Below are 56,768 nucleotides of genomic sequence, written 5' to 3' on the forward strand. Positions count from 1 at the left end.
GCACCATCCACGGGCGCCGCCAGATCGGCACGAAGGCGGTGCGCGCGACGGCCGGTTCAGCCCGGGCCCACGCGCGCTCCGCGTCCGACAGCCACCCCGGCCTCGTCAGCCCCAGCGTCCCCACCAGCACCCGGTCCAGCTCGCGCAGCGCCTGCGGCAGGTCCCGGACCTCGGTGACCAGCACCTCCACGCCGGCCGCGCGCAGCGCCGCCAGGTCGGGGGCCCGGTTCTCCTCCTCGTTGGCGATCACCAGGTCCGGCCGGAGCTCCGCGATCCGCCGTACGTCGGGGTTCTTCGTCCCGCCGACCCGCACCGCGTCGCCGAGGTCGCCGGGATGCGTGCACCAGTCGGTGACCCCCACCAGCAGCCCCGGCGCGCTCACGGCCACCGCCTCGGTCAGCGAGGGCACCAGCGAGACGACGCGCCGCACGACCCGCGCCACCCCGCTCAGTGCCCCGGCGACGGCGGCTCGGACGTCGCGTGGATGTGCTCGCCCACCGCGACGACCAGGATCCGGGTGTCCTCGGTGACGGCCCGCCAGCGGTGGCGCACGCCGCCGGACAGGAACAGCGCGTCCCCGCTCTCCAGCCGGTACGCCCGCCCCTCCGCCTCTACCTGGCAGGCACCCTCGACCACGTACATCAGTTCGTCGTTGCGGTGCTGGTACTCGCGTCCGGCGTCCTGGTCCCCGGTGAACTCCATCGCGTGCAGCTGGTGGTGCCCGCGCACCAGGGGCCGTACGCCCGGAAACGGCGTGAGCCCGGAGGCGTCACCGGCCCGTACGAGGTCCACCGTGCGCGCGGTGTCGGAGGCGGCCAGCAGCTCGACGGCCGTCGTCTCCAACGCGTCCGCGACCCGCTCCAGGGAGCGCATGCTGGGCCGGGCCCGCTCGTTCTCTATCTGACTCAGGAAGGGCACCGACAGACCGCTGCGCGCCGACACGGCGGCCAGCGTCAGGTGGAGCGCGCGGCGCCGCTTGCGCACGGCCACGCCCACCCGGAGCGGCTCCTTGCCGTCCTTGTCCTTGCTCTTGTCGTCCCTGTCGTTCAGCTTGCCGTCCATGCCATCGCTGCCGTCGGTGCCGTCCCTGTCGTTCATGTCGGGGCTGCCCTCCCCATGTCTGGCGCACATCGGTGTGCTGTAAGCACCTTACGCAGCAACGGGCTCCGGTTTCGCGTGCACGGCTGTTCCCGTACCCGTCCGCTCACTGTCCGTCGCGGCGCGGGGTGTCCGGTCGGCCGGGACGGCCGCCGGGGCGCGTTGCGGCATCATCGACTCCGTGACGACACGACGCCTGATGCTCCTGGACACCGCCTCCCTCTACTACCGCGCCTACTTCGGTGTGCCGGACTCGGTGAAGGCCCCCGACGGCACCCCGGTCAACGCCGTACGCGGCCTGCTCGACTTCATCGGCCGCCTCGTCCAGGACCGCCGGCCGGACGATCTGGTGGCGTGCATGGACGCCGACTGGCGGCCGCACTGGCGGGTGGAGCTGATCCCCTCCTACAAGGCGCACCGGGTGGCCGAGGAGACCGGGACCGGACCGGACGTGGAGGAGACCCCGGACACGCTCGCCCCGCAGGTCCCGATCATCGAGGCGGCGCTGGACGCCTTCGGCATCGCCCGGGTCGGGGTCGCCGGTTACGAGGCGGACGACGTGATCGGCACGCTCACCGCCCGCGCGAGCGGCCCGGTGGACATCGTCACCGGCGACCGGGACCTGTACCAGCTGGTGGACGACGCCCGGCAGCGGCGGGTGCTGTACCCGCTCAAGGGCGTGGGGACCCTGCAGGTGACCGACGAGGCGTGGCTGCGCGAGAAGTACGGGGTGGACGGCCCGGGTTACGCGGACCTGGCGCTGCTGCGCGGCGACCCCAGCGACGGCCTGCCGGGCGTCCCCGGCATCGGCGAGAAGACGGCGGCCAAACTCCTGGACGCCTACGGCACCCTGGCCGGGATCATCGCGGCGGTCGACGACCCGAAGTCGAAGCTGACCCCGACCCAGCGCAAGCGGCTGGACGAGTCCCGCCCGTATCTGGCGGTGGCTCCGAAGGTGGTCCGGGTGGCCTCGGACGTGCCGCTGCCGGCCTTCGACCCGACCCGTCCGACGTCCCCGGCGCAGCCCGAACTGGTGGATGCACTAGCCCATCGGTGGGGTCTGGGTGGCGCAGTCGCTCGCCTGAGCAGTGCACTGCGCCCCTGAGGTGATAACTTAGGTAAGGCTAAGTTTCATGGAGTCAGGGAGTCACCGTGGCAGAAGGACGCGCCCGTACCGTCGGCACCGCCGTTGTCGTACGCACCGAACGGCTGTCGCCGCACATGGTGCGGCTCGTGCTGGGCGGTGAGGGCCTCCGGGAGTTCGGCGCGGGCGAGTACACCGACCACTACGTCAAGCTGCTGTTCGCCCCGGCGGGCGTCAGCTATCCGGCACCGTGGGACCTCGACCGGATCCGCACGGACTTCCCCCGCGCGCAGTGGCCGCGCCAGCGCGCGTACACGGTTCGGAACTGGGACCCCGCGCACCTGGAGCTGACCCTCGACTTCGTGGTCCACGGCGACGAGGGCCTGGCCGGCCCCTGGGCGGCGCGGGTGCAGCCGGGCGAGCTCGTACGCTTCCTCGGCCCGGGCGGCGCCTACGCCCCGGACCCGGCGGCCGGCTGGCACTTGCTGGTGGGTGACGAGAGTGCCCTGCCGGCGATCGCCGCCGCGATGGAGCGGATGCCGGCGGGCGCGCGGGTCCACGCCGTCGTCGAGATCGACGGCCCGGCCGACGAGCTGAAGATCGCCACTCCGGACGGCATCGTCCCGGTCTGGCTGCACCGCGGCGACCGCCCGGTCGGTGAGGCCCTGGTGGAGGCCGTCACGGCCATGGAGTTCCCCTCCTCGGACGTCCACGCCTTCGTCCACGGCGAGGCCGGATTCGTCCGGGACCTGCGCCGCCACCTGCGCATGGAGCGCGGTGTCCCGCGCGAGCGCCTGTCGATCTCGGGCTACTGGCGCCTGGGCGAGACGGACGAGGGCTGGCGCGCGATCAAGCGCGACTGGAACGCCTCGGTCGAGGCCGAACAGGAGCACCGCGCGGCCGCCTAAAGGTTTCAGCCCGGGCAGGGCCGGCGTGGGAGGCACCGCACCCAGCCCCGCCGGCGATCGGGGCGCCGGGGTCCGGGGGCAGCGCCCCCCGGGGTGACGGCCCCGCGCCCGCCGACCACCGGACGGCAACAGGCGCCCAACAGCCCCCGGCAGGACAATGGCTGCATGCGCACGCTCCCGGCCCTGGGGGCGGCCGGAGCCGCGGTCCTGCTGACCGCGGCGACGGCGCTGCCGGCCACGGCCGCGCCCACCCCGCCGCCCGCCCCGAAGCCCCAGATCACGGACGCCGCCGTCGACAAGGCCGTCGCCCGCCTCGACCGCACCGTCGAGGACATGATGCGCCGCACCGGCGTCCCCGGCGTGTCCGTGGCCGTGGTCCACAACGACAAGGTCGTCCACCTCAAGGGCTACGGGGTCCGCAGGACCGGCGAGAGCGCCAGGATCGGCCCCGACACCGTCTTCCAGCTCGCCTCGGTGTCCAAGCCCGTCTCCTCCACGGTCGTGGCCGGCGCCCTCACCGACCCCCAGGAATGGGACGACCGCACCGCCTTGCCCGGGTTCTCCCTGAAGGACCCCTGGGTCACCGACCACGTCACCGCCGCCGACCTGTTCTCCCACCGCAGCGGCCTCCCCGACCACGCCGGCGACCTCCTCGAAGACCTCGGCTACGACCAGGCGTACATCCTCGACCACCTGCGGCTGGAGCCCCTCTCCCCGTTCCGGGCGAGCTACGCCTACACCAACTTCGGGCTCACCGCGGCCGCCGAAGCCGTCGCCCGCGCCAAGGGCACCAGCTGGCAGAAGCTCAGCGCCGACACCCTCTTCAAGCCCGCCGGCATGACCCGTACGAGCACCGAGTTCGCCGACTTCATCAACGCCCCCGACCACGCCTCCACCCACGTCAGGAACGCCGACGGCACCTGGAGCCCCCGCTTCGTCCGCAACCCCGACGCCCAGTCCCCGGCCGGCGGTACCAGCTCCACCGCCACCGACATGGCGCGCTGGCTGCGGCTGCAGCTCGCCGGGGGCACCCTCGACGGGAAGCGGATCATCCCCGCCGACACCCTCGCCCGGACCCACCTGCCCGAGATCGTGTCCCAGCCGACCAACGCGATCGGCACCACCAGCTTCTACGGCCTCGGCTGGAACGTCGGCTACGACCAGGCCGGCCGCCTGCGTCTGAGCCACTCCGGCGGCTTCGAACTCGGCGCCAACACCAACGTCACCATGCTCCCGCTGGAGAAGCTCGGCATCGTCGTCCTCACCAACGGCGCCCCGGTCGGCCTGCCCGACGCCGTGGCCCTGGACTTCTTCGACTACGCCGAGCACGGCAAGGTCTCCACCGACTGGCTCCCGCTGGCCGCCTCCGCCTACGCCGCGGCCCTCACGGCCCCGGGTGCGTCGACCACCGACTACGCCCACCCGCCCAAGGGTGCCCAGCCGGCCCAGGACAGCGCCGCGTACACCGGAACCTACGACAACCCCTACTACGGCAAGGCCACCGTGACCGCCGACGACAAGGGCGCGCTCACCCTGTCCCTCGGCCCGAAGCCCCTGCGCTTCCCGCTGACCCACTACGACGGGGACACCTTCAGCTTCATGACCGCGGGCGAGAACGCGGTCGGCCGCACCGGAGTGATCTTCTCCGACGGCACCCTGCGCATCGAGTACCTCGACGCCGACCACCTGGGCACTTTCACCCAGCAGTAGCCGCATAGCCTGTTCCCCGATGAGACGCAGAACCCAGCCACCCCCCTCGCCCCTCCCCCAGCGCGCCGGAATCGACCCGGTCCGGCTGCGGCTGCCGCCCGACCCGGACGGGACGTGGCCCGGTCTCGGCGACTACCTCGCGGCCCGCTACGCGGGCACCCGGGGCGCCGACTCCATGGCCCGCCTGCTGGCCGCGGGGCGGGTGCTGGGCCCCGGCGGGCGGGTCCTGCGCGCGGAGGACCCGTACGAACCGGGCGCCTACCTGTGGTTCCACCGGGACATGGAGCCGGAGCCGCGGGTGCCGTTCCCGATCTCCGTCGTGCACCGGGACGCGCACCTGCTGGTCGTGGACAAGCCGCACTTCCTGGCCACCACCCCGCGCGGCTCCCACATCACCGAGACCGCCCTGGCCCGGCTCCGCGCGGAGCTGGACCTGCCCGGGCTCAGCCCCGCCCACCGGCTGGACCGGCTGACGGCGGGACTGGTGATGTTCAGCGTCCGGCCCGAGGACCGCGGCGCCTACCAGCTCCTCTTCCAGCGGCGCGAGGTGCACAAGGAGTACGAGGCCCTCGCACCGTACGATCCGGAACTCGCCCGCACCCTCCCGCGTACGGTCCGCAGCCGGATCGAGAAGGCCCGCGGGGTCATCGCGGCGGTCGAGGTGCCCGGCGGCGAGCCCAACGCCGAGAGCCTGGTCGAATGCACCGAGGCCCGGGGCGGCCTGGCCCGCTACCGGCTGACACCGCGCACCGGCCGCACCCACCAGCTGCGGGTCCACATGAACAGCCTGGGCCTGCCCCTCCTGGGCGACCCGGTGTATCCGCATGTCACCGATCCGGCTCCGGACGACTACCGCAGGCCTCTGCAACTCCTGGCCCGGGTGCTGGCGTTCACCGACCCGGTGACCGCGCGCGTGCACCGCTTCGAGAGCGGCCGCACCCTCCAGGCCTGGGACGACCGCGCGGGCTGGGAGGCCGGATCCGGCGGCCGTTAGGCCGTCCCTGTCAGGCGGTGTCGCCGGGCAGCCCCACGCCCGCGATCCGCAGCGCCGCGTCCGCGGTGGCCTCCGCGAAGGCGGTCACGGGCCGCGCCGGATCGGTGCGGTGGATCAGCATGACGCCCTCGATGAGCCCGAAGACCAGGTCGCCCCGGAGCGTCAGCCCCGCCTTGTCCCCGGCCAGTTCGGCGCCGACCCGGGTCCCGGCGAGCAACACCCGGTAGGCGTCCTTGAGTTCCCCGCGCATCCGGTGGAACCGGGTGAAGCGCGAACCGCCCAGCTCGGGCAGCAGGTAGAGCGCCCCCAGGTTGTACGGCCCGCCGCACAGCAGCAGCACGTCGGAGCGGCACAGCTCCCACAGCCGCCGTGCGGCGCACCGCCCGTCGTCCGCGAGCAGCTGCCGGGCCAGCACCAGCGAGGGTGCGACCGTGGACTCCAGCAGTTCGGCGAGGAGCTCCTCCTTGCCGCCGAAGTAGTGGTACATCGTGGCCTGGCGCATCCCGGCCCGTTCGGCGACGGCCCGCGTGGTGGTCGCCGCGTACCCCTGGTCCGTGAACAACTCGGCCGCCGCGCAGAGGAGTTCCTCGCGCGGCGGCCGGCCGCTCTCCGGTCTCAGCCGGTCGGCACGCGGCCGGCCGACCCGTCTAGGACCCTCGTCCGCTCCCCCGCTCATGGAATCGATCGTCGCACAGCGCCCGCCGATTCGATCATGGCAAGAGATCAGATCGAGCCATACCCACGCTCGGAGGAAGCCCCAAAACCGGCTAGCCGACCGAGCTGTAGGCCACTACACCCCGAAGCAGCGCGTCGACGGCCTTGCGGGCGTTCCGCGCCACCGTGCTCCCGCTGTCACCGGACGCCGCCGGAGCCGCTGCGGCGACCTGCCCGAGCACGTCGATGACCTGCTTGCACCAGCGCACGAAGTCACCGGCCGGCATCTCCGCCTCGCGCAGCACCTCGTCCAGGCTCTTGTCCGAGGCCCACTGGTACGCCGCCCACGCGAAGCCGAGGTCCGGCTCGCGCTGGCCCACGCCCTCCGCCTGGTTGATGCGGTGCTCCTCTTCCAGCGCGTCGAGGCGGCCCCAGATCCGGATCATCTCGCCCAGCGCCTCCTTCGCCGCGCCACCGGGCACCTTCGGCGCCACCGCGTCGTCGGACTGGCGCGCCTCGAAGACCAGCGCCGAGACACAGGCGGCCAGTTCGGCCGGGCTCAGGCCCTCCCACACCTTGGCCCGCAGGCATTCGGAGGCCAGCAGGTCCAGCTCCCCGTACAGCCGAGCGAGCCGCTTGCCGTGCACGGTGACCTCGTCCTCGCGCAGGTAGTCCAGCTCGGTCAGCAGCGCGTGGATCCGGTCGAAGGTGCGGGCGATGGTGTTCGTCCGGCCCTCGATCCGCCGCTCCAGCGCTTGCGTGTCCCGCTGGAGCCGGTGGTAGCGCTCCGCCCAGCGGGCGTGGTCCTCGCGCTCGTCGCAGCCGTGGCAGGGGTGCGCCCGCAGCTCACTGCGCAGCCGGGCGATCTCACGGTCGTCGGCCGCTGCGGCCCGCCCGCGCGAGCGACGCTCCGGCGTGATGTGTCCGGCCTTGGTCCGCAGCTGGGACGCCAGGTCCCGGCGGGACTGCGGCGAGCGCGCGTTGAAGGTCTTGGGGATCCGCATCCGGTCGAGCGCCTCGACCGGGACCGGGAAGTCGATCGCGGCGAGCCGCTTGACCTGCCGCTCGGCGGTGAGCACCAGCGGGCGCGGGCCCTCGGCGTACTCGTGCCCGCGGTGCCCGTTGACCCGCCCGGCCGGGACGCCCGGGTCCAGGACCAGTGCGAGCCCGGCGAACTTGCCCGTGGGCACGTGGATGATGTCGCCCGGCTTGAGCTTCTCCAGCGAACTGGCCGCCTGCACCCGGCGCTGCGCCGCGCCCTGCTTGGCCAGGTCCGTCTCCCGGTCCTTGAGGTCACGGCGCAGCTGCGCGTACTCCTCGAAGTTCCCCAGGTGACAGGTCATGCCCTCCTGATAGCCCGCCAGGCCCTCCTCGTTGCGCTGCACCTGCCGGGAGATCCCGACGACCGAGCGGTCGGCCTGGAACTGCGCGAAGGAGGTCTCCAGGAGCTCGCGCGAGCGGTGCCGCCCGAACTGGCTGACCAGGTTCACGGCCATGTTGTAGGAGGGCTTGAAGCTGGAACGCAGCGGATACGTACGGGTACCCGCGAGGCCGGCGAGACCCGCCGGGTCCATGCCGCGCTGCCACAGCACCACCGCATGACCCTCGACGTCGATGCCGCGCCGTCCGGCCCGGCCGGTCAGCTGCGTGTACTCGCCGGGGGTGATGTCGGCGTGCTGCTCGCCGTTCCACTTGACCAGCTTCTCCAGGATCACCGTGCGCGCGGGCATGTTGATGCCCAGCGCCAGGGTCTCCGTCGCGAACACGGCCTTCACCAGGCCGCGGACGAAGAGCTCCTCCACGACCTCCTTGAAGGTGGGCAGCATGCCCGCGTGGTGCGCGGCGATGCCCCGCTCCAGCCCTTCGAGCCACTCGTAGTACCCCAGGACATGCAGGTCCTCGGTGGGGATGGAGGCGGTCCGCGCCTCGACGATCTCACGGACCCTCAGCCGCGCGGACTCGTCGTTGAGCCGCAGGCCCGCGTACAGGCACTGCTGGACGGCGGCCTCGCAGCCGGCCCGGCTGAAGATGAAGTTGATGGCGGGCAGCAGCCCGTCGTTGTCGAGGCGGGCGATGACCTCGGGGCGGGACGGGGTCCAGATCCGGCCGCGGGAGCGCCGCTCGCGTTCACGGTCGGCCTCGCGGACCATCTTGCCGCGCCGCCGGTCCTTCGGACTGTAGGTACGGCTGTTCTCCTCGCGCGCCATGCGCAGCAGGTCGGGATTGACCTCCCGGCGCGCGGAGCCACGGCCGCCGTGGTCGGACTCCTCCTCGAAGAGGTCGTAGATCCGGCGGCCGGCCATGACGTGCTGCCACAGCGGGACGGGCCGCTCCTCGGAGACGATCACCTCGGTGTCCCCGCGCACGGTGTCCAGCCAGTCGCCGAACTCCTCGGCGTTGGACACGGTGGCCGACAGGGAGACCAGCGTCACCGACTCGGGGAGGTGGATGATCACTTCCTCCCAGACGGCCCCGCGGAACCGGTCGGAGAGGTAGTGGACCTCGTCCATCACGACGTAGCCGAGGCCGCGCAGCGACTGGGAGCCCGCGTACAGCATGTTGCGGAGCACCTCGGTGGTCATCACGACCACCGGCGCCTCGGAGTTGACGCTGTTGTCGCCGGTCAGCAGGCCCACCTTGTCGGCGCCGTAGCGCTTGACGAGGTCGGCGTACTTCTGGTTGGACAGCGCCTTGATCGGCGTCGTGTAGAAGCACTTGCGGCCCTGCGCGAGGGCCAGGTGCACGGCGAACTCGCCGACGATGGTCTTGCCCGAGCCGGTCGGGGCGGCGACGAGGACGCCCTTGCCGGCCTCCAGCGCCTTGCAGGCCTCGACCTGGTACGGGTCCAGATCGAAGTCGTACATCTCGCGGAAGGGGGCCAGGGCGGAGGCCTCTTCGGCGGCGCGGATCCGGGAAGCGGCGTACCGCTCGGCGGGTGAAAGTTCTTCGGTCATCTTGCTGTCGAGCCTACCCGCCACCTCCGACAACAGTCGCGATCATTTAAGTGAGCAGCCGGACGGCCCGGGGAACGCATTCGGCGGTCACGGGCAGCACTCCCAGCGGCTCGCCGTCCGCGTAGGCGCTCAGGCCCGCCGCCTCCAGGGTGATCTTCCTGGCCCGGTGCACGGTCACCTTCGGATGGCCGAGGTGGCGGCCCTTGTAGACCTGCGGGAACACCGTGAGCAGGGTGGTCCGGCTGCAGTCGCCGACGACCGTGACGTCGAAGAGTCCGTCGTCGGGGACGGCGTCCGCGCAGATGCGCATGCCCCCGCCGTAGGAGGATCCGTTGCCGACGGCCACCAGCGTGGCCTCGGTCTCGATCACCGGCCCGTCGTCCAGGGTGATCCGGTACGGGAACGGCCGGAAGGCGGCCAGCTCCGCGATCATCGCCAGGTCGTACTTGAAGCGGCCCACCGGCAGCCGCATCCGGTTGCCGCGGTCGTTGACCCGCGAGTCGAAGCCGGAGCAGAGCACCGTCCCGAACCACTGCTCGCAGTCGGCGCCGCCCACCCGGCCCAGGTCGATCTCCCGGATCCGGTTCTCCTTGATCGCTTCGGCGGCCATCCGCCCGGCCCGCTCGGGCTCCCGTACGGGCAGCCCCGTGGCGCGCGCGAAATCGTTGCCGGTGCCCACCGCGACCACCCCGAGCGGCACCGGCGTCCCCGCCAGGGCCTGGAGCGCCAGGGAGACCATCCCGTCGCCGCCCACCGCGACCACCGCGCCGGTGCCCTCCCGCACGGCGGCCGTCAGCCGGGCCAGCGCGTCCGGCGCGTCGGCGCCCACGACGGTCCGGACGGAAAAACCGGCCGCCCGGACAGCCGAAGCGGCCGGCTGCGCGGCGTGCGCGCCCCGGCCGCGCCCGGCGGTGGGATTGACGAAGAGGGTGACCTCGTGACTCATCCACGGGAATGTACCGGAGCCCGTTCCCGGGCCCCGGCCGACCCCGGGGGTCACCTCCCGACTGCTGCCGGGGCGTACCCGTCAGGTGGCGTCGTCGTAACCGTTGATCCGCTGGCGTCCGCCGTCGTCCTGTCCGGGCAGGGAGCCGGGAGCCGGAACGGACTCCAGCTGGCCGATCGGCGACGGGGTGAGGTCCAGCTGCGAGGCCTCGTCGTCGCTCAGATCCGCGTCGGGGTCGTTGCGCCGGCGCCTGCGGTCGTTGAGGAGACAGATGCCGAGGGCGGCGAAGTACAGGGCCACGATGGGCACGGCCAGCGCGAGCATCGTCGGCGGGTCGCCGGTGGGCGTCGCGAAGGCGGCGAAGATCGTGATGCCGAGGACCATGCCCCGCCACCAGCCCGCCAGCCGCTTGCCGGTGAGCACACCGGTGAAGTTCAGCAGGATCAGCAGCAGCGGCAGCTCGAAGGCCAGGCCGAACACGATCACCATGCGGGTGACCAGGTCGAGGTAGTCGTCGACCGGCAGCAGGTTGCGCGCGTGATCGGGGGTGAACTCCAGCATGATCGTCGCGGTCTGCGGGAGGATCTTGTACGCGATCACCGCGCCGGTCAGGAACAGGGGCGCCCCGACCGCGACGAAGCTCCGCGCGTACTTCTTCTCGTGACTGTGCAGCCCGGGCGCGGCGAACGCCCACAGCTGGTAGAGCCACACCGGGGCGGACAGCACCACACCGGCCATCAGGGCGACCTTCAGGGCGATCGAGAACGCCGAGATCAGGCCGTTCACGGTCATGTCGGCGCAGGGACGACCGTTGCGCTGGGTCACCACACCGTCCGTGCAGCCGACGGAGTCCAGCATCGGCTTCAACAGGAAGTTGATGATCTCCCGGTAGAAGAACGCGGCGACGATCGTGATCACCACGATCGCCAGGACCGACTTCAGCAGCCGGTTTCGAAGCTCACGCAGGTGCTCGATGAGAGGCATGCGCCCTTCGGCGTCCTTCGCCTGTCGTTCTTTCTTCTCCTGCTTGCGGGCAGACTTGAGCAACCCACGTCCCTTGTCTCGTTGCAGATGACTGGCGTGTACGGGGGGTGTCAGCCCTGGGTGGTGCGGTTCGGCTCGCCGACCGGACGCGAGCTGCTGACGTCACCCGGGGCGGCCTGGATGGTACGCGGGGCGACGGGCTGCGCGGACTGGTCCGCGGGCGCGGGGGCGACGTCGTCGTTCTCCCCGTCCTTCTTCATGGCCTTGGCCTCGCTCTTGAGGATGCGGGCCGACTTGCCGAGGGAGCGGGCCATGTCGGGGAGCTTCTTGGCGCCGAACAGCAGGATGATCAGTCCGACGATGACGAGGATTTCCCAACCCCTGAAGTTGCCCATAGGTATCTTCCTTCTTCTCCGAGGTTCACAGCACGCCGGACGGGCGCATGGGGACTTGCTCTACCGAGGATCGTAACCCCAGGGGGTTAACGCCCGGCAATCCCCGGGGGTCTTCCCGCTGCCACCCTGGCAGGTTCATGACGCCCCGGATGTACGCATTCGGGGGGTGCCCTTCCCGACGGGCGGGACGGCCCTCAGGGACGTACGCCGTTTCCGGCCCGCGCCAGGTCCACGGCCGCCCGCTCCAGCTCCGCCGAGGCGTCGGTGATCCGGCGGCTGGCCCGCGCCACCTGGGAGGCCAGTCTGCGCACCTCCACGTACACCCGCACCGCGAGCACGGCCAGCACGGCCACTCCGAGGAAGCCCAGGACAATTGCGAACATCGGCCACAGCATGGGCCGAGCCTAGGCCACCCGCCCGGTCAGACGCTGCGCAGGGTGCTCACGCCACCACCGGTGAGCAGCTCCACGATCCGCTCCCCGGCGGGCTTGCGGACGGCGGCACCGCATGCAGGACACGTGAAGGAGTAGAACGTGGTCCGCCGGCTGCCGCCGATGGCCAGCCGCAGGGCGGCCGCGTCCAGCTCGAAGCGGGCACGGCACTCGGGACAGGAGGCCTTGAAGGCGACGGGCCCGGATGTTGGCGACATCGACCGCGCTCCCCTCAGACCTGTTCCCCGTACCCCGCCAGTGCCTCCCGGGCGGCGCGGCGCGCGCTGTCCGCCAGCTCGGCCGGAGCGACGATCCGGCCCTCACGGCCCAGCCGCAGCGCCAGTCGGCGCAGCGAGGCCGGGTCCGGGCTGCGCAGGGTGATCCGCAGACCGCCCCCGGCCAGCTCCTCCGCGCTGTCGTGCGGGTAGTACTCGGCGACCCAGCGCCCGCCCGGCTCCACCTCGACCACGACCTCCGGGTCCTCGGCGGCCGGCTGGACCAGGCCCTCGGACAGGTCGCGCGGCTCGATGGCGGGCGGCTCGGCCCGCTCGTCCAGCAGCCTGATCTCCGCGACCCGGTCGAGACGGAAGGTGCGCCGGGCCTCCGAGAGGTGGCACCAGCCCTCCATGTACGTGTGCCCCACCGCGAAGAGCCGGATCGGGTCGACGGTCCGCTCGGTGAGCTCGTCCCGGGCGGGCGAGTAGTAGCGCAGCCACAGCCGACGGCGCTCCGCGATGGCCCGGTCGACGTCCGCGAAGACCCCGCCCTCGGACTCGAAGGTCACCGACAGCCGGGAGCTGGCCCCGGCCACCTCGCCCGCGGCCGCCTCCAGCTTGGCCGTGGCCCGCAGCAGGGCGTCCCGGTCGCTCTCGCGCAGCCCGGGCAGGGTGGCCACCGCACGCGCGGCCACCAGCAGCGCGGTCGCCTCGTCGGCGGCCAGCCGCAGCGGCTCGGCGGTGGACTCCCCCGACGCGTCGGGATTGCGCCACCAGATGCGCTCCCCGTCGGTGTCGATGTCGAGCAGGTCCCCGCCCCGGAAACTCGTCCCGCACATGGGCAGCACGTCGAGGTCCGAGATCAGCTCGTCCTCCGTGATCCCGAAGGCGCGCGCCACGTCCGCGACGTGCGCACCGGGGCGCTCGCGCAGGTAGGTCACCAGGGACAGCATCCGGCGGGTCTGGTCGATGGCGTTGGCAGCCATGCTGGTACGTCTCCCCCTCAGGGCACGTCTGTGGATGTCGCTCTTGTGGAGCGGTGCGGCCGCGGATCGGCCGCCGGGGCCCGCGGGCCCCGGGATCGGGCCCGCTCAGGCCCCGGCCACGGCCCTCAGCCGGTCCACCACGTCGGCCCGCAGGTCGGCGGGACCGACCACGACCACGTCGGGACCGAACTCCACCAGCCAGGCGTCCAGCCCGTGCCCGTACGGGATCTCCAGCTCGTCCCAGCCGTCCCCGCCCCCGCCCTCGCGCACCGCGGTGGCCTTGGCCCGCAGCGGATAGCCCGCCCCGGCCCGCAGCCGGATCAGCGCGCTGCGGTCCGCGCTCTCCCCGGCCCAGCTCGCCACGGTCTCCCGCACGGTCACCACGTCGGGCACCTCGGCCGTGTACTTCGCGGCCCGGGAGCGGACCTTGCCGGTGATCCGCGAGAGCCGGAACACCCGCTCCGCCCCGCGGTCGCGGTCGTAACCGGCCAGGTACCAGTGCCCGCGCCAGCACTCCAGCGCCCAGGGCTCCACCTGCCGGGTCTCGGGCCGGGCCGCGGTGGACTTGCGGTAGTCGAACACCACCGGCCGGCGGTCCCGGCAGGCCAGCATCAGCGGCTCGAAGGCCGCCTCGTGAACGGGGATGCGCGGCTCGATCGCGCTGTGCTGACCCTCGTACGGGTCCTCCGCCTCCGGCATCCCGCCCGCGCGCAGCTTCTGCAGGGCCCCGCTGGCGGCACCCGCCAGCCGCGCCTGCTGCCAGACCTTGGCCGCCAGCCCCAGGGCGGCGGCCTCCTCGGCGTCCAGCGAGACGGGCGGCAGCCGGTTGCTGTCCCGGCGGGCCAGATAACCGGTCTCGCCGTCCAGGTTCTCCACCGTCTCGATGACGAGGCCGAGTTCACGCAGGTCGTCCTTGTCCCGCTCGAACATGCGGTTGAAGGACTCGTCGTTGCCGGCCTCCATGTAGGCCTCGATGGAACCGCGCAACTCCCGCTTGCTGAGCGGCCGGCGGGTCCCCAGCAGACACAGCGCCAGATTCATCAGCCGCTCGGCCTTGGCAATCGCCATCGACGCCCTTCCGCCCTTCTCCGCCGGCACCTCGGCCGGACCGTCACGCGGGCAGCCCCCCGTTGCGGACGGACCCGTTGACCGTTGACCGTACCGCCCCGGCGCGCCCGGGCAAAAAGCGAGGGGCCCCCGCCGGACGGCGGGGGCCCCTCAACCGGACGCGGTGCCCGGATCAGCCGACCTGCATCAGGTCGCAGACGAAGATCAGCGTCTCGCCCGGGGCGATCGCACCGCCCGCACCACGGTCGCCGTAGGCGAGGTGGGCGGGGATGACCAGCTTGCGGCGGCCGCCGACCTTCATGCCCTGGACACCCTGGTCCCAGCCGGCGATGACCTGACCGACACCGAGCTGGAACTGCAGCGCGGAGCCGCGGTTCCAGGAAGCGTCGAACTCCTCACCGGTGGAGAAGGCCACACCCACGTAGTGGACGGAGACCCGGTCGCCCTTCTTGGCCTCGGCGCCGTCGCCCTCCCAGACGTCCTCGATCACAAGGTCCTTCGGGGCCTCGCCACCGGGGAAGTCGATCTCGGGCTTCTGAAGGTCACTCACGGAACTTCTCCTCATACGTACGAAACGGTCAACCGGAACAGTCTTACACCACGGCGAGGATGTCGAGGCTGAAGACCAGCGTCGAATTCGGCGGGATGGTGCCCTGCGCCTTGTCGCCGAAGGCCTGGTCCGGCGGGATGACCAGCAGGATGCGGCTGCCGACCTTCTTGCCGGCGATACCGTCCTTCAGGCCCTTGACCGGAAGGTCGGCCAGCGGCCAGGTGATCGCCTCGTCGGTCTTGTAGGTGCTCTCGAAGGACTTGTCGTCCTTCCACGTCTTGGCGTTGAACTTGACGACGACGTTGTCGGTGTCCTTCACGACCGCGCCGTCACCCTCCAGGACGTACGACGAGACCAGCTTGGCGGGCTCGGCCGTGTCCTTGGGCACGGTCACGGAGACCTCCTGGCCGTCCGTGTTCGTACCGACCTTGGGCAGGTCCTTGTTGTCCTGGGCGACCTCCTTGCCCGCAGCCGAAGCCGGGACGGTCGTGCCCTTGACGATGTCCACCACGAAGACCAGCGTCGCGTTCGGCTCGATCTTCCCCGGCGAGCCCTGCTCCCCGTAACCGAGCGCCGGCGGGATCACCAGCTCGACACGGCTGCCGACCTTCTGACCCTCCAGGCCCTGGTCCCAGCCCTTGATGACCGCGCCGGCACCGATCGTCACGTCGAACGGCGCGGGCGCCCCGAAGTTCTGGTCGAACGGCTTCTTGCCGTCCCACACCTGGCCGAGGTAGTGGACCTGCGCGATGTCGTTCTTCTTGAGCACCTGCCCGGTGCCCTCGCTGACTGTCACCACCTTGAGCTCCTTGGGCGGCTTGCCCTGCCCCTTCGACAGGGTGGGCGTCTCCCCGAAGGCAGCACCCTTGGTGATCGCGGGGGCCCCGTTCTTCATCTGGGCGGAGTCGGAGCCGCTGTCGTCGCCACACGCTGCGGTCGTCAGCAGCAGCAGGGGTACGACAAGCAGGCCGGCAAGTCGGCGCACGTGTTCCTCAGATCTCAGACGGCAAAGCGGTCGCTCGCCACTCTAAGCCGTGCGCAGGGCCCCGTACGAGAGACGTACGGGGCCCTGACGAGGAGTGCGATGTCACACTGCGGTCACTCTGCGGGACCTACATACCCGCGATCAGCTTCTCCACCCGGTCGTCCACCGACCGGAACGGGTCCTTGCACAGCACCGTCCGCTGCGCCTGGTCGTTGAGCTTCAGGTGCACCCAGTCGACCGTGAAGTCCCGCCGCTGCTCCTGCGCCCGGCGGATGAAGTCCCCGCGCAGCCGCGCCCGCGTCGTCTGCGGAGGCACCGACTTGCCCTCGAAGATCTTCAGGTCGTTGCAGATCCGCGCCGCCTGCCCCTTGCGCTCCAGCAGGTAGTACAGCCCGCGCCGACGGTGGATGTCGTGGTACGCGAGGTCTATCTGAGCCACCCGCGGGTTCGACATGGTCATGTTGTGCTTGGCCCGGTACCGCTCGATCAGCTGGTACTTCATGACCCAGTCGATCTCGGTCCCGATCCGGTCCAGGTCCTCCGCGTCGATCGCGTCGAGCGTGCGACCCCACAGCTCCAGCACCTGGTCCACCACACCGGTCCGGATCCCCCGGCGCTCGGCGAAGTCCACCGCCTTGTCGTAGTACTCCCGCTGGATCTCCAGCGCCGAGGCCTCCCGGCCGCTCGCCAGACGCACCTTGCGCTGACCCGTGATGTCGTGACTGACCTCACGGATCGCCCGGATCGGGTTCTCCAGGGTCAGGTCCCGCATCACCGTGCCCGCCTCGATCATGCGCAGCACCAGGTCGGTGGCCCCGACCTTGAGCAGCATGGTCGTCTCGGACATGTTCGAGTCACCCACGATGACGTGCAGCCTGCGATAGCGCTCGGCGTCCGCGTGCGGCTCGTCCCGGGTGTTGATGATCGGCCGCGAGCGGGTCGTGGCAGAGCTGACACCCTCCCAGATGTGCTCCGCCCGCTGGCTCACGCAGTAGACCGCACCCCGCGGCGTCTGCAGCACCTTGCCGGCACCACAGATCAGCTGCCGCGTGACAAGGAACGGAATGAGGATGTCCGCCAGGCGGGAGAATTCCCCGTGCCGGGCCACCAGGTAGTTCTCGTGGCAGCCGTACGAGTTGCCCGCCGAGTCGGTGTTGTTCTTGAAGAGATAGACGTCGCCCGCGATTCCCTCCTCGTGCAGGCGGCGTTCGGCGTCGACGAGCAGACCTTCGAGAATGCGCTCGCCTGCTTTGTCGTGAGTGACCAGCTCGGTCACGTTGTCGCATTCGGGAGTTGCATATTCCGGATGCGAACCCACGTCGAGGTACAGGCGGGCGCCGTTCCGCAGGAAGACATTGCTGCTGCGGCCCCATGACACAACACGGCGGAAGAGGTAGCGCGCCACTTCGTCAGGAGACAGTCGGCGCTGTCCCCTGAACGTGCACGTGACGCCGTACTCGTTCTCCAGCCCGAAAATGCGGCGGTCCATGACTGAACATTACGCCTCCCGCCCTCTTCTGAAACCGGGTTCGGGAGCGCCGTTTCGATCAGTTCCCGTCAGCACGCCGATCCACGCCCCGATCACGGCCCGATCGGCCCATCCGCCACACCCGCCGATCACGGCGCCGACGGCACCCCCGACGGCACGTCAGAAGCCGCCTGCGACACACCACCGGCCGAACCCGCCACCGCACGACTGCGCCCGCCGGCCCCCAGCGCCCGCTGAGTCACCATCAGAACCAGCAGCGCCGAACCGCCCGCCACACTCGCCACCCCGAAGCCCGCCGCCGTACCGCCCAGCTCCACCGCAGGCCCCGCCGCCGCCGTACCGATCGCCGCACCCACCCCGAAGAACGTCACCAGCCACGAGAACGCCTCCGTCACCGTGCCCACCGGAGCATGCCGGTCCACCACGATGAACGCACACGCCAGCGCGGGCGCCAGGAACACGCCCGCCAGCGCCGACAACGCCGTCATGGCCACCGGCCCCGGAACCAGCATCAGCGGCAGATAGCACACGGCCAGCAGCGCCACGATCCACCGCAGCCGCCGCTCCGGCGCACCCGCCCACTGCCGCGCCCCGTACAGCACCCCGCCCACCAGCGCGCCCAGACCCAGCGCCGCCATCAGCCAGCCGTACACCGACTGGCCCCCGTGATCGTCGGCGTACGCCACACCCGCCACCGTGATCGAACCCAGCGCCATGCCCACGAAGAAGAACGCACCCAGCAGCGCCCGCAGCCCCGGCGAACGCAGCGCGCCCAGCCAGTGCGCCTCGCGCGGCTCCGAACGCCACCTCCGCGAGGGCTCGCAGACCACCACGGACAGCGCCCCCAGAACACCGAGCGCATGGATCACCAGCAACGCCCCCGCCGGATCCCACAGCGACACGCACACCGTCACGAGCAGCGGCCCGACCGTGTACATGATCTCCTGCGCCACGGCGTCCATCGCGTACGCGGCGTGCACCCGCTCCTCCTTGCCGCCGAGCACCGAAGGCCACAGCGCCCGCAGTCCGCCCTCCAGCGGGGGCACGAAGAACCCGCCGACCACCACGGCCCCGTACGCGGCCGCCGCCGACCCGGTCCCCGCGAACGCGAGCCACGCCATACCCAGCGCCGAGAGCACCGCGGCCGGCAACTGCACCCGCGGCTGCCCGAACAGGTCCACGGCTCGGCCCAGCAGCGGCTGACCCACCGCGTTCGCCACGCCGTAGACCGCGGCGAGGGCGCCCGCAAGGCTGTAGCTGCCCCCCTCGGCCCGCGTGAACAGCACGATCGCGATCGCCGCGGTGGCATTCGGCAGCCGTCCGACGAGCGTGCCCGCCAGCAGCCTCGCTGCGTACCGGGTCCTGAGCAGCTCCGCATACCCCGCGGCCATGTCCGCCCCCTTCTGCCCGGAACCCAGCCCGGGGAATACCTCAAGTAATACGTATAACTTTCGAGGTCATACGTACCATGTCCCCAGCACGGGGGTCCAGCCGAACGACCACCCCCACCCCGCCGACCTCGTACAACAGGAGCACGGTGTGACGAGACCCACCAGCCGCGACGTGGCCGCCGCCGCCGGGGTCTCCCAGGCCACCGTCTCCCTCGTCCTCGCCGACAAATGGCCCGGCCGCGTCTCCGAACGCACCGCCACCCACGTCCGCGAAACCGCCACCCGCCTCGGCTACCGCCCCAACCTCGCCGCCCGCAACCTCCGCCTCGGCACCACCCGCACCGCCCTCCTCGTCGTCCCCGCCCTCACCAACGAGTTCTTCGCCCGCGTCTACACCGGAGCAGCCCGCGTCGCCGCCGAACACGGCTTCGGCGTCGTCCTCTACCCCTCCCCCGACGGCACCGGCCCCGCCCGCGACCCCTTCGCCTCCGCCCGCGCCGCCCTCGACGGAGTCATCGCCTCCTCCATGGCCGCCCACACCCTCGACGCCATCGGCGGCAACACCCTCCCCCTCGTCATGCTCGACAGCGACCCCACCGCCGACACCGCCGCCGCCCACGTCAACCTCGCCATGGCCGACGGCATGCGCCAGATCACCGAACACCTCCTCCCCCTCGGCCACCGCCGCTTCCTCCACCTCGCCTCCGCCGTCGACTCCTGGACCTTCGACACCCGGGCCGAAGCCCTGCGCGCCCTCCTGAGCCCCCACGCCGAGCTGCGCACCGTACGGGCCCCCCTCACCGTCGACGCCGCCCGTACGGCCATGGAGAGCGCCCTGGCGACCCCCCAGGGCCGGCCCACCGCCATCGTCTGCGACGACGACATCCTCGCCGCCGGCGCCTGCAAGGCCGCCCGCCGCCTCGGCCTGCGCATCCCCGAGGACCTCTCCGTCACCGGCTTCGACGACCTCGCCCTCGCCACCGCCGTCGAACCCGAACTCACCACCGTCCACCTCCCCGCCGAACGCGTCGGCGAACAAGGCATGACCGCCCTCCTCGCCGTCCTCGAAGGCACCGCCTGGACCGCCCCCGACATCCCCGTCCACCTCGTCGTCCGCGACTCCACGGGCCCCGCCCCGGCGCCGCAGCCGTAGCGCCCCGGACACGACGAAGCCCCGGCCCGCCGCGAACGGCGAACCGGGGCCCCACACACACTGCGGCTACTCGGCGTCGTCCTCCGGCGCCTCGTCGTTCGACACGGCATCCGCCTGCACCGCCGCCGTCACGTCCGCCTCCAGCAGCCGCGACAGCTGCCGGCCCCGGATCCGCTTGAACTTCCGCTGCTGCGACCGCGTCCGGTCCAGCACCGCGACCTCCAGCCGCTCGGCCGGAATCGCCTTGTCCGCACCGTTGGCCTGGCTGGACAGCGCCTGCACCGCCAGCTTCAGCGCCTCCGACAGCGTCATCCCGTCCTGGTGGCGCTGATCCAGGAAGGTACTGATCTGCTCGGCATTGCCACCGACCGCGACCGAACCGTGCTCGTCCACGATCGACCCGTCGTGCGGCAGCCGGTAGATCTGGTCCCCGGCGGCCGTCGTACCGACCTCCGCGACCACCAGCTCCACCTCGTACGGCTTCTCACCCGCCGACGAGAAGATCGTGCCGAGCGTCTGCGCGTACACGTTCGCCAGCCCACGGGCCGTCACATCGTCACGGTCGTAGGTGTATCCACGCAGATCCGCGTACCGCACACCACCGATCCGCAGGTTCTCGTACTCGTTGTACTTGCCGGCGGCCGCGAAGCCGATCCGGTCGTAGATCTCGCTGAACTTGTGCAGCGCACGGGACGGGTTCTCACCGACGAACACGATGCCGTCGGCGTACTGCAGCACGACCAGGCTGCGACCGCGGGCGATGCCCTTGCGGGCGTATTCGGCCCGGTCGGCCATGGCCTGCTGGGGTGACACATAGAACGGAGTCGACACCGGCTGTCCGTCCCTTTCTTCTGGGCTCCTACGGGGCGACGGATGGTCAGAGCAGGGCGGCGCGCGGGCCGTCGGGCTGCTCCAGCCTGCGGTTGGTGACCGTACGGGCGAGCTCCTGCGACTCCTCGTCGGTCAGCCTGCGGAACCCCTCGTCCGTGATCACGGTGACGATCGGGTAGATGTGGCGGTACAGGTCCGGCCCACCGGTCGCCGAGTCGTCGTCGGCGGCGTCGTAGAGCGCCTGGACGACCAGCGTGGTGGCCTGCTCCTCCGTCAGATCAGGACGGAAGAGCTTCTTCATGGAGCCCCGCGCGAAGATCGAACCGGACCCGGTGGCGGCGTAACCGTGCTCCTCGGAGCGGCCGCCGGTCACGTCGTAGGAGAAGATCCGGCCCTTCTCCTTGGCCTCGTCGTACCCCGCGAACAGCGGCACGACCGCCAGGCCCTGCATCGCCATGCCGAGATTGCTGCGGATCATGGTGGAGAGCCGGTTGGCCTTGCCCTCCAGGGACAGGGTCGTCCCCTCCACCTTCTCGAAGTGCTCCAGCTCCAGCTGGAACAGCTTGACCATCTCCACCGCCAGGCCGGCCGTACCGGCGATACCGACGGCGGAGTACTCGTCGGCCGGGAACACCTTCTCGATGTCCCGCTGCGCGATCATGTTCCCCATGGTCGCCCGCCGGTCACCGGCGAGGACGACCCCGCCGGGGAAGGTGGCGGCGACGATGGTCGTCCCGTGCGGCGCCTCGACGACACCCTCCGGCAGCTTGCGGTTGCCGGGCAGCATCTCGGGCGAGTGCGCGCCCAGGAAGTCCATGAAGGACGAGGACCCCGGCGTCAGGAAGGCTGCCGGTAGACGCCCTGTGCTACGAGTGTTGGGTTCCACAGGTTTCCTTCCACGTAAGCGGCTGCACGCCGTATGACGTCCGGCCGATCCTTGAACTGCCCCAGGGCTGCGTTACAGCTGAAGCACAGTACGCCTCGGACCTTACCCGTCTGATGATCGTGATCAACGTGCTCGGCCGGAGCCTTTTGGCAGATCACGCAGACCCCGCCTTGAGCGCCGATCATTTCGTCGCGATCAGCCTCGGTCATGCCGTACGAGCGCTCGAGATGACCCACCCGGCGTCCGACTGCTCGGCATGCCTTGCAACGCGTCGCAAGGCCATCGGGAGCTGACGTTTTCCGGTGCCACTCGGAGTGCGGCTTCTCGTCGCCGCACCCGAGGCGAAACTTGTGCCCTTCAGGAGCGCTGGGCCTATGCGACCTGCCCATGGTCTGCTCGCGCTTTCGGCGGGACTCGTCACCGCAAGCACGGCAGTGCCGTTGAAATCCGTCGAGGGTGGCTCGCTTGGAGGCGTACTCCCGATGCGGCTTCTCCTCACCGCACCAGGAGCACCGCTTCACTAGCCCCAGCACCGCCGACCCACCTTCAAATCGAAGGCAAACCCGGCCTACTGGCCACCCTTTTGAACGAAGGACCGCACGAAGTCCTCGGCATTCTCCTCGAGTACATCGTCAATCTCGTCAAGTACGGAGTCGACGTCGTCGGAGAGCTTCTCCTGGCGCTCCTTGAGGTCGGTCGATTCCTCGACCGCCGCCTCCTCGACCTCCTCGGTCGAGCGCGTCGCCTTCTGCTGTCCGCCGCCGGTGTCCTTGGTCGCCATGTCTACCTCACCCCGCTCGGTTCGCACGCTCATGTCGAGAGACCCCGGGATTCGGGATCTCTCAAGATCAGACCCTACGTCGGACCCTATAGGGAGGGTCCGACATTCGTCCCCGTACTTTCACAGTCCGGTTCTCTTCATGATTCCCGGACCGAAGGCCTTTCAGCCGCGTTCACTGCCCCGAAAGCACCCGGACCAGGTCCTCCGCCGTGCGGCAGCGGTCCAGGAGCTCCTTGACGTGGTTGCGGGTCCCCCGCAGGGGTTCCAGCGTCGGGACCCGCTGGAGCGAGTCCCGGCCGGGGAGGTCGAAGATCACCGAGTCCCAGGACGCCGCCGCCACGTCGTCCGCGTACTGCTCCAGGCAGCGGCCGCGGAAGTAGGCCCGGGTGTCCTCCGGAGGCTTGCTCTGAGCCCGCTCGACCGCCGGCTCCTCCACCAGTCGCTTCATCTTGCCGCGGGCCACCAGTCGGTTGTACAGGCCCTTCTCGGGCCGTACGTCCGAGTACTGGAGGTCCACCAGGTGCAGCCGCGCCGCGTCCCAGCCGAGGCCGTCCCGCCGCCGGTACCCCTCCAGGATCTCCTTCTTGGCGATCCAGTCGAGCTCCCCCGACAGGCTCATCGGGTCGCTCTCCAGCCGGCCCAGCACGTCCTCCCAGCGACCCAGCACATCCTTGGTCTGCTCGTCGGCGTCGGACCCGAAACGTTCGTCCACGTACTTGCGTGCCAGCTCGAAGTACTCCATCTGGAGTTGCACCGCGGTCAGCGTCCGGCCGCTGCGCAGCGTGATCAGGTGCTGCAGGTCGGGGTCGTGGGAGACCTGGTGCAGGGTGCGTACGGGCTGGTCGACGGCCAGGTCGACGCTGATGAACCCGTCTTCGATCATGGACAGGACAAGTGCGGTCGTGCCGAGTTTGAGGTAGATGGAGATCTCGGAGAGGTTGGCGTCTCCGATGATCACGTGGAGCCGGCGGTACTTCTCGGCGTCCGAGTGGGGCTCGTCGCGGGTGTTGATGATGGGCCGTTTGAGGGTGGTCTCCAGGCCTACCTCGACCTCGAAGTAGTCCGCGCGCTGGCTGATCTGGAAGCCGTGCTCGCGGCCGTCCTGGCCGATCCCGACGCGTCCGGCGCCGGTGACGACCTGGCGGGAGACGAAGAAGGGGGTCAGGTGGCGCACGATCTCCGAGAAGGGGGTTTCCCGCTTCATCAGGTAGTTCTCGTGCGTGCCGTAGGAGGCGCCCTTGTTGTCGGTGTTGTTCTTGTAGAGGTGGATCGGCTGGGCGCCGGGGAGCTGGGCGGCGCGGACGGCCGCCTCGGCCATGATCCGCTCGCCGGCCTTGTCCCAGAGGACGGCGTCGAGCGGGTTGGTGATCTCGGGCGAGCTGTACTCGGGGTGTGCGTGGTCGACGTAGAGGCGTGCGCCGTTCGTGAGGATGACGTTGGCGAGGCCGATGTCCTCGTCGGTCAGCTGGCTGTTGTCGGCGGCCTCGCGGGCGAGGTCGAAGCCGCGGGCGTCCCGCAGCGGATTCTCCTCCTCGAAGTCCCAGCGGGCGCGTCGCGCCCGGTGCATCGCCGCCGCGTAGGCGTTGACGATCTGGGACGAGGTGAGCATGGCATTGGCGTTCGGGTGCCCCGGGACGGAGATCCCGTACTCCGTCTCGATCCCCATTACTCGCCGTACGGTCATGCGGCCCTCCTTGCCCGGCGGCGCTCCCCTTTCGGGAGCGGCGCTCAAGTACCGCTGGTGCTCCGGTGCGTGTTGCTGTGCGGTGCCCGTCCCCGCACTGCGCGTCCGGCGGTACGGAAGAGCCTAGAACCACTGCGCGCTCGTGGGGAGATCATTTCCGTCATTGGATCCGCCTCGTCACCGGCTGAAAAGCGGCCGGTAAAGGGGTGGGGTAAAGCAGTCGGCTGCGGATGCCCGGGGTGGGCATCCGCAGCCGCCCCGCTTCGTCAGAGGTACTGACCGGTGTTTGCCACCGTGTCGATGGAGCGTCCGGTGTCCGCGCCTTGCTTTCCGGTGACGAGGGTGCGGATGAATACGATCCGCTCGCCCTTCTTTCCGGAGATGCGGGCCCAGTCGTCCGGGTTGGTGGTGTTGGGCAGGTCCTCGTTCTCCTTGAACTCGTCCACGCAGGCCTGGAGCAGGTGGGAGACCCGCAGGCCCTTCTGGTTGTGTTCGAGGAAGGCCTTGATCGCCATCTTCTTGGCCCGGTCTACGATGTTCTGGATCATCGCGCCGGAGTTGAAGTCCTTGAAGTAGAGGACTTCCTTGTCGCCGTTGGCGTACGTGACCTCGAGGAAGCGGTTCTCCTCGGTTTCGGCGTACATCTGCTCGACGACGGTCTGGATCATGCTGTGGACGGTGCCGTCCTTGGAGCCCTGGTGTTCGGACAGGTCGTCCGTGTGCAGGGGCAGGGAGGCCTTGAGGTACTTGGCGAAGATGTCCTTCGCGGCCTCGGCGTCCGGGCGCTCGATCTTGATCTTCACGTCGAGGCGGCCGGGGCGCAGGATGGCCGGGTCGATCATGTCCTCGCGGTTGGAGGCGCCGATGACGATGACGTTCTCCAGGCCTTCCACGCCGTCGATCTCGGCGAGCAGCTGGGGGACGATGGTGTTCTCGACGTCCGAGCTGACTCCGGATCCGCGGGTGCGGAAGAGGGATTCCATCTCGTCGAAGAAGACGATGACGGGGGTGCCCTCGCTCGCCTTCTCGCGGGCACGCTGGAAGACGAGGCGGATGTGCCGCTCGGTCTCGCCGACGTACTTGTTGAGGAGTTCGGGGCCCTTGATGTTCAGGAAGTAGGACTTTCCGGCGGGTTGGCCGGTGACCTCGGCGACCTTCTTGGCAAGGGAGTTGGCGACGGCCTTGGCGATGAGCGTCTTGCCGCAGCCGGGCGGGCCGTAGAGCAGGATGCCCTTCGGGGGCCGCAGTTCGTGTTCCTTGAAGAGGTCGGGGTAGAGGTAGGGGAGCTCGACGGCGTCGCGGATCAGCTCGATCTGGTCGCCCAGGCCGCCGATCTTGTCGTAGTCGATGTCCGGGACCTCTTCGAGGACGAGTTCTTCGACCTCGCTCTTGGGGACGACCTCGTAGACGTAGCCGGAACGGGGTTCGAGCAGGAGGGCGTCGCCGGGGCGGATGGTGATGTCCAGGAGCGGCTCGGCGAGCCTCACCACCCTTTCCTCGTCGGTGTGCCCGACGACCAGGGCGCGCTCGCCGTCCTCAAGGATCTCCTTGAGGGTGACGATGTCCCCGGCCCGCTCGAATTCCATGGCCTCGACCACGTTGAGGGCCTCGTTGAGCATGACCTCCTGGCCGCGCCGGAGGTCTTCCGGGTCGACGCTGGGGCTGACGTTCACGCGGAGCTTTCGGCCTCCGGTGAAGATGTCGACGGTGCCGTCCTCGTTCGCCTGCAAGAAGACACCGAAACCGGCCGGCGGCTGTGCGAGCCGGTCGACTTCTTCCTTGAGGGCCACGATCTGGTCCCGGGCCTCACGGAGGGTATTCGCGAGTCGTTCGTTCTGTGCGGATACGCCGGCCAGATTTGTCTGGAGCTCGACGATCCGCTCTTCGAGAATCCTCGTGTGCCGCGGAGAGTCGGCGAGCTTTCGTCGCAGGACGGCGATTTCCTGCTCGAGATAGGCAACCTGGCCGGCGGGGTCCTCGGACCCTCGCGCGGGCCGGATGCCGCGGTTGATGTCGTCGTCGTGGGCTGCCACGGTCCTCACCTCCTCCAAGGGGAGCTGGACGCTTCCTGACCCTACCTGGGCTGGTGGTGATTGAAACCCCTAGATCACAAAGACGGTAGAGGTGTGTCCGATCTTCACCCTTGCGTACTCCCTCACGCCAAGGAAATACCCACCCATCAAACTCGGGAAGCAGGCGGTTGTAAGGTCGAACTGTTCAACACCCGTCAGGGCTCGCGCGACTTGCTGCGGGTTGTGACCGGGGTGGATCACTCAGCGCAGGGAACGGCAGGAGATATGACCGTGCAGCAGGAGGCTCCGACGGGCGGCGGCGGCGAGGCCGGCGAGCCGCTCGAGGTCTGGATCGATCAGGACCTGTGCACCGGGGACGGCATCTGCGTGCAGTACGCGCCTGAGGTGTTCGAGCTGGACATCGATGGTCTGGCGTATGTGAAGAGCGCGGAGGACGAGCTGCTGCAGGAGGCGGGGGCGACCACTCCGGTTCCGCTGACGCTGCTGCAGGACGTGGTCGACTCGGCGAAGGAATGCCCGGGGGACTGTATTCACGTAAGGCGCGTTTCGGACAGGGTGGAAGTCTTCGGCCCGGACGCCGAGTGACGCTTCAAACACTCCTGGCGGCCGAGTCCGTCAGCTCCTGGCGGAATTTTCCGTCGCGCCAGCGCCACTTGGCGAGCTGTTTCGTGTCGGGGCTGTAGCGGGGTACGTCGGGCGAGGAGTAGCCGACGAGGGTCGCGGTGACGAGTCCGTCGCGCACGGTGAGCTCGGTGGCGGTCTGTCGTCTCGCGGTGTCGAGCAGGGTGGCGACGACGCGGGAGCGGGTGCGGTCGGCGGGGTCCTGGGTGAGTACGTAGATCGCGTGGGGCGGGGTGCCGGAGCCGGCGTCGCAGCGCACGGCGGCCACGGTCTCGGGGCGGCCGTCGCCGTCGAGGTCGCCCTGGGCGCTGGTGGTGACGGTCTGCGGGGCGCCCTTGCAGTCGAGGGGGTAGGTGACCGCTGCCGGGTCGGGAGCGGTGGCCTGGGGGCCCTTCGCGGGGGTGTCGGGGGCGCTCGCGGTGGTGGGGCCGGCCGGGGTGCCGGTGGCGGGCTGTACGAGTCCTGCGGCGGCTATGACGGCTGCCATGGCGGTGGCCGTGGCGAGCCAGTGGACGGGCCTGGTGCGGCTGTGCTCCAGGGTGTGCGGGAGCGGGGCCGTCTCGGCGTGGCTGTGCGGCACGCGGGGTGTCTCCTGTGCGAAGGGTGACGGGGAGCCAGCATCGTGCCACACCTGACGGGGAGCGGGAACGGCTGGGTCCGGGCCTGGTGCACGGGACAACGAAAAGGCGCTGTGGCGCAGTTCCCGGGTGGGTCGGGGGAACTGTGCCACAGCGCCTTTGTGTTGGGTCTGCGGGGCCTTTAGGCGGAGCGGTCGCTGCCGGGGCCGTCGTAGTCCTCGCCGTAGGCGCCCTTGGCGGGGCGGCGGCGGCGCATGGGGGGCTCGACGCCGTCCGCGAGGCGGCGGGCGGTGACGAGGAAGCCGGTGTGGCCGATCATCCGGTGGTCCGGGCGGACGGCGAGGCCTTCCACGTGCCAGTTGCGGATCATCGATTCCCAGGGCTGCGGCTCGGCGAAGCAGCCGATCTCGCGGATGGACTCGACGGTCTTGGACAGCTGGGTGGTGGTGGCCACGTAGCAGCAGAGGATGCCGCCGGGGACGAGGGCCTTCTTGACCGCCTCCAGGCATTCCCAGGGGGCGAGCATGTCGAGGATGACGCGGTCGACGTCGGTCTCGTCCAGGTTGTCCTGGAGGTCGCCCACGGTCAGCTTCCACGCGGGGTGGGGGCCGCCGAAGTAGCGTTCGACGTTGGCGGTGGCGATCTCGGCGAAGTCCGCGCGGCGCTCGTAGCTGTGGAGCATGCCCTGGTCGCCGATGGCGCGCAGCAGGAAGCTGCTGAGGGAGCCGGAGCCCACTCCCGCTTCCACGACGCGGGCGCCGGGGAAGATGTCGGCGAAGGCCAGGATCTGGCCCGCGTCCTTGGGGTAGACCACGGCGGCGCCGCGGGGCATGGACAGGACATAGTCGGGGAGCAGGGGGCGCAGCGCGAGGTAGGCGACGTTGCCGGTGGTGCGGACAACGCTGCCTTCGGGAGAGCCGATCAGCTCGTCGTGCGGGAAGGAACCCTTGTGGGTGTGGAAATTCTTCCCGGCTTCGAGCGTGAACGTGTAGTGGCGGCCCTTGGGGTCGGTGAGCTGTACCTGGTCCCCGACCTCGAAGGGCCCGCGTCGGCGGGCGGCACCGGTCGGTTCGGACATGTGACCAGTGTATTGGCTTCAGGACTGGGGCCGTGCCATGGCCTTCACGAAGGCCTTTTCGACGTCGAGGGTGGACAGGACGCCGTAGATGGTGCCGCCGGGTTCGAGGACGAGGTATTCGGTGGCGGGGGTGGCGCGGAGGTGGTCGAGGAGTTCTTCGCCGGTGAGGTCCGCTGAAACCTTCATGCCGTCGGTGAGGTCCTGGGCGAGGGTGCTGACGGCGACCCAGGGGCGGCGGTGTTCGGGGACGGAGGCGATGGCGGTTTCGCGGACGATGGCGGTGGGGTCGCCTTGTCCGTCGACGACGACGAGGGCGCGGGCGCCGGCTTCGTTGGCGCGGCGGAGGGCTTCGGAGAGGGGGGTGGCGTTCTCGACGGGAATGGCGCGGCGGGTGAGGGTGCGGGCGCGTAGTTCGGGGAGGTGTTCGCGCAGGCGGGCCATGCGCAGGCTGTTGCCGGCGCCGGTCCAGATGATGCCGGCGAGGATGGCGGCGAGGAGCGCGTCCATGACGGTGTTCATGCCGCCGATTTCCTGGGTGCGGTTGCCGAGGACTCCGGTGTGGGTGAGCAGGGGGAGGCCGAGGAGGACGGCGATCGCGAGGCCGCGGCCGACCCAGGCGGCGGCGATGGTGCCGGTCATGGGTTTGCCGGTGATGCCCCAGATGACGGCGCGGAGCATGCGGCCGCCGTCGAGGGGGAGGCCGGGGAGGAGGTTGAAGGCCGCGACGAGGAGGTTGGAGATCGTCAGGCCGGCGAGGAGAACGCCGGGGACGGTGGCCGGGTCGACGGCCTTCATGCCGAGGTAGAAGGCTCCTGTGAGGAGGAGGGAGAGCAGGGGGCCGACGAAGGCGAGGACGAATTCGCGGCCGGGTGTCTCGGATTCCTTTTCGATCTCGGAGACTCCGCCGAAGAACTGGAGCTGGATGCGGCGTACGGGGAGCTTGAAGCGCAGGGCTGCGACGGTGTGTGCGAGTTCGTGGACCAGGACGGAGGCGTAGAAGGCGACGGCGAAGAAGAGGGAGACGAGGTAGCGGACGGGTCCGAGGTCGGGCAGGACGCGGTCCAGCTGGTCGCCGAAGACCCAGGTGATGAGGGCGGCGACGAGGAACCAGCTGGGTGAGACGTAGACGGGTACGCCGAAGGGGCGGCCCATGAGGAGTCCGCCGCCCGGTCCGGAGCGGCCGCCTGAGCGCTCGCCGGTTTCGTCGGTGTCTGCCACGGCTGTCCTTCGTTCGGTGCTGGTGTTTCCAGTGTGTTCTGTTCGTGCGCGGGGTGGTGCTGTAGCGGGTTGTGATGCTCCGATCATGCAGTGCGAGGGGGCTTGGCGTCGATGGTATGCGCGTCCTGTCGGTGGCGGGTCGTAGGGTTTTGTGCATGACGACGAGCCCCGGTGCCGTGCCCGGCGCGGCCGAAGCCGCCAGCCCCAGCGCTGTGGCGCCCTCTTCGCTCTCTCCTTCGAGGGCGAGCGATTTCATGCAGTGCCCGCTGCTGTACCGGTTCCGGGTGATCGACAGGCTGCCGGAGAAGCCGAGTGCGGCGGCGACGCGGGGGACGCTGGTGCACGCGGTGCTGGAGCGGCTTTTCGATCATCCGGCGCAGGAGCGGACGGCGCCGCGGGCGAAGGCGTTGGTTCCGGGGCAGTGGGACCGGTTGCTGGAGTCGAGGCCGGAGCTGACGGAGCTGTTCCCGGCGGGTGACGAGGGGGCGGGGCTGGCGCGGTGGCTGACGGAGGCCGAGGCGCTGGTCGAGCGGTGGTTCACGTTGGAGGACCCGACGCGGCTGGAGCCGGTGGAGCGGGAGTTCTTCGTGGAGACGGAGCTGGAGTCGGGGCTGCGGCTGCGCGGGATCATCGACCGGGTGGACGTGGCGCCGACGGGTGAGGTGCGGATCGTCGACTACAAGACGGGGAAGGCGCCGCGGCCGGAGTACGCCGAGGGTGCGCTGTTCCAGATGAAGTTCTACGCGTTGGTGGTGTGGCGGCTGAAGCAGGTGGTGCCGCGGCGGCTGCAGCTGGTGTACCTGGGCAGTGGGGACGTGCTGACGTACGACCCGGTGGTCGCGGATCTGGAGCGGGTGGAGCGCAAGCTGCTCGCGCTGTGGGAGGCGATCCGGGAGGCGACGGAGTCGGGTGAGTGGCGGCCGCGGCCGACGAAGCTGTGCGGCTGGTGTGATCATCAGGCGGTGTGTCCGGAGTTCGGTGGTACTCCCCCGCCGTATCCTCTGGTGATTTCGCCGCGGCCGGGGGCGGAGCGCCCGGCGGAGTCCTGATCTTGGTGTCAGGGCAGAATGGTCGGGCCCGCCGTTGCCGTCCGACGAATACGAGGTAGACCCCGTGGCGATCCGCGTCCTTCTGGTCGACGACCAGCCGCTGCTGCGCACCGGCTTCCGGATGATCCTGGAGGCGGAGGAGGACCTGGCGGTGGTCGGTGAGGCCGGGGACGGTCTGCAGGCGCTGGACCAGGTGCGGGCGCTGCAGCCCGATGTGGTGCTGATGGACATCCGGATGCCGCGGATGGACGGGGTGGAGGCGACCCGGCAGATCACGGGTCCGGAGCGGAACGGGCCGGCGAAGGTGCTGGTGCTGACGACGTTCGATCTGGACGAGTACGTGGTGGAGGCGCTGCGGGCGGGGGCGAGCGGGTTCCTGCTGAAGGACGCGCCGGCGAACGAGCTGGTGCAGGCGATCCGGGTGGTCGCGGCGGGTGAGGCGATGCTCGCGCCGAGCATCACGCGGCGGCTGCTGGACAAGTACGCGGGGCATCTTCCGTCGGGTGAGGAGAGCCTTCCGGACACGCTGGGGACGCTGACCGAGCGTGAGGTGGAGGTGCTGAAGCTGGTGTCCCGGGGGCTGTCGAACGCGGAGATCGCGGCGGATCTGTTCGTGAGCGAGACGACGGTCAAGACGCATGTGGGGCATGTGCTGACGAAGCTGGGGCTGCGGGACCGGGTCCAGGCGGCGGTGTACGCGTACGAGAGCGGTCTGGTGCGTCCCGGGGCCCAGTAGGTCCGCCAGGTTCGACAGGTCCGCCCGGTCCGGTGAGGTCCGGGGACGCGGGAGGGGCCGTACGCGCGTGCGCGTACGGCCCCTCTCGTATGGTGCCGGGCCCTCTCGGGGCGGGCCCGGCACCGGTGGCGTCAGCCCTTGCTGATCTCCCAGAAGCGGAAGACGGTCGAGGCGTCGAGGGACCACTGCAGGCCGCTGACGTTCTGGCGGGTGACGGCGTACTGCTTGCCCTGCCAGAGCGGGATGAGCGGGAGTTCGTCGGCGACGATGTCCTGGAGGCGGTTGTAGTCGGTGTTGGCCGCGGTGCGGTCGGACTTCGCGGAGGTCGACGGGATGATCGTCCCGGTGATCTCCTTGTTGTCGTAGTTGTTGTTCAGCACGTTGTCCGGGCCGAAGAACGGCTGCGTGAAGTTGTCGGCGTCCGGGTAGTCGGGCACCCAGCCCTTCACGTACACGCCGTACTTGCCGGCCTGGATGTCCTTCTCGTACTGCTCGTACTCGACGGACTTGACGTCGGCGTCGAAGAGGCCGCTGTCGTTGAGCTGCTTGGCGATGACCTCGAACTGCTGGTCCGTGGAGGGGCCGTAGCGGGACGGGGTGGAGTACAGGGTGAGCTTGACCTTGCCGTTGATGTTGGCGGCCTTGAGGACGGCCTTGGCCTTCTCGGGCTGGGGGGTGCCGCCGTAGCGGTCGAAGAACGGGGTCGTGTGGCCGGCGATGCCGGTCGGCACGATGGAGTAGAGCGCGGTGGCGGTGCCCGCGTACACGTCGCGGACGAGGGCTTCGCGGTCGATGAGGTAGGCGATGGCCTTGCGCACCGGGAGCTTGCCGACGACGGGGTCGCTGACGTTGAACACCATGTGCTCGACCTCGGCGCCGGTGCCCTGGACGACGTCGACCTTGTTGTCGCCGGTCTTGCTGGAGGCGAGGGCGGCGATGTCCTTGGCGGCGAGGCCGCGGAAGGCGAAGTCGACGTCGCCGCTTTCCAGGGTCGTCTTGAGGCCGGCCTGGTCGCCGTTGAAGAACTTCAGCGTGACGCCGGTGTTCTTGGCCTTGGCCTTGCCGCTGTAGGACTCGTTGACGGAGAAGCTGGCGCTCTTCTCGCCGAAGGAGTCGAGCTTGTAGACGCCGGAGCCGACGGCCTTGTTGTCGGTGCGCAGCTTGTCGGCCGGGTACTCGGCGTGGTCGACGATGGAGCCGGCGCCGGAGGCGATCTTGCTGGGGAAGGTGGCGTCCGAGGTCTTCAGCTTGAAGACGACGGTCTTGTCGTCCGGGGCGTCGATGCTCGCGATGGAGGCGAGCATGACGGCCGGGCCGTTCGCGTCGTTGATCTTCAGGGTGCGCTCGAAGGAGAACTTGACGTCCTTCGAGGTGAGGCTGTGGCCGTTGCTGAACTTCAGGCCGTCGCGCAGGGTGCACTTGTAGAGCTTGCTGTCGGCGCCCTCGAAGCCGCAGGCCTGGGCGGCGTCGGGCTCGGGGGTGGTGCCGCCCTTGGGGAAGCTCAGCAGCGACTGGAAGACGTTGTTGAACAGCAGCCAGGAGCCCGGGTCGTAGCCCGATGCCGGGTCGACGGACTTCACCTTGTCGGATATGCCCATGACCACGCCCTTGCCGCTGCCGGCATTGGAGCCATCGGTCGAACCGCAACCGCTGAGCAGCGCGGCGGCGGTGGCCGCGCCGAGCGGGGCCGCCAGCCACTGGTTACGTCGATTCACGCGAACGTCCTTCACAGTCGAACTGTTTCGTTGGTCCGGCCCGCGAGTTCCGCTGCCGGTCGTTGCCTTGCTCAGCCGCTTACGCCGCGGCCGAGCTCCCACAGCTGGAGGTCGGAGATGGCGTTGACCGACCACTCCACTCCGGTGATCCCGTCGCGTGCGGCGACGTACTGCTTGCCCTGCCACAGGGGCAGGACGGGCACGTCCTCGGCGACGATGTCCTGTATCTCCGTGATCGCGGGGACGGCGATCGTACGGTCGACCGCCCGCCGGGATTCGGGGATGAGCCTGGTGCGTACCGCGTTGTTGGCGTACGGCGTGCCCAGGAAGTTGTCCTGCTCCAGGAACGGGGCGAGGAAGTTGTCGGCGTCCGGGTAGTCGGGGAACCAGCCGAGCCCGTAGGCGGCGTGGTCGCCCTTCTTCTGGGCGGGGCGGAAGTCCGCCCACTCGCTGCCCTGGACGGTGATGTCGAAGAGGCCGGTGGAGTTCAGCTGGGCCTTGAGGGCGTCGAACTCGGCGGCGGTGCCGTCGCCGTAGTGGTCGCTGGTGTAGTGCAGGGTCAGCTTGACCGGGGTCTTGATGCCGGCTTCCTTCAGCAGGGCGGCGGCCTTGGGCGTGTTGGCGTCGCCGTACTTGTTGTAGAAGGAGTTGACGTGGCCCGTCACGCTGGTGGGGACCAGCGAGTAGAGGGGCTGGGCGGACTTGCCGTAGACCTTGGAGATGAGCTGGCCGCGGTCGACGGCCGCGGCGAGCGCCTGGCGTACGGCCTTGTCCTTGACGACGGGCGCTTCGGTGTTGAAGCCGATGTAGCGGATCTCCAGGCCGGGCATCGGGACCAGCTTGACGCCCTTGGGCGGCTGGGCGCTGAACGCGGTGATCTGGGCGGGCGACAGGGTGCGGGAGACCATGTGGATCTTCCCGTCGGTGAGCGCCTTGCCCATGGCCGGGGAGTCGGTGAAGGTGCGCAGCTCGACCTTGTCGTTCTGCAGCTTGAGGTCGCCCTTGTAGTGCGGGTTCTTGGTGAAGACGGCGCGGACCAGCCGGTTGTCCTTGACCTCTGCCTTCATCGTGTACGGGCCGGAGCCGTCGACGGCGAAGCCCTCGCGGAGCTTCTTGGCGTCGTAGTTCTTCTCGCTGACGATGCCGGCGGCGGGGGTGGAGAGCTTGAAGGGGAAGGTCGCGTCGGGGGTCTTCAGGTGGAAGACGACGGTGTCGTTGCCCTTGACCTCGACGTTGTCGAGGGTGGAGAGGAGCGAGGAGGGACCGTTCTCGTCCTTGATGGCGAGGACGCGGTCGATGGAGAACTTGACGTCCTTGGCGGTGAGGGGCTCACCGTCGGCGAACTTCAGACCGGGGCGCAGGGTGCAGCGGTAGCTCTCGTTGCCGGAGTCGGTGAAGCGGCAGGCGGAGGCCGCTTCGGGGACGGGCTGGCCGCCGCCGCGCGGGGTGTGCATCAGCGTCTGGACGGTCTGGCGCAGGACGTTCCAGGCGCCGGCGTCGTAGGCGTAGGCCGGGTCGAAGGGGGCGGGAGCGAAGTCTGCGGCCTCGAACCGATCGGTGGTTCCGACGACGATCGCTCCGGATCCCGCTCCTCCGCCGCTCGCGCTGCCGCAGGCGGCCAGCGCGGGGGTGAGCAGTCCGGCCGCGGCCGTCAGCACCATGGTCTTGCGGTTCATGCTGGAAGTACTCCCTGTAACCGGCACTTGTTCAAAGCGGTATGAAGGACACTTCGCGGCGGTCGCCCGTTCGGGGCGGAACGATCGGGCCGGTGTAGTGACGATCGGTCCACGCGGTTCCGGAACAGGGGTGTGTGTCCGGGACGCGGCTGGGTGCGGCGCAGTGCCTGGCTCGACACTAGTGGCCCGTGGCGGGATGGCTGGAACTGGCCGGACTTGGGGCGTAATCGCACCGTGATCGGAGCGAACTGCCTGTTCACGCGCAGGGCTGCGCAGATTCGGTCAGGGGCTGATCAATGTGGACACATTGGAAGCCGCGGGGGCCCCGGGGTGGGCTCGTCGGGGGTGCGGAGCGTGACCAAGCTCACCCTGCGCAACAGCCCCGGAGGGGATGGAATTTCAGCCTCCGGGGCCTGCAACGGAAGATCCTTCCGTCAGGGTGCGGTCGAGCAGCGTTCCGTTCGGCACGGAGCGTACTCAAGGGGTTCCATTGCGTTGCAATGCATACCGATGTGGGTCAGTGCATGCCGATGTGTCCGCTTGGGTCGAGGGCGCGCCCGACCGCCGGGCCCGTCGTCACTCTCAGTTCATCGGAACGATGAGCGAGCGCAGGAACGCCAGATCCACGTCCTCCAGCGAGCGGACGACGGTCCGCCCGGGGGCGGGTTCGATCACGCCGACCGAGGGGATGGCCACGACCCGGCAGCCGGCGGCCTCGGCCGCCGCCACACCGGTGCGGGTGTCCTCGATGACCGCGCACCGCGAGGGGTGCGCGCCCAGTGAGCGCGCGGCGAACAGGTACGGATCCGGGTGCGGCTTGGTCCGGGCCACCTCGTCGCCGGCGACCGTCATCGTGAAGCGGTCGCGGCCGAGGGTGAGCAGGACCTGGTCGATGACCCGGCGGTGGGAGGCGGAGACCAGGGCGGTGGGCACGTTGTGCCGGGCGAGCTCGGTCAGCAGCCGCTCGGCGCCGGGCATCAGCGGCACCCGGTCGGCGATGCGGGCCTCGAACCGCTCGTTGAGCAGGACGCTCAGCTCGGCGAGCTCGATGGCGGCGCCGGTCGACTCGATCAGGAACGCCGCGCTGCGGCTCATGGGGCCGCCGACGACCACGTCCCGCCAGGCGTCCTCCAGCCGGTGTCCGAGCTCCTGGAAGATCTCCGCCTCGATCTCCCACCAGAAGCCTTCGGTGTCGACGAGGGTGCCGTCCATGTCGAGCAGCACCGCCTGCAGGGCAGAACCGTCGGCCGTACGGGCGACGGGGGCGGGAACGGTGCTCGTCATGCGCATGCCTCTCAGAAGGGACGAGAAGGCCGGTCACCTCTTCCGCGGGGCATACCACCCCGGGGAACAGGCGACCGGCCTGTATGGGACCGACAAGTGTACGTCGGTGGAGCTCAGCGTGCGTTGAAATACTTCGCTTCGGGGTGGTGAATCACGATCGCGTCGGTGGACTGCTCCGGGTGGAGCTGGAACTCCTCCGACAGGTGGACCCCGATCCGCTCCGGCTGGAGGAGGTCCGCGATCTTCGCGCGGTCCTCCAGGTCGGGGCAGGCGCCGTAACCGAGCGAGAAGCGGGCACCGCGGTACTTGAGGTCGAACATGTCCTCGACCTGGGCCGGGTCCTCGCCGCCGAAACCGAGCTCGGCGCGGACGCGGGCGTGCCAGTACTCGGCCATGGCCTCGGCGAGCTGGACCGAGAGGCCGTGCAGCTCCAGGTACTCGCGGTAGGAGTCGGACTCGAACAGCTTGGCCGTGGCCTCGCCGATCTTCGAGCCGACGGTGACCACCTGGAGGCCGACGACGTCGGTCTCGCCGGACTCCTCGGGACGGAAGAAGTCCGCGAGGCACAGGCGCCGGCCTCGGCGCTGGCGCGGGAAGGTGAAGCGGGTCCGCTCGTTGCCCTGCTCGTCCAGGATGATCAGGTCCTCGCCCTTGGAGACGCAGGGGAAGTAGCCGTAGACGACGGCCGCCTCCAGCAGGTTCTCCGTGTGCAGCTTGTCCAGCAGGCCGCGCAGGCGCGGTCGGCCCTCGCTCTCGACGAGCTCCTCGTACGTGGCTCCGCCCGCGCGGGCCTGCTTGAGGCCCCACTGGCCCTTGAACAGGGCGCCCTCGTCGAGCCAGGAGGCGTAGTCCTTGAGCGGGATCCCCTTGACCACGCGGGTGCCCCAGAACGGCGGGGTGGGGACGGGGTTGTCGACGGCCACGTCCGAGCGGCCGCCGGACTCCTCCGGCTCCTCCACCTGGAGCACCGGCGTGTCGCGCTTGGCGACGCGGCGCTGCTTGAGCTCGGGCAGGGAGGCGCCGGGGACGCCGCGCTTGACGGCGATGAGGGCGTCCATCAGGCGCAGGCCCTCGAAGGCGTCGCGGGCGTAGCGGACCTCGCCCTCGTAGATCTCGTGGAGGTCCTGCTCGACGTAGGCGCGGGTGAGGGCGGCGCCGCCGAGGATCACCGGGTAGTCGGCGGCCAGCTTGCGCTGGTTCAGCTCCTCCAGGTTCTCCTTCATGATCACGGTCGACTTCACGAGCAGGCCGGACATGCCGATGACGTCGGCCTTGTGTTCCTGTGCGGCTTCGAGGATCGCGGAGACGGGCTGCTTGATGCCGATGTTGACGACGTTGTAGCCGTTGTTGGTGAGGATGATGTCGACGAGGTTCTTGCCGATGTCGTGGACGTCGCCGCGGACGGTGGCGAGGACGATCGTGCCCTTGCCCTCGTCGTCGGTCTTCTCCATGTGCGGTTCGAGGTAGGCCACGGCCGTCTTCATGACCTCGGCGGACTGGAGGACGAAGGGGAGCTGCATCTGCCCGGAGCCGAAGAGCTCGCCGACGACCTTCATCCCCTCCAGGAGGGTGTCGTTGACGATGTCGAGGGCGGGGCGGGTCTGCAGGGCCTCGTCGAGGTCGGCCTCCAGGCCGTTCTTCTCGCCGTCGATGATGCGGCGCTGCAGTCGCTCGTCCAGCGGCAGGGCGAGGAGCTCCTCGGCGCGGCCGGCCTTGAGGGACTTGGTGTTGACTCCCTCGAAGAGGGCCATCAGCTTCTGCAGCGGGTCGTAGTCGCCCTCGCGGCGGTCGTAGATCAGATCGAGGGCGGTGTTCACCTGCTCCTCGTCGAAGCGGGCGATCGGCAGGATCTTGGAGGCGTGGACGATGGCGGAGTCCAGGCCGGCCTTCACGCACTCGTCGAGGAAGACCGAGTTCAGCAGGACGCGGGCGGCCGGGTTGAGGCCGAAGGAGATGTTGGACAGGCCGAGGGTGGTCTGGACGTCCGGGTGGAGCCGCTTGAGCTCGCGGATCGCCTCGATGGTGGCGATGCCGTCCCCCCGGGACTCCTCCTGGCCGGTGCAGATCGTGAAGGTCAGGGTGTCGATGAGGATGTCCGACTCGCGGATCCCCCAGTTGGCCGTCAGGTCGGCGATGAGCCGTTCGGCGATGGCGACCTTGTGTTCGACGGTGCGGGCCTGGCCCTCCTCGTCGATGGTGAGCGCGATGAGCGCGGCGCCGTGCTCCTGGGCCAGTCGGGTGACCTTGGCGAAGCGGGACTCGGGGCCGTCGCCGTCCTCGTAGTTCACGGAGTTGATGACGGCGCGGCCGCCGAGCTTCTCCAGGCCGGCCTGGATGACGGGGACCTCGGTGGAGTCCAGGACGATGGGCAGGGTGGAGGCGGTCGCGAAGCGGCCGGCGAGCTCCTCCATGTCGGCGACGCCGTCGCGGCCCACGTAGTCGACGCAGAGGTCGAGCATGTGCGCGCCCTCGCGGATCTGGTCACGTGCCATCTCCACGCAGTCGTCCCAGCGTGCCTCCAGCATGGCCTCGCGGAACTTCTTGGAGCCGTTGGCGTTGGTGCGCTCGCCGATCGCCATGTACGAGGTGTCCTGGCGGAAGGGAACGGTCTGGTAGAGGGAGGCGGCGCCGGGCTCGGGCTGGGGGGTGCGCTCGGTGATCGCGGTACCGCGGACCCGCTCGACGACCTGGCGCAGGTGTTCGGGGGTCGTGCCGCAGCAGCCGCCGACCAGGGAGAGCCCGTACTCGCGGACGAAGGTCTCCTGGGCGTCGGCCAGCTCGGGGGCGGTGAGCGGGTAGTGCGCGCCCTGCTTGGTCAGGACGGGCAGCCCGGCGTTGGGCATGCAGGAGAGCGGGATGCGGGCGTTGCGCGCGAGGTAGCGCAGGTGCTCGCTCATCTCGGCGGGGCCGGTGGCGCAGTTCAGGCCGATCATGTCGATGCCCAGCGGCTCCAGCGCGGTCAGGGCCGCGCCGATCTCCGAGCCGAGGAGCATGGTGCCGGTGGTCTCGACGGTGACGGAGCAGATCAGCGGGACGGTGACGCCGAGGGCTTCCATCGCGCGGCGGGCGCCGATGATCGAGGACTTCGTCTGCAGGAGGTCCTGGGTGGTCTCGACGAGCAGCGCGTCGGCGCCGCCGGAGAGCAGGCCCTCGGCGTTGGTCTGGTAGGCGTCGCGGATCTGCGCGTAGCTGATGTGGCCGAGGGTGGGGAGCTTGGTGCCGGGGCCCATGGAGCCGAGGACCCAGCGCTGCTGTCCGGTGGAGGCTGTGAACTCGTCGGCGACCTGGCGGGCGATGCGCGCACCGGCCTCGGAGAGCTCGAAGTTGCGTTCGGCGATGTCGTACTCGGCGAGGGCCGCGTAGTTCGTGCCGAAGGTGTTGGTCTCGACGCAGTCCACGCCCACCGAGAAGTACGCCTCGTGGACGGAGCGCACGATGTCGGGGCGGGTGATGTTGAGGACCTCGTTGCAGCCTTCGAGCTGCTGGAAGTCCTCCATGGTGGGGTCCTGCGCCTGGAGCATCGTTCCCATGGCTCCGTCGGCGACGACCACGCGGGTCGCGAGCGCCTCCCGGAGGGCATCGGCCCGGGTCTGGGTGTCAGCGGGCAAGGTGGGCAACGAAGCCATGGTTGTGCTCCCTGGGATGCGACGGCTGTCGGCTTTGCACCCCCTCTGTGTCAAGGGTGCACGCGGCCAGAGTAACCGCGAGGCAGCCGCCCCGGTGTGGGTGTCCCACGTGGCGGACTGCATTCTGTGGCGGGGACTTTCCCGGGGGTGTCCCCCGCAGTGGTACGGCGAACAGCTGTCCGACGGTGCGCAAGGTCGGCATCGACCGATACTGTTCAGCATTGTCGAACCGCGTCAAGATGGTCAGTAATACCGAAGGTCTGCAGGAGGCTGCGCGATGGCACGGAACATCCAGTCGCTCGAACGAGCCGCTGCGATGCTGCGACTCCTGGCGGGCGGCGAGCGCCGGCTGGGTCTCTCGGACGTGGCGTCCTCGCTGGGCCTGGCCAAGGGCACGGCCCACGGCATCCTGCGCACCCTGCAGGCCGAGGGCTTCGTGGAGCAGGACCCGGCCTCCGGCCGGTACCAGCTGGGCGCGGAGCTGCTGCGTCTGGGCAACAGCTATCTCGACGTGCACGAGCTGCGCGCCCGCGCCCTGGTGTGGACGGACGACCTGGCCCGGGCCAGCGGCGAGAGCGTGTACGTGGGCGTGCTGCACCAGAGCGGGGTGCTGATCATGCACCACGTGTTCCGGCCCGACGACAGCCGTCAGGTGCTGGAGGTCGGGGCCATGCAGCCGCTGCACTCGACCGCGCTGGGCAAGGTGCTCTCCGCCTACGACCCGGTGGCGCACACCCAGGCGCACGACGTGGAGCGCGAGGCCTTCACCCCCCGTACGGTCACGGACGGCGCCGGCTTCGAGGAGATCCTGGGGCTGACCCGGGCCCGCGGCTGGGCCTGCGACGTCGAGGAGACCTGGGAGGGCATCGCCTCGGTGGCGGCGCCGATCCACGACCGGCGGCGGATGCCGGTCGGCGCGGTGGCGGTCGCGGGCGCGGTGGAGCGGGTCTGCGGCGAGTCCGGAGAGCCCCGTGCGGCCCTGGTGGCGTCGGTGCGGGACTGTGCGCGTGCGGTTTCACGCGATCTCGGCGCAGGCCGGTTCTGAGCTTCCTTTAACAGGTCCTGGCCACACCCTGGCCTCTTTATGCCTGTTTTTCGCCACATCCTGGCCTTGAGATGGCTGGTTTTGGTTGATCGCACCGAGCGGTAACGATCCGACACTTTGGCCTGGCCGACCCTTGACGCGTTCTTCACTTGGGCGGAAAACTGCCGTTCATCGGTCGGCATTGTCGAACACCTACCGGCAATACGCGCTAGGATGCGACAAGGCCACGGACCGGTGCAGCACTCACCGAGTGCGCGGAACCACCGGAGGGACCCGGTGTCCGCCCACCCCTGGACGTACAAAGGAGTCGCGGGTGTCCAGCTCCGACATCTTCATCGGCGAGACCATCGGTACCGCCCTGCTCACACTGCTCGGCGGTGGCGTCTGCGCCGCAGTGACGCTCAAGAGCTCCAAGGCCCGCAACGCGGGCTGGCTCGCCATCACGTTCGGCTGGGGTTTCGCCGTACTGATCGCCGCCTACGTCTCCGCGCCGCTGTCCGGTGCGCACCTCAACCCGGCGGTCACCGTCGGTCTCGCCGTCAAGACCGGCGAGTGGGGCGACACCCCGGTCTACTTCGCCGGCCAGCTGCTGGGCGCGATGCTCGGAGCGGTCCTGATGTGGATCACCTACTACGGTCAGTTCCGCGTGCACCTCGCCGACCCGGAGCACATCCGCGACGCCAAGCTCGGTCCCGAGGACCCGCACCCGCACGACGTGGCCGGTCCGGTGCTCGGCATCTTCTCCACCGGCCCCGAGATCCGTAACGTCGTGCAGAACCTGGCGACCGAGATCATCGGTACCGCGGTCCTGGTCCTGGCGATCCTCACCCAGGGCCTCCAGGACGGCGGCAAGGGCCTCGGTGTCATCGGCGTCCTGATCACCTCGTTCGTGGTCGTCGGCATCGGTCTCTCGCTCGGTGGCCCGACCGGCTACGCCATCAACCCGGTGCGCGACCTCGGTCCGCGTATCGTGCACGCCCTGCTGCCGCTGCCCAACAAGGGCGGCTCCGACTGGGGTTACTCCTGGATCCCGGTGGTCGGCCCGCTCGTCGGCGCCGTGCTCGCCGGTGGTCTGTACAACATCGCGTTCGCCTGATCAGCAGTACCGGCAAGATCGTAAGATCCGCACCGCCCTCCTGATTCCGCCTACTCACCCGACCTGCCAGGAGCAGCCAACATGACCACCAGCACCGGCCCCTTCATCGCCGCGATCGACCAGGGCACCACCTCCTCCCGCTGCATCGTCTTCGACCGCGACGGCCGCATCGTCGCCGTCGACCAGAAGGAGCACGAGCAGATCTTCCCGAAGCCGGGCTGGGTCGAGCACGACGCCACCGAGATCTGGACCAACGTCCAGGAGGTCGTGGCGGGCGCGATCGCCAAGGCGGAGATCACCGCCTCGGACGTCAAGGCGATCGGCATCACCAACCAGCGCGAGACCACCCTGCTGTGGGACCGCCACACCGGCGAGCCGGTGCACAACGCGCTGGTCTGGCAGGACACCCGCACCGACGCCCTGTGCAAGGAGCTCGGCCGCAACGTCGGCCAGGACCGCTTCCGCCGCGAGACCGGCCTGCCGCTGGCGAGCTACTTCGCCGGCCCGAAGGTCCGCTGGCTGCTCGACAACGTCGAGGGCCTGCGCGAGCGCGCCGAGGCCGGCGACATCCTCTTCGGCACCATGGACTCGTGGGTCATCTGGAACCTCACGGGCGGCGCCCAGGGCGGTACGCACGTCACCGACGTCACCAACGCCTCGCGCACCATGCTGATGAACCTCCACACCCTCGCCTGGGACGAGAAGATCGCGGAGTCGATGGGCGTCCCGCTCAACGTGCTCCCCGAGATCAAGTCCTCCGCCGAGGTCTACGGCCACGTCAAGGACGGCGTCCTCGCCGGTGTCCCGGTCGCCTCGGCGCTCGGCGACCAGCAGGCCGCCCTCTTCGGCCAGACCTGTTTCGCCGAGGGCGAGGCGAAGTCCACCTACGGCACCGGAACGTTCATGCTGATGAACACCGGCGACAAGATCATCAACTCCTACAGCGGCCTGCTGACCACGGTCGGCTACCAGATCGGCGACCAGAAGCCGGTCTACGCCCTGGAGGGCTCCATCGCCGTCACCGGCTCGCTCGTCCAGTGGATGCGCGACCAGATGGGCCTGATCAAGTCCGCGGCCGAGATCGAGACGCTGGCCTCCTCGGTCGAGGACAACGGCGGCGCCTACTTCGTGCCGGCCTTCTCCGGCCTGTTCGCCCCGTACTGGCGCTCCGACGCCCGCGGTGTGATCGCCGGCCTCACCCGGTACGTCACCAAGGCGCACATCGCCCGTGCCGTCCTGGAGGCCACCGCCTGGCAGACCCGCGAGATCACCGACGCCATGACCAAGGACTCGGGCGTCGAGCTCGCCGCCCTCAAGGTCGACGGCGGCATGACCTCCAACAACCTGCTGATGCAGACGCTCTCGGACTTCCTGGACGCCCCCGTGGTGCGCCCGATGGTCGCCGAGACCACCTGCCTCGGCGCCGCCTACGCCGCCGGCCTGGCCGTCGGCTTCTGGCCCGACACCGACGCCCTGCGCGCCAACTGGCGCCGCGCGGCCGAGTGGACCCCGCGGATGCCCGCCGAGCAGCGGGACCGCGAGTACAAGAGCTGGCTCAAGGCCGTGGAGCGTTCCATGGGCTGGGTCGACGACGAAGACGCCAGCTGACCGCACTCAGCTGAGTCAATCGACGAGGAGCTAAGAGAGATATGAGCAGCCTGCAGAGCGTTCCCGCACTGGGCACGCACCCGACCGCCGGTGCCAACGTCAGCCGCGCCCAGACCCGTGAGCAGCTGTCGAAGGCCACGTACGACCTGCTGGTCATCGGTGGTGGAATCCTGGGTACCTCCGTGGCGTGGCACGCCGCGCAGTCGGGCCTGCGGGTTGCCATGGTGGACGCCGGCGACTTCGCCGGCGCCACCTCCTCGGCCTCCTCCAAGCTCGTCCACGGCGGCCTGCGCTACCTGCAGACCGGCGCGGTCAAGCTGGTGGCGGAGAACCACCACGAGCGGCGGGTGCTGGCCAAGGACGTGGCCCCGCACCTGGTCAACCCGCTCACCTTCTACCTGCCGGTCTACAAGGGCGGTCCGGTGGGTGCGGCCAAGCTGGGCGCGGGCGTCTTCGCCTACTCCGCCCTCTCGGCCTTCGGCGACGGCATGGGCAAGGTCATATCCCCGGCCCGTGCCGTCGCCGACAACCCGGGTCTGAAGACGGACAACCTCAAGGCCGTCGCGGTCTACTACGACCACCAGATGAACGACTCCCGCGTCGCCGTCATGACGGTCCGCGCGGCCGTCGAGTCGGGCGCGGTCGTCCTCAACCACGCCGAGGTCACCGGACTGCGCAAGACGGGCGGCCGGGTCACCGGTGCCGAGCTCAAGGACCGTCTCGACGGCACCGAGTTCGGGGTCGACGCGCGCGTCGTGCTCAACGCCACCGGCCCGTGGGTGGACCACCTGCGGCGCATGGAAGACAAGCACTCCATGCCGTCGATCCGCCTTTCCAAGGGCGCGCACATCGTCATGAAGCGCAAGTCGCCGTGGAAGGCCGCCATGGCCACCCCGATCGACAAGTACCGCATCACCTTCGCCCTCCCGTGGGAGGACCAGCTGCTGCTCGGCACCACCGACGAGGTGTACGAGGGCGACCCGGCGGACGTGCGTGCCACCGAGTCCGACATCGCGCAGATCCTGGACGAGGCGGCCTTCTCGGTGAAGGACGCCGACCTGGACCGCTCGCTGATGACGTACGCCTTCGCGGGCCTGCGGGTGCTGCCCGGCGGCCCCGGCGGTGTCGAGAAGGCCAAGCGCGAGACGGTCGTCTCCGAGGGCGCCGGCGGCATGCTGTCGGTGGCCGGCGGCAAGTGGACGACGTACCGCCACATCGGCCGTGTGGTCATGGACAAGCTGGCGAAGCTCCCGGGCAGCCCGCTGACCGAGGACATGGAGCCGGTGAAGTCGCTGGTGCGCCGGATCGCGCTGCCCGGTGTCGCCAACCCGAACGCGGTCGCGCACCGGCTGCTGGTGGACCGGGAGCCGGGGACGCGGATGGACCCGCTGACGGCCCGCCACCTGGCGTCCCACTACGGCTCGCTGGCCTTCGACATCGCGCGCCTCGCGAACGAGGACCCGGCGCTGGCCGAGCGGATCCACCCGGACGGTCCGGAGATCTGGGCGCAGGTCGCCTACGCCCGTGACAACGAGTGGGCCGAGACGGTCGACGACGTGCTGCGCCGCCGTACGACGGTGACGATCCGCGGTCTGGACGACGCGTCCGTCCGGGCGCGTGTCGAGGAGATGCTGGGCCGTAAGGCATAGGTCTCACGCAGGTGGGGAAGAGGGGCGGTTCCGAGGGGAACCGCCCCTCTGTCGTGGGCTGTGGCCGGTGCCTGGTCAAGGCTTAGGCTGACCCACGTACACAAGGGAACTTCGGAAGGAGACCTGGGTGATCGAGCTTGAGGGCGTGCCCGAGCTGATCGACCCGGTCATGGTGGCCGCGTTCGAGGGCTGGAACGACGCGGGTGACGCGGCCTCCGGTGCGGTCGCACACCTGGACCGGGAGTGGAAGGGCGAGGTCTTCGCGGCTCTGGACGCCGAGGACTACTACGACTTCCAGGTCAACAGGCCCACGGTGTGGCTGGACAACGGGGTACGGAAGATCACGTGGCCGACGACGCGGCTGTCGGTGGTCCGGATCGGCGGGGCCAAGCCGCGGGACCTGGTGCTGGTGCGCGGGATCGAACCGTCCATGCGGTGGCGGTCGTTCTGCAACGAGATCCTCGGCTTCGCGCACGAGCTGGGCGTGGAGATGGTGGTCATCCTGGGTGCCCTCCTCGGGGACACGCCGCACACCCGGCCGGTGCCGGTGAGCGGGGTCACCTCGGACGCGGACCTGGCGCGGACGATGGACCTGGAGGAGACCAAGTACGAGGGCCCGACGGGCATCGTGGGCATCCTGCAGGAGGCGTGTACGCACGCGGGTGTCCCGGCGGTGTCCCTGTGGGCGGCGGTGCCGCACTACGTCTCCCAGCCGCCGAACCCGAAGGCGACCCTGGCCCTGCTGAACCGGCTGGAGGATCTGATCGACATCCGGATCCCGCTGGGCGAGCTGCCGGAGGACGCGCGGGCGTGGCAGCTCGGGGTGGACCAACTGGCCGCCGAGGACAGCGAGGTGGCGGAGTACGTCCAGACGCTGGAGGAGGCGCGGGACACGGCCGATCTGCCGGAGGCTTCGGGCGACGCGATCGCCCGCGAGTTCGAGCGGTACCTGCGCCGGCGTGACCCGGCGGCGGGCCCGGCGGCGGATCCGGGCGACGGCTCCTACCTGCGGGACACGACCGGGGGCCTCCCCCGTCCCCCGAAGCCGCAGCCGCCGGTGTCCCCACCGCCCCCGGAGGCTCCGCCGGAGGAACCGGGCGAGGACACCCCGGGCGCGTAGCGGGGCGGGGCCGGGGCCTCGTGGGGCTCCGCCCCACACCCCGCGCCTCGAACGCCGGCGGGGCTGCCTTTCGGCCGGCCCGTCCGCCGTGTACAGGGCTTCCACGTAAAACGCCGGCGGGGCTGGAAAATCCAGCCCCGCCAGGGGGCACCTCCCAGCGGTAGCTGGGGGAGTTCGAGGCGCGGGGGTCCGGGGGCGGAGCCCCCGGAAGACGGCCCGCAGACGGCGTTACAGGGCCACGCCCAGGAGGGCGTCCACGGTCCGGGAGACCAGGCCGGGGGCGGACTCGTCGTCGCCGTCAGTGGCGTTCTGGAGCTCCACCCAGCGGTCCACGGCCGCCAGCGCCGCGGGGGCGTCCAGGTCGTTGGCCAGGGCCTCGCGGACCTCCTCGACCAGGGCGTCGGCGGGGATGCCGTCCGGCCGGGACACGGCCGCACGCCAGCGCTCCAGCCGGGCCACGGCCTCGGCGAGGACCTCGTCCGTCCACTCCCAGTCGGCCCGGTAGTGGTGCGACAGCAGTGCGAGGCGGATGGCCGCCGGGTCCACCCCGGCCCTGCGCAGCGCCGACACGAAGACGAGGTTGCCCTTCGACTTCGACATCTTCTCGCCGTGCAGCGCGACCATGCCCGCGTGCACGTACGCCTTGGCCATCGGGAACTCGCCCGTCAGGGCCTGCGCGTGCGAGGCGCCCATCTCGTGGTGCGGGAACGCCAGGTCGGAGCCGCCGCCCTGGATGTCGAAGCCCATGCCCAGGTGGTCGAGGGCGATCGCCACGCACTCGATGTGCCAGCCCGGCCGGCCGCGGCCCAGCGAGCCGCCGTCCCAGCTCGGCTCGCCCGGACGTGCGGCCATCCACAGCATCGGGTCCAGCGGGTTCTTCTTCCCCGGGCGCTCGGGGTCGCCGCCCCGCTCCGCCGAGAGCAGTCGCATCGCCTCGGCGTCGAGGTTCGAGACGCCGCCGAAGTGCGGGTCCGCTTCGACCGAGAAGTAGGTGTCGCCGTCGAGCTCGTACGCGGCACCGGCGTCCCGCAGCCGCTCGACGAGCGGCACGATGCCGGGTATGGCCTCGACGGCGCCGATGTAGTGCTGCGGGGGCAGCATCCGCAGGGCGGTCATGTCCTCGCGGAAGAGTGCCGTCTCGCGCTCCGCCAGCTCGGTCCAGTCCTGGTTGTCGCGCAGTGCCCGCTCCAGCAGTGGATCGTCGACGTCCGTGACGTTCTGGACGTAGATGACCTGCCGCTTGGTGTCGAGCCACACGCGCTGTACGAGGTCGAACGCGTTGTAGGTCGCCGCGTGACCGATGTGGGTCGCGTCGTACGGAGTGATGCCGCAGACGTAGATACGGGCGACGGGACCGGGGGCGAGGGTGATCGTCCCCTGGGTCGCGGTGTCGTGGATCTGGAGGTCGCGGCCCTTGCCAGGAAGGGCGGGGACCTCAGAAGCGGGCCAGGCATGCATGTGTCGAGCCTAACCGGACGGATGTTCCGGAAACGAACTGGACCTGCACTGTTGTCTTGATCGGCACTCTTGCGGTCTGGCCGATTCTGTGCGTACGGCTGATGGCTGGTTCAGACCGGTGGCCAGGGGATCGACGGCCACTGCCCGGACGGCTCCGGATGGGTTCCGGTGCGCAGCAGGTGCTCCACCCGGTCCCGTACGGCGGCCAGCTCGACCGGTGTGATCAGTTCGGCCAGCCGGGTGGCGAGCGGGGCTCCCTCGGCCAGCCCGTGCGCCAGTGCGGCCAGCACCTCGCGGGCCTCGTCGGTCAGCGGCTCGCCCGCCCAGCCCCACAGGAGGGTGCGCAGTTTGTCCTCGGTGTGGAAGGTCACTCCGTGGTCGATGCCGTAGAGCCGTCCGTCGGGGGCGGGCAGCAGGTGGCCGCCCTTGCGGTCACCGTTGTTGATCACCGCGTCGAGGACGGCGAGCCGGCGCAGCCGGGGGTCGTCGGCGTGCACGAGCAGCGCGGTGCGGCCTTCGCCGACCTCGGCGAGGGCGACGGCCTTCCAGCCCTCCCCCGCCTCCTCGCCGTCGACGAGTCCGAGGAGGGCGCCCAGCGGGGAGTCCCCGTCCGGCTGCTCGGCCTCGATCCACCGCTGGACCATGCCCTCGCCGTACGGTCCGTCGCGCAGCACGGTGGCGGGGACCAGGCCCCATCCGGTGGCCTCGGAGATCAGGTAGGCGGCGACCTCCCGGCGGGCGAGGTTCCCGTCGGGGAAGTCCCACAACGGCCGCTCCCCCTTGACCGGCTTGTACACGCAGTCGGCGCTCATGCCCCCGTACGAGACGCTGCACAGCAGGACCGCGTTGGACGCCTCACGGATCCGGCCGACGACGGTGAGCTCGCCCTTGGCGAGCAGTTCCTCCAGCTCCCCCATGTCCGTCACACCTGGCGCCGGTAGCCGTTCTGGCGCGGGCACACGTGCCCCTCCGGGTCCAGCGGGAGGCTGCACAGCGGGCACGGCGGGCGGCCGGCGTTGACGACGTCCAGGGCCCGCTTGGCGAAGGCCCGGGCCTGGGCGCCGGTGAGGCGGACCCGCAGCATCGGCGGGCCGTTCTCCTCGTCCTGGAGCAGCCGCTCCTCGGCCTCGGCGAGGTCCTCGTCGGAGTCGGCGTCGAGCTCGACCAGCGCCTGGGCCTCGACGATCATGCGCTGTTCCTCGCCGTCCCAGGCCAGGGCCATGGTGCCGACGCGGAACTCCTCGTCGACGGGGACGTCCAGCGGCGCGGTGTCGGCGGCCTCGGCGGGGGCGACGGCCGGGACCGGGGCGTTGCCGCCGGTCCGCCGTACGACCTCGTCCAGCAGCTCGTCCATCCGCTCGGCCAGCGCCGCCACCTGGGTCTTCTCCAGGGAGACGCTGGTGACGCGGGGGCCGGATGAGGCCTGCAGGAAGAACGTACGGCGTCCCGGCAGACCGACCGTGCCGGCCACGAAGCGGTCCGGGGGGTCGTAGAGGAACACCTGACGGGGCACGTCCAGTCTCCAAGTCTCGGCGGCAGGGGCAGGTCTGCGCCCTTGTGTTGGCCCGTCCACCCTACTGCGCCGGGCGATCAAGCCGCGCCCGCGCCGCCTCCCACGACGGCGTTCCCGGCGTCTTCCGCGTCTTTGTCCGACGCGACGGCCTCCGGTGCGGCGGGGCGCCGGACGAGCGAGCCGAAGTCCCCGGTGTCGCCGAGCCGGAACACGAAGGGGCGGGTGGCGGTGTACCGGACGGCGGTCACCGAGCAGGGGTCGACGTGGATGCGCTGGAAGAGGTCCAGGTGCATGCCGAGGGCGTCCGCGACAAGGGACTTGATGATGTCGCCGTGCGAGCACATCAGGAAGACCGCGTCGCTGCCGTGCTCCTTCTCGATCCGCGCGTCCCAGTCGCGTACGGCGTCCACGGCGCGGGCCTGCATGGCGCGCATGGACTCGCCGCCGGGAAAGGCGGCGGCGGACGGGTGCTGCTGGACGATCTTCATCAGCGGTTCGTCGGAGAGCTCGGACAGTTTGCGGCCCGACCACTCGCCGTAGTGGCACTCGCCGATCCGCTCGTCGGTGTGCAGTTCCAGCTCCGGCCGGGCGGCGAGCAGGGGTGCGAGGGTCTCGCGGCAGCGCTGCAGGGGGCTGGTGACGGCGGCGGCGAGCGGCACCCCGGCCAGTCGGCCGGGCAGCGCGGCGGCCTGCTCGGCGCCGCGCTCGTCGAGGCCCACGCCGGGGGTCCATCCGGCGAGCAGCCCAGCGGTGTTGGCGGTGGACCGCCCGTGTCGTACGAGGATCAGCGTGGCCATGGGGCCAGCGTATGCGCTGCCGCGGTGTGCGGGCGGGCCGCGGGCAGGGAAGAATGCCCCGCGTGATTGTGGACTGCGCGATTTACCGGGACGGCCGCCGTACCGAGGGGCCGGACGATTTTTCGGACGCCCTCGACGAGGCCCGGGCGACCGGTGACGCCTTCCTGTGGATCGGCATGCACGAGCCGACCGCGAAGGAGTTCGATCACGTCAGCCAGGAGTTCGGGCTGCACCCGCTGGCGGTGGAGGACGCGCTGACCGCGCACCAGCGCCCGAAGCTGGAGGTGTACGACGACTCGCTGTTCGTCGTCCTCAAGCCGGTGCTCTACGACGAGGACACGGACACGGTGACCGCGGGCGAGCTGATGGTCTTCATAGGGGACTCGTTCGTCGTCACGGTCCGGCACGGCGAGGGGGCCCCGCTGGCCGCCGTACGCCACCGGCTGGAGCAGGAGCCGGACGTGCTGCGGCACGGCCCGACGGCGGTGCTGTACGCGGTGTCGGACGCGGTGGTCGACCACTACATCGAGGTGGCGGCCGAACTCCAGGCGGACCTGGAGGAGCTGGAGGCGGAGGTCTTCGCCCCGAACGCCTCGGACACCAAGAACACCGCCGCCCGGATCTACGGGTTCAAACGGCAGGTGCTGGAGTTCCGGCGGGCGACGAGCCCGCTGCTCCAGCCGATGGACCGCCTCGCCTTCGGGGAGGTGCCGTTCGTCCACGAGCACGCCCAGCCGTTCTTCCGCGACGTCGCCGACCACCTGACCAAGGCGAACGAGTACATCGAGGGCCTGGACCGGCTGCTGTCGGACGCGCTCGCCGCGCACCTCGCGCAGATGGGCCTCCGGCAGAACGACGACATGCGCAAGATCTCGGCGTGGGCGGCGATGGCGGCCGTCCCCACCATGGTGGCGGGGATCTACGGGATGAACTTCGACCACATGCCGGAGCTGCGGCACACCTGGGGCTATCCGGCGGTGCTGGTGGTCATGGCGGGCGCGTGTCTGGGCCTGCACCGGATGTTCAAGCGCCGGGGCTGGCTCTGAGTTCCCTCTCGCGCGGGGTGTGGGCGAAGGCGCCCGCGTCGGCGGGGGTGCCGCCGAGGGCGTCCAGGCGCTCCGGCGGCCGCAGGTTCACCATCCGGTGCCAGCCGCTGAACCGCTCGTACGCGTACATCGCCCGGATGCCGGCGGCCAGGGCGGCCGCCTTCGGGGCGGGCCAGTGCAGCAGCCGTCCCATGTGGCTCATGACGGCGAGGCTCACGTCCCGGTAGACGGAGATCTCGGCGAGCGCGCTCTCGCGGAGCACCCGCTGGATGGTCCGGCCGTGACCGGCCCGGGCGAGGCGCAGCAGTTCCTCGTGGCAGTAGGCGAGGTGGTTGTCCTCGTCGTGGCTGATCATGTGGATCGCCCTGCCCACCTCGGGGTGGTCGCCGAAGTACCTGACCAGCATGTCCATCTGGTCGGCGGCGCGCTGTTCGGTGACGCGGCTGTGCGCGAGGTAGACGACGATGTCCTCCTCGGTCAGCGCCAGCTCGCGGCGGAGCTTCTCGTGCGCGAGGCCGATGCCGCGCCGCTCCAGCAGCATCGTGTAGTCGGTCTCGGGGGGAACCGGGACGGCGGGCAGGCCGCGCTTGCGGAGCAGGGCGTTGAAGATCCGGCCGTGCTTGTCCTCGTCGGCGCCGTGCCGGGTGATCTTGGGCGCGAGGTGGCGCATGCCGTCCGGCACCAGGGCCGCGATACGGGCGTTCTCCCAGCCGCCCTGGGTCTCCCCGCTGGCGGCGATGGAGCAGAACAGCTGGAAGGAGTCGTCGTTGTCGACGATCTCCTGGAACAGGCTGCGGGCAGAGAGCATGGAACGAGTCAAACGCCGGTGGACGGGGCGGGCAACCGATAGGTCGCACTACTCGTCCGAATGAACGAAATCGGGGGTTGGACCGCCACGCGTAACCCCGCGGGCGCCCGCGGCGTTGTTCGCTGTGTCGGCCGTGGCGGGGAAGACCCCCCGAGCCCCCACCACGGCCGCAGAAGCGTTCACCGGTGCCGGCGTACGTCCGCCGGCACCGGATCAGCCGGCCGCCGCCCGTTCCGCACGAGCCCTTCGAGCCGTGCGATCCGGTCCGCCCGGTCAGGCGAGACCGGCCAGCTCCATGGCCTCGGTACCGGCACGCAGGGCGGCGATCCGCTCGTCCAGCGTGAAGCCGGCCGGGGCGAGCGTGAGGGTGGTGACCCCGGCCTCCGCGTAGGCCCGCATCCCGTCGGCGATCCGCGCGACCGGGCCGAGCAGTGTCGTCGAGTCGATCAGCGAGTGCGGGACGGCTGCAGCCGCGCCGGTCTTGTCGCCCGCCAGGTACTTGTCCTGGATCTCGGCCGCTTCCTTCTCGTAACCCATGCGCTGGGCCAGCTGGTTGTAGAAGTTCTGCTTCCGGCTGCCCATGCCGCCCACGTACAGGGCGGTGTACGGGCGGAACATGTCCGCGAGCGCGTTCACGTCCTCGCCGAGGGCCAGTGGCACGGTCGGACAGACGTCGAAGCCCTCCATGGTCAGCCCTGCCTTCTCGCGGCCCGCCCGGATGTGGGTGAGGGCGGTGGCCTCCAGGTGCTCGGCGGCCGGGAAGATCAGCAGGGCGCCGTCGGCGATCTCGCCGGTCTGCTCCAGGTTCTTCGGCCCGATGGCGGCGATGTAGAGCGGGATGTGCTCGCGCTCGGGGTGCACGGTCAGCTTGATCGGCTTGCCCGGGCCGTCCGGCAGCGGCAGGGTCCAGTGCTCGCCGTCGTACGAGAGCCGCTCGCGGCTCATGGCCTTGCGGACTATCTCCACGTACTCGCGGGTGCGCGCCAGCGGCTTGTCGAACTTGACGCCGTACCAGCCCTCGGAGACCTGCGGTCCGGAGACGCCGAGGCCGAGCCGGAAGCGGCCCTTGGTGAGGGAGTCGAGGGTGGCCGCCGTCATGGCGGTCATGGCGGGCTGGCGGGCCGGGATCTGCATGATCGCCGAGCCGACGTCGATGCGCTCGGTCTGGGCGGCGACCCAGGCGAGCACGGTCGGGGCGTCGGAGCCGTAGGCCTCGGCGGCCCAGCAGACGTCGTAACCGAGGCGGTCGGCCTCCTGGGCGACGGCGAGGTTGTCGGCGTCCATGCCCGCACCCCAGTAACCAAGATTGATGCCGAGCCGCATGTGTCGTCCCCTTACCGGTTTACCGATCAGTAACGTTGGTGTGCGGGGACTGTAGCGCGCCAAGGTCCTCCGCGTCAGCGCCCCAGTAGTCTCAGCGCTCATGGAGCAGAGGCATCTCGGCCGCACCGGACTGCGCGTCTCCCGGATCGGCCTCGGCACCCTCACCTGGGGCCGCGACACCGGCGAGGAAGCCGCCGCCGAGCAGGTGAAGACGTTCTGGGAGGCGGGCGGCACGCTCGTCGACACCGCCGACGTCTACGGAGGCGGTGAGGCGGAGTACCTCCTGGGGCAGCTGGTGGGCGGGCTCGTGCCGCGCCGGGACCTGGTGATCGCGACCAAGGCGGGCAGCGTGCCGGACCCCGACCGGAGGTTCGACGGCTCGCGCGGGCACCTGCTCGCCGCCCTCGACGCCTCGCTGGACCGGCTGGGCACCGACTACGTCGACCTGTGGCAGGTGCACGCCTTCGACCCCGCGACCCCGCTGGAGGAGACCCTGCAGGCGCTGGACCTGGCGGTGAGCAGCGGCCGGGCCCGGTACGCGGGACTCGCGGGCTTCTGCGGCTGGCAGCTGGCGAAGGCGGCGACCTGGCAGCTCGCGGCAGCCGGGGTGCGCACCCGGATCGCCTCGACGCAGATGGAGTACTCCCTGCTCCAGCGCGGGGTGGAGCGCGAGGTGCTGCCGGCCGCGCTGGACCTCGAAATCGGCCTGCTGCCCTCCTCGCCGCTGGGGCGCGGCGTGCTGACGGGCAAGTACCGGGACGGCACCCCGGCCGACTCCCGGGGCGCCTCGGAGTCGCTGGCCGCCCTGGTGGACCCGTACCTCGACGAGGCGGCCGGGCGGATCGTGGACGCGGTGGTGACCGCGGCCCAGGGGCTGGCCGTGACCCCGCTCCAGGTGGCCCTGGCATGGATCCGGGACCGGCCGGGGGTGGTGGCGCCGATCGTCGGTGCGCGGACGTCCGCGCAGCTCGAAGCCGCGCTGTCGGTGGAGGCCCTTAGTCTTCCGGAGGAGATCTGCCGGGCGCTGGACGATGTTTCGGCTCCGGTGCACCGCTACCCCGATCAGGACTGGAGCACGCTGTGAGTACGGACCCTCAGGCCGATACCGCTGCCGCGGAGGACCCGGCCACCCCGGAGGCCGAGCCGTCCGCAGCCGCCGAAGCGGAAGCGGACCCGGCGGCCGACGACGACCGGACCGCGACCGACGGGGCGGAGCCGGACGGGTCCGGGACCGCCGAACCGGCCGCGGCCGAGGACGGGACCGGGCCGGTCGCCGCGCACGGCGAAGCCGGTGACGGGGACCCGGGGGCGGCGCCCCCGGTTTCGGGAAGGGGCGGGGAGGGGGAAAGCCCCGCAGGGCCTGCCTCCGAGGCGGACCTGGGGACCGGCCCGGCGCCGACCGACGACGCGGCCGGATCCGAGGCCGAAGCCGGATCCGGGGCCGACGCGGAGGCCGGGGCCGGCCCCGAGGGCACCGCCGAGCCGGCCGCCGAGGCCCAGGCGGCGCCCGCGCTCTCCGAGGCCCAGGCCGAGTTGGCCGCCCAGAAGATCGAGCGGGAGCGGATCGCCCGGCGCAAGGCCGAGCGCGAGGCGCCCGTCGAGGCCGGGGCGAAGCTCAGCGGGAAGGCCGCCGACCTGCTGGCCGCCGTACGGGCCGTGGAGAGCGGTGCGAAGCCCTCCGCCGTGTACTTCGACGAGGCCCCGGCCGCTCCCCGCAGGCCGGCTCCCGCTCCCGCCGCACCGCGCCCGGCCGCCCCGGCGCCGACGGCCGCGGCCGCGCCCTCCGCCGACGCCGTCGAGGGCGTACGGGCCGTACTGGCCCGCGGTGGCGCCCCCGAGGCCCTGGCCGCCCCCGCCGCGGCGGCCCTGGGCGAGGACGCCGCCGGGCAGCTCACCGAGAACCCCTGGCGGCTGCTGTCGCTGCCCGCCGTGCGGCCGGCCCAGGCAGACGGCTTCGCCCGGGCCCTGCTGGGCCCCGGGGCGGGCCCCGGGGACGAGCGCCGCACCGCCGTCCTGGTGGGCTGGCTGCTGGCCCAGGCCGGGCTGAAGGGGCACACGGCCCTGGAGGCCCCGGTGCTGGAGAAGGCGCTGGCCCAGTACGGCGTACCCGTTCCGGCCGAAGCGCTGGAACAGGCCGTCGGCGAGGGCTCGGTGCTGGTCTTCCAGGAGCCCCTGGGACCGCCGGCCGGCGAGGACACCGAGGACGCCGAGCAGCCCGTACGTGTGCTGGTGGGCCTGGAAGGTGCCGCCATGGCCGAGGAGAGCCTGGCCGACGGACTGGCCCGGCTGGCCGCCGGCCCCTTCGGCGACGCGGCGCGGTGGGAGCGGGCCGCCGGTTCCGCGCCGAGCCCCTCCGCCGCCGAGCTGATCCGCGCGGTCGCGGACCACGGCCTGGTCACCCACACCGGCGGCGAGGCCGCCCGCGCCGAACCGGCCGCCCTGGCCACCGCGGCCCGGGAGCTGGGCCTGCGGGTGTGCGTGGCCGCGCACGCCCCCGGCGGCGGCCCGGACCCGGTGACCGTGGCGGGGCTGCTGTCCGGCGCCGAGGGGCCCGGGCGGGACGCGGACGGCCAGTTCGCGCTGGACCTGCTGGTGGTGCTGGACGCGCCGCAGCTGGACGTGGAGACCGCGGCCGCGCTGGTGGAGTGCGTCCCGGACGGGGCCCGTCTGGTGCTCTCCGGGGATCCCGGTGTGCTCGGGTCCGCCGGGGCCGGGCGGGTTTTCGCCGATGTGCTGGCGGCCCGTACCTGCCCGCAGCTGGTCTCCCGCACCCCCGACCCGGGCCCGCTCGGCGAGCTCGTCTCCGGAATCGGCATCGGGGAGCTGAACCAGGTCGACGCCCCCGGCAAGGAGGTCGTCATCGTCCCGGTGAAGGACGCCGGGGAAGCGGTGCACCGGGCCGTCCAGCTGGTGGCCGAGTCGGTGCCGCGGGCCTTCGGGATCCCGGCGGACACCGTGCAGGTGATCACCCCGGGCCACGGCGGCCCGGCGGGCACCCGGGCGCTGAACGCCGCCCTGAAGGAGCGCCTGAATCCCGGTCCGGGCCGCTTCGGCGGCTTCGACCCCGGTGACCGGGTTGTCCACGTGCCGTCCGCCGGGCGGGCGCTGGCGGCCCGGGTGGTGTCGGCCGACGCCGAGGGCCTGCACCTGGACCGGGCGGGTGAGCGGATCGTCGTGCCGAAGGAGCTGGTCGAGTCCCGGGTGCGGCACGGCTGGGCGGTGACGGCGCACCAGGCCGTGGGCACGCGCTGGCCGGCGGTGGTCGTCGTACTGCCGGGTGACGCGGCGCAGGCGCTGTCGCGGGACTGGGTCTACACGGCGTTCGGGCGGGGCGAGCGGCACCTGTCCGTGGTGCACGGGGTCGACCAGGCACTGCCGCACGCGGTGGCCGAGGTGCCGGCGAAGCCGCGTACGACGCGTCTGACGGGCCTGCTGACGGCGCTCGCGACGGCGGGCGCGCAGCCGCGGTGAACCGGCCGTGTCCCCCCGCCCGGGCAGGCGGGGGGACACGGGG

The 56,768-nt window shown here is 70.7% G+C and carries 51 protein-coding genes (1 of these 51 cut by a window edge); 17 read left to right on the plus strand and 34 right to left on the minus strand.

Annotation, left to right across the window (positions count from 1 at the left end; all coding sequences use genetic code 11):
• Positions 1-430, minus strand: the 5' portion of a protein-coding gene (locus DEJ51_RS06215; RefSeq protein WP_223835686.1) for a helical backbone metal receptor. The gene continues 290 nt to the left of window position 1, outside the view; the window shows 430 of its 720 coding nt (coding positions 1-430); it begins with the start codon at positions 428-430; its stop codon lies off the left edge, out of view.
• A gap of 17 nt (positions 431-447) precedes the next feature.
• Positions 448-1,062 (minus strand): helix-turn-helix domain-containing protein, encoded by a 615-nt coding sequence (locus DEJ51_RS06220; RefSeq protein ID WP_051774094.1) that lies wholly within the window; start codon positions 1,060-1,062, stop codon positions 448-450.
• A gap of 235 nt (positions 1,063-1,297) precedes the next feature.
• On the opposite strand from DEJ51_RS06220, the gene DEJ51_RS06225 reads away from it, so the two are divergent.
• The 4 genes from DEJ51_RS06225 (at position 1,298) to DEJ51_RS06240 (ending at position 5,794) form a co-directional block, all read left to right on the plus strand.
• Positions 1,298-2,203, plus strand: coding sequence for a 5'-3' exonuclease (locus DEJ51_RS06225; RefSeq protein ID WP_150261721.1), 906 nt, complete (start codon positions 1,298-1,300; stop codon positions 2,201-2,203).
• A 47-nt stretch (positions 2,204-2,250) separates the two neighbouring features.
• Positions 2,251-3,090, plus strand: coding sequence for a siderophore-interacting protein (locus DEJ51_RS06230; RefSeq protein WP_150256680.1), 840 nt, complete (start codon positions 2,251-2,253; stop codon positions 3,088-3,090).
• Positions 3,091-3,255: 165 nt separating this feature from the next.
• Positions 3,256-4,800: a serine hydrolase gene (locus tag DEJ51_RS06235; protein WP_150256681.1), complete on the plus strand. Its 1,545-nt coding sequence runs from the start codon at positions 3,256-3,258 to the stop codon at positions 4,798-4,800.
• Between the two features lie 19 nt (positions 4,801-4,819).
• Complete coding sequence (locus DEJ51_RS06240) at positions 4,820-5,794, plus strand: pseudouridine synthase (protein WP_150256682.1); 975 nt, start codon at positions 4,820-4,822, stop codon at positions 5,792-5,794.
• Between the two features lie 10 nt (positions 5,795-5,804).
• On the opposite strand, the gene DEJ51_RS06245 is transcribed toward DEJ51_RS06240, so the two are convergent.
• The 13 genes from DEJ51_RS06245 to DEJ51_RS06305 form a co-directional block, all read right to left on the minus strand.
• Positions 5,805-6,470, minus strand: a complete 666-nt coding sequence (locus DEJ51_RS06245) for a TetR/AcrR family transcriptional regulator (RefSeq protein WP_150256683.1) — start codon at positions 6,468-6,470, stop codon at positions 5,805-5,807.
• A 91-nt stretch (positions 6,471-6,561) separates the two neighbouring features.
• Positions 6,562-9,402 (minus strand): DEAD/DEAH box helicase, encoded by a 2,841-nt coding sequence (locus DEJ51_RS06250; protein WP_150256684.1) that lies wholly within the window; start codon positions 9,400-9,402, stop codon positions 6,562-6,564.
• Positions 9,403-9,448: 46 nt separating this feature from the next.
• Positions 9,449-10,348, minus strand: coding sequence for a diacylglycerol kinase (locus tag DEJ51_RS06255; RefSeq protein ID WP_150256685.1), 900 nt, complete (start codon positions 10,346-10,348; stop codon positions 9,449-9,451).
• A gap of 81 nt (positions 10,349-10,429) precedes the next feature.
• Positions 10,430-11,395 carry a twin-arginine translocase subunit TatC gene (gene tatC / locus DEJ51_RS06260; protein ID WP_150256686.1) on the minus strand — a complete coding sequence of 322 codons (966 nt, stop codon included), beginning with the start codon at positions 11,393-11,395 and terminating at the stop codon, positions 10,430-10,432.
• Between the two features lie 47 nt (positions 11,396-11,442).
• On the minus strand, positions 11,443-11,727 hold the full coding sequence (gene tatA, locus DEJ51_RS06265) for a Sec-independent protein translocase subunit TatA (RefSeq protein WP_150256687.1): 285 nt from the start codon (positions 11,725-11,727) through the stop codon (positions 11,443-11,445).
• A gap of 194 nt (positions 11,728-11,921) precedes the next feature.
• Positions 11,922-12,122: a hypothetical protein gene (locus DEJ51_RS06270; protein WP_150256688.1), complete on the minus strand. Its 201-nt coding sequence runs from the start codon at positions 12,120-12,122 to the stop codon at positions 11,922-11,924.
• A gap of 26 nt (positions 12,123-12,148) precedes the next feature.
• Positions 12,149-12,376, minus strand: a complete 228-nt coding sequence (locus DEJ51_RS06275) for a hypothetical protein (RefSeq protein ID WP_150256689.1) — start codon at positions 12,374-12,376, stop codon at positions 12,149-12,151.
• 14 nt (positions 12,377-12,390) lie between these two features.
• Positions 12,391-13,359, minus strand: a complete 969-nt coding sequence (locus DEJ51_RS06280; protein WP_150256690.1) for a helix-turn-helix transcriptional regulator — start codon at positions 13,357-13,359, stop codon at positions 12,391-12,393.
• A gap of 105 nt (positions 13,360-13,464) precedes the next feature.
• Positions 13,465-14,427: a helix-turn-helix transcriptional regulator gene (locus tag DEJ51_RS06285; protein WP_033226510.1), complete on the minus strand. Its 963-nt coding sequence runs from the start codon at positions 14,425-14,427 to the stop codon at positions 13,465-13,467.
• A gap of 172 nt (positions 14,428-14,599) precedes the next feature.
• Positions 14,600-14,992, minus strand: a complete 393-nt coding sequence (locus DEJ51_RS06290) for an FKBP-type peptidyl-prolyl cis-trans isomerase (protein WP_150256691.1) — start codon at positions 14,990-14,992, stop codon at positions 14,600-14,602.
• Positions 14,993-15,020: 28 nt separating this feature from the next.
• Positions 15,021-15,962 carry an FKBP-type peptidyl-prolyl cis-trans isomerase gene (locus DEJ51_RS06295; RefSeq protein ID WP_150256692.1) on the minus strand — a complete coding sequence of 314 codons (942 nt, stop codon included), beginning with the start codon at positions 15,960-15,962 and terminating at the stop codon, positions 15,021-15,023.
• A gap of 127 nt (positions 15,963-16,089) precedes the next feature.
• Positions 16,090-17,451 carry a Pup--protein ligase gene (pafA, locus tag DEJ51_RS06300; protein WP_030016332.1) on the minus strand — a complete coding sequence of 454 codons (1,362 nt, stop codon included), beginning with the start codon at positions 17,449-17,451 and terminating at the stop codon, positions 16,090-16,092.
• A 128-nt stretch (positions 17,452-17,579) separates the two neighbouring features.
• A complete protein-coding gene (locus DEJ51_RS06305; protein WP_150256693.1) occupies positions 17,580-18,842 on the minus strand; it encodes an MFS transporter in 1,263 nt (420 codons plus the stop codon).
• A 148-nt stretch (positions 18,843-18,990) separates the two neighbouring features.
• Between DEJ51_RS06305 and DEJ51_RS06310 the strand changes: the two genes are divergently transcribed.
• A complete protein-coding gene (locus DEJ51_RS06310) occupies positions 18,991-19,995 on the plus strand; it encodes a LacI family DNA-binding transcriptional regulator (protein ID WP_223835687.1) in 1,005 nt (334 codons plus the stop codon).
• 66 nt (positions 19,996-20,061) lie between these two features.
• Here the strand turns inward: DEJ51_RS06310 and prcA are convergent, their stop codons facing one another.
• From prcA to DEJ51_RS35705, 3 genes are read right to left on the minus strand one after another with little or no spacing between them, the layout of a single operon-like run.
• A complete protein-coding gene (gene prcA / locus DEJ51_RS06315; protein WP_150256695.1) occupies positions 20,062-20,826 on the minus strand; it encodes a proteasome subunit alpha in 765 nt (254 codons plus the stop codon).
• A 46-nt stretch (positions 20,827-20,872) separates the two neighbouring features.
• The gene (gene prcB, locus DEJ51_RS06320) at positions 20,873-21,712 is read right to left on the minus strand and encodes a proteasome subunit beta (RefSeq protein WP_150256696.1); all 840 of its coding nucleotides are present in this window, start codon (positions 21,710-21,712) and stop codon (positions 20,873-20,875) included.
• Complete coding sequence (locus DEJ51_RS35705) at positions 21,664-21,897, minus strand: endonuclease VII domain-containing protein (RefSeq protein ID WP_317852444.1); 234 nt, start codon at positions 21,895-21,897, stop codon at positions 21,664-21,666. The genes prcB and DEJ51_RS35705 overlap by 49 nt, the downstream gene beginning before the upstream one ends.
• Between DEJ51_RS35705 and DEJ51_RS35710 the strand changes: the two genes are divergently transcribed.
• A complete protein-coding gene (locus DEJ51_RS35710; protein ID WP_317852453.1) occupies positions 21,826-22,005 on the plus strand; it encodes a hypothetical protein in 180 nt (59 codons plus the stop codon). The genes DEJ51_RS35705 and DEJ51_RS35710 overlap by 72 nt on opposite strands.
• 275 nt (positions 22,006-22,280) lie before the next feature.
• Here the strand turns inward: DEJ51_RS35710 and DEJ51_RS06330 are convergent, their stop codons facing one another.
• From DEJ51_RS06330 to arc, 3 genes are all read right to left on the minus strand, one after another.
• Positions 22,281-22,493, minus strand: coding sequence for a ubiquitin-like protein Pup (locus DEJ51_RS06330; RefSeq protein WP_030016348.1), 213 nt, complete (start codon positions 22,491-22,493; stop codon positions 22,281-22,283).
• 172 nt (positions 22,494-22,665) lie between these two features.
• On the minus strand, positions 22,666-24,177 hold the full coding sequence (gene dop / locus DEJ51_RS06335) for a depupylase/deamidase Dop (protein WP_150256698.1): 1,512 nt from the start codon (positions 24,175-24,177) through the stop codon (positions 22,666-22,668).
• 266 nt (positions 24,178-24,443) lie between these two features.
• A complete protein-coding gene (gene arc / locus DEJ51_RS06340; RefSeq protein ID WP_030389611.1) occupies positions 24,444-26,210 on the minus strand; it encodes a proteasome ATPase in 1,767 nt (588 codons plus the stop codon).
• A 264-nt stretch (positions 26,211-26,474) separates the two neighbouring features.
• Between arc and DEJ51_RS06345 the strand changes: the two genes are divergently transcribed.
• Positions 26,475-26,795 (plus strand): ferredoxin, encoded by a 321-nt coding sequence (locus DEJ51_RS06345; RefSeq protein ID WP_150256699.1) that lies wholly within the window; start codon positions 26,475-26,477, stop codon positions 26,793-26,795.
• Positions 26,796-26,799: 4 nt separating this feature from the next.
• Here the strand turns inward: DEJ51_RS06345 and DEJ51_RS06350 are convergent, their stop codons facing one another.
• The 3 genes from DEJ51_RS06350 to DEJ51_RS06360 all read right to left on the minus strand — a co-directional run bounded on the left by DEJ51_RS06350 (position 26,800) and on the right by DEJ51_RS06360 (position 29,639).
• Positions 26,800-27,411 (minus strand): hypothetical protein, encoded by a 612-nt coding sequence (locus DEJ51_RS06350; protein ID WP_150256700.1) that lies wholly within the window; start codon positions 27,409-27,411, stop codon positions 26,800-26,802.
• A gap of 179 nt (positions 27,412-27,590) precedes the next feature.
• Positions 27,591-28,487, minus strand: coding sequence for a tRNA (adenine-N1)-methyltransferase (locus DEJ51_RS06355; RefSeq protein ID WP_033226525.1), 897 nt, complete (start codon positions 28,485-28,487; stop codon positions 27,591-27,593).
• Positions 28,488-28,505: 18 nt separating this feature from the next.
• The gene (locus tag DEJ51_RS06360) at positions 28,506-29,639 is read right to left on the minus strand and encodes a site-2 protease family protein (RefSeq protein WP_150261722.1); all 1,134 of its coding nucleotides are present in this window, start codon (positions 29,637-29,639) and stop codon (positions 28,506-28,508) included.
• Between the two features lie 221 nt (positions 29,640-29,860).
• Between DEJ51_RS06360 and DEJ51_RS06365 the strand changes: the two genes are divergently transcribed.
• Both DEJ51_RS06365 and DEJ51_RS06370 read left to right on the plus strand, forming a co-directional pair.
• Entirely contained in the window at positions 29,861-30,754 is an 894-nt protein-coding gene (locus DEJ51_RS06365) for a RecB family exonuclease (protein WP_150256701.1), read from the plus strand.
• A 64-nt stretch (positions 30,755-30,818) separates the two neighbouring features.
• Positions 30,819-31,490, plus strand: a complete 672-nt coding sequence (locus DEJ51_RS06370) for a response regulator (protein ID WP_150256702.1) — start codon at positions 30,819-30,821, stop codon at positions 31,488-31,490.
• A 131-nt stretch (positions 31,491-31,621) separates the two neighbouring features.
• Here DEJ51_RS06370 and DEJ51_RS06375 read toward each other — a convergent pair whose 3' ends face one another.
• From DEJ51_RS06375 to metH, 4 genes are all read right to left on the minus strand, one after another.
• Positions 31,622-33,205: an ABC transporter substrate-binding protein gene (locus DEJ51_RS06375; protein WP_150256703.1), complete on the minus strand. Its 1,584-nt coding sequence runs from the start codon at positions 33,203-33,205 to the stop codon at positions 31,622-31,624.
• 71 nt (positions 33,206-33,276) lie between these two features.
• Positions 33,277-34,881, minus strand: a complete 1,605-nt coding sequence (locus DEJ51_RS06380; protein ID WP_150256704.1) for an ABC transporter substrate-binding protein — start codon at positions 34,879-34,881, stop codon at positions 33,277-33,279.
• Positions 34,882-35,463: 582 nt separating this feature from the next.
• The gene (locus DEJ51_RS06385; RefSeq protein ID WP_150256705.1) at positions 35,464-36,165 is read right to left on the minus strand and encodes an HAD family hydrolase; all 702 of its coding nucleotides are present in this window, start codon (positions 36,163-36,165) and stop codon (positions 35,464-35,466) included.
• 113 nt (positions 36,166-36,278) lie between these two features.
• Complete coding sequence (gene metH / locus DEJ51_RS06390) at positions 36,279-39,791, minus strand: methionine synthase (RefSeq protein ID WP_150256706.1); 3,513 nt, start codon at positions 39,789-39,791, stop codon at positions 36,279-36,281.
• A gap of 277 nt (positions 39,792-40,068) precedes the next feature.
• Between metH and DEJ51_RS06395 the strand changes: the two genes are divergently transcribed.
• From DEJ51_RS06395 to DEJ51_RS06415, 5 genes are all read left to right on the plus strand, one after another.
• The gene (locus tag DEJ51_RS06395; RefSeq protein ID WP_150256707.1) at positions 40,069-40,836 is read left to right on the plus strand and encodes an IclR family transcriptional regulator; all 768 of its coding nucleotides are present in this window, start codon (positions 40,069-40,071) and stop codon (positions 40,834-40,836) included.
• 313 nt (positions 40,837-41,149) lie between these two features.
• Positions 41,150-41,932 (plus strand): MIP/aquaporin family protein, encoded by a 783-nt coding sequence (locus tag DEJ51_RS06400; protein ID WP_150256708.1) that lies wholly within the window; start codon positions 41,150-41,152, stop codon positions 41,930-41,932.
• A gap of 81 nt (positions 41,933-42,013) precedes the next feature.
• Positions 42,014-43,540: a glycerol kinase GlpK gene (gene glpK / locus DEJ51_RS06405; protein ID WP_150256709.1), complete on the plus strand. Its 1,527-nt coding sequence runs from the start codon at positions 42,014-42,016 to the stop codon at positions 43,538-43,540.
• 41 nt (positions 43,541-43,581) lie between these two features.
• Complete coding sequence (locus DEJ51_RS06410) at positions 43,582-45,189, plus strand: glycerol-3-phosphate dehydrogenase/oxidase (protein WP_150256710.1); 1,608 nt, start codon at positions 43,582-43,584, stop codon at positions 45,187-45,189.
• A 127-nt stretch (positions 45,190-45,316) separates the two neighbouring features.
• The gene (locus DEJ51_RS06415; protein ID WP_150256711.1) at positions 45,317-46,309 is read left to right on the plus strand and encodes a PAC2 family protein; all 993 of its coding nucleotides are present in this window, start codon (positions 45,317-45,319) and stop codon (positions 46,307-46,309) included.
• A gap of 228 nt (positions 46,310-46,537) precedes the next feature.
• Here the strand turns inward: DEJ51_RS06415 and mshC are convergent, their stop codons facing one another.
• From mshC to DEJ51_RS06435, 4 genes are all read right to left on the minus strand, one after another.
• On the minus strand, positions 46,538-47,767 hold the full coding sequence (gene mshC / locus DEJ51_RS06420) for a cysteine--1-D-myo-inosityl 2-amino-2-deoxy-alpha-D-glucopyranoside ligase (RefSeq protein ID WP_150256712.1): 1,230 nt from the start codon (positions 47,765-47,767) through the stop codon (positions 46,538-46,540).
• Positions 47,768-47,877: 110 nt separating this feature from the next.
• Positions 47,878-48,726 carry an SCO1664 family protein gene (locus DEJ51_RS06425; protein ID WP_411757287.1) on the minus strand — a complete coding sequence of 283 codons (849 nt, stop codon included), beginning with the start codon at positions 48,724-48,726 and terminating at the stop codon, positions 47,878-47,880.
• A complete protein-coding gene (locus tag DEJ51_RS06430; RefSeq protein ID WP_150256714.1) occupies positions 48,690-49,280 on the minus strand; it encodes a DUF3090 domain-containing protein in 591 nt (196 codons plus the stop codon). The genes DEJ51_RS06425 and DEJ51_RS06430 overlap by 37 nt, the downstream gene beginning before the upstream one ends.
• Before the next feature lie 77 nt (positions 49,281-49,357).
• Complete coding sequence (locus DEJ51_RS06435) at positions 49,358-50,077, minus strand: histidine phosphatase family protein (RefSeq protein WP_150256715.1); 720 nt, start codon at positions 50,075-50,077, stop codon at positions 49,358-49,360.
• 53 nt (positions 50,078-50,130) lie between these two features.
• On the opposite strand from DEJ51_RS06435, the gene corA reads away from it, so the two are divergent.
• Positions 50,131-51,123 (plus strand): magnesium/cobalt transporter CorA, encoded by a 993-nt coding sequence (gene corA / locus DEJ51_RS06440; protein ID WP_150256716.1) that lies wholly within the window; start codon positions 50,131-50,133, stop codon positions 51,121-51,123.
• Here the strand turns inward: corA and DEJ51_RS06445 are convergent.
• Together DEJ51_RS06445 and DEJ51_RS06450 are read right to left on the minus strand one after the other, a co-directional pair.
• Positions 51,101-51,931 (minus strand): ferritin-like domain-containing protein, encoded by an 831-nt coding sequence (locus DEJ51_RS06445; RefSeq protein WP_150256717.1) that lies wholly within the window; start codon positions 51,929-51,931, stop codon positions 51,101-51,103. The genes corA and DEJ51_RS06445 overlap by 23 nt on opposite strands.
• A 273-nt stretch (positions 51,932-52,204) precedes the next feature.
• Positions 52,205-53,254, minus strand: a complete 1,050-nt coding sequence (locus tag DEJ51_RS06450; protein WP_150256718.1) for an LLM class F420-dependent oxidoreductase — start codon at positions 53,252-53,254, stop codon at positions 52,205-52,207.
• A gap of 100 nt (positions 53,255-53,354) precedes the next feature.
• Here DEJ51_RS06450 and DEJ51_RS06455 point away from each other — a divergent pair, with 100 nt between their 5' ends.
• Both DEJ51_RS06455 and DEJ51_RS06460 read left to right on the plus strand, forming a co-directional pair.
• Entirely contained in the window at positions 53,355-54,338 is a 984-nt protein-coding gene (locus DEJ51_RS06455) for an aldo/keto reductase (protein ID WP_150256719.1), read from the plus strand.
• The gene (locus tag DEJ51_RS06460) at positions 54,335-56,725 is read left to right on the plus strand and encodes a helix-hairpin-helix domain-containing protein (RefSeq protein ID WP_150256720.1); all 2,391 of its coding nucleotides are present in this window, start codon (positions 54,335-54,337) and stop codon (positions 56,723-56,725) included. The genes DEJ51_RS06455 and DEJ51_RS06460 overlap by 4 nt, the downstream gene beginning before the upstream one ends.
• The last annotated feature ends 43 nt before the right edge of the window (positions 56,726-56,768 follow it).

The sequence above is a fragment of the Streptomyces venezuelae genome (assembly GCF_008642275.1).
GTDB classification, from domain to species: Bacteria; Actinomycetota; Actinomycetes; order Streptomycetales; family Streptomycetaceae; genus Streptomyces; species Streptomyces venezuelae_E.

Coding starts and splice junctions, on each gene's coding strand:
- DEJ51_RS06220 (WP_051774094.1), bottom strand. CDS start 1,062: ATGGACGGCAAGCTGAACGACAGGGACGACAAGAGCAAGGACAAGGAC.
- DEJ51_RS06225 (WP_150261721.1), top strand. CDS start 1,298: ATGCTCCTGGACACCGCCTCCCTCTACTACCGCGCCTACTTCGGTGTG.
- DEJ51_RS06235 (WP_150256681.1), top strand. CDS start 3,256: ATGCGCACGCTCCCGGCCCTGGGGGCGGCCGGAGCCGCGGTCCTGCTG.
- DEJ51_RS06240 (WP_150256682.1), top strand. CDS start 4,820: ATGAGACGCAGAACCCAGCCACCCCCCTCGCCCCTCCCCCAGCGCGCC.
- DEJ51_RS06245 (WP_150256683.1), bottom strand. CDS start 6,470: ATGAGCGGGGGAGCGGACGAGGGTCCTAGACGGGTCGGCCGGCCGCGT.
- DEJ51_RS06250 (WP_150256684.1), bottom strand. CDS start 9,402: ATGACCGAAGAACTTTCACCCGCCGAGCGGTACGCCGCTTCCCGGATC.
- DEJ51_RS06255 (WP_150256685.1), bottom strand. CDS start 10,348: ATGAGTCACGAGGTCACCCTCTTCGTCAATCCCACCGCCGGGCGCGGC.
- tatA (WP_150256687.1), bottom strand. CDS start 11,727: ATGGGCAACTTCAGGGGTTGGGAAATCCTCGTCATCGTCGGACTGATC.
- DEJ51_RS06270 (WP_150256688.1), bottom strand. CDS start 12,122: ATGCTGTGGCCGATGTTCGCAATTGTCCTGGGCTTCCTCGGAGTGGCC.
- DEJ51_RS06275 (WP_150256689.1), bottom strand. CDS start 12,376: ATGTCGCCAACATCCGGGCCCGTCGCCTTCAAGGCCTCCTGTCCCGAG.
- DEJ51_RS06280 (WP_150256690.1), bottom strand. CDS start 13,359: ATGGCTGCCAACGCCATCGACCAGACCCGCCGGATGCTGTCCCTGGTG.
- DEJ51_RS06285 (WP_033226510.1), bottom strand. CDS start 14,427: ATGGCGATTGCCAAGGCCGAGCGGCTGATGAATCTGGCGCTGTGTCTG.
- DEJ51_RS06290 (WP_150256691.1), bottom strand. CDS start 14,992: ATGAGGAGAAGTTCCGTGAGTGACCTTCAGAAGCCCGAGATCGACTTC.
- pafA (WP_030016332.1), bottom strand. CDS start 17,451: ATGGACCGCCGCATTTTCGGGCTGGAGAACGAGTACGGCGTCACGTGC.
- DEJ51_RS06305 (WP_150256693.1), bottom strand. CDS start 18,842: ATGGCCGCGGGGTATGCGGAGCTGCTCAGGACCCGGTACGCAGCGAGG.
- DEJ51_RS35710 (WP_317852453.1), top strand. CDS start 21,826: ATGATCGTGATCAACGTGCTCGGCCGGAGCCTTTTGGCAGATCACGCA.
- DEJ51_RS35705 (WP_317852444.1), bottom strand. CDS start 21,897: ATGATCGGCGCTCAAGGCGGGGTCTGCGTGATCTGCCAAAAGGCTCCG.
- DEJ51_RS06330 (WP_030016348.1), bottom strand. CDS start 22,493: ATGGCGACCAAGGACACCGGCGGCGGACAGCAGAAGGCGACGCGCTCG.
- dop (WP_150256698.1), bottom strand. CDS start 24,177: ATGACCGTACGGCGAGTAATGGGGATCGAGACGGAGTACGGGATCTCC.
- DEJ51_RS06345 (WP_150256699.1), top strand. CDS start 26,475: ATGACCGTGCAGCAGGAGGCTCCGACGGGCGGCGGCGGCGAGGCCGGC.
- DEJ51_RS06355 (WP_033226525.1), bottom strand. CDS start 28,487: ATGTCCGAACCGACCGGTGCCGCCCGCCGACGCGGGCCCTTCGAGGTC.
- DEJ51_RS06360 (WP_150261722.1), bottom strand. CDS start 29,639: ATGGGCCGCCCCTTCGGCGTACCCGTCTACGTCTCACCCAGCTGGTTC.
- DEJ51_RS06365 (WP_150256701.1), top strand. CDS start 29,861: ATGACGACGAGCCCCGGTGCCGTGCCCGGCGCGGCCGAAGCCGCCAGC.
- DEJ51_RS06380 (WP_150256704.1), bottom strand. CDS start 34,881: ATGAACCGCAAGACCATGGTGCTGACGGCCGCGGCCGGACTGCTCACC.
- DEJ51_RS06385 (WP_150256705.1), bottom strand. CDS start 36,165: ATGACGAGCACCGTTCCCGCCCCCGTCGCCCGTACGGCCGACGGTTCT.
- metH (WP_150256706.1), bottom strand. CDS start 39,791: ATGGCTTCGTTGCCCACCTTGCCCGCTGACACCCAGACCCGGGCCGAT.
- DEJ51_RS06395 (WP_150256707.1), top strand. CDS start 40,069: ATGGCACGGAACATCCAGTCGCTCGAACGAGCCGCTGCGATGCTGCGA.
- glpK (WP_150256709.1), top strand. CDS start 42,014: ATGACCACCAGCACCGGCCCCTTCATCGCCGCGATCGACCAGGGCACC.
- DEJ51_RS06410 (WP_150256710.1), top strand. CDS start 43,582: ATGAGCAGCCTGCAGAGCGTTCCCGCACTGGGCACGCACCCGACCGCC.
- mshC (WP_150256712.1), bottom strand. CDS start 47,767: ATGCATGCCTGGCCCGCTTCTGAGGTCCCCGCCCTTCCTGGCAAGGGC.
- DEJ51_RS06435 (WP_150256715.1), bottom strand. CDS start 50,077: ATGGCCACGCTGATCCTCGTACGACACGGGCGGTCCACCGCCAACACC.
- corA (WP_150256716.1), top strand. CDS start 50,131: ATGCCCCGCGTGATTGTGGACTGCGCGATTTACCGGGACGGCCGCCGT.
- DEJ51_RS06445 (WP_150256717.1), bottom strand. CDS start 51,931: ATGCTCTCTGCCCGCAGCCTGTTCCAGGAGATCGTCGACAACGACGAC.
- DEJ51_RS06450 (WP_150256718.1), bottom strand. CDS start 53,254: ATGCGGCTCGGCATCAATCTTGGTTACTGGGGTGCGGGCATGGACGCC.
- DEJ51_RS06455 (WP_150256719.1), top strand. CDS start 53,355: ATGGAGCAGAGGCATCTCGGCCGCACCGGACTGCGCGTCTCCCGGATC.